Here is a 56,302-nt window from a genome sequence, read left to right as displayed (position 1 = left end):
CACCGCGGGCTCGGTGCCGACGGTCGGCAGCGGCGCCAGCTTCCACTTGAGGTCCGGCGCGGTGCTCTCGAGGTCGTTGATCTGCCAGATGCCGTCCCAGGTGAACGCGCCGTCGCCGTTCTTGAACGCGGTGTACTGCGAGTCCGGCGCCACGTTGGGCGGGCTGAAGCCCTGCTGGATCTGGCTGGTCATCCAGCTCAGCGCCTGCACGCCGGCGTCGCTGTCGAAGGTCGCGGCCGAGCCGTCCTCCGCGTAGGGCTCGCCGCCGAACTGCCAGAGCAGGGAGAGGAAGATCAGGTGCGCCGGCCACCGGTTCGGCACCCAGAACGGGGTGGACACCCCGGCGGCCATCAGCGCGGCGAGGTTGGCCTGCAGCTCCTCGCCCGAGGCGGGCTGGGCGGAGAGCCCGGCCTTCTGCAGCAGCGCGGTGTTCGCGTAGGAGCCCAGGGAGTGCACGTCCAGCGGGATGCCGTACCGCTTGCCCTCGTAGATCCCGGCCTGCCACACCTCGGCGGGGTACTCCTGCTCCGAGATGCCGAGCTCGCCCACGACGTCGTCGAGCGGGCTGATGCTCCGCCGCACCGCCTGGGTCGCGAGCTGCTCCACGTGCATCGCGCCGATGTCGGGGCCCTGGCCCGCGTGCACCGCGGCGACGACGCGCTGGTAGTACTGCGCCCACTGCACCACGTTCATCCGCACCGTGATGAGGTCCTGGCTGTTGTTGAAGTCGGCGACGAGCTGGCGCATGGCCGGCCCGTCACCGCCCGTGAAGCCGTTCCAGTACTGGAGCGTGACCGGGGGGCCGTCGTAACCACCGCCCGTCAGCGCCGGCCCGGTGGCCGCCAGAGGCGTCGGGTTCGCGCAGGCGGCCAGCGCCGCCCCGGCACCCGCCGCCAGTGTCAGTGCCAAGAAGTCACGACGCGACACTCCTCCGTGCGCCATGCCCCACCCCCTCACCGTCGCCGTTAACGTGTGGTGGCCGTCACGTTAGCGCCGCCGGGTCGGCGGCACGACTGGGGTGGGGAGGGGCGCCCCCGGCGTCGGGCCGGTGCGTGTGGGTGGGACCAGGCACGATGGGATGGTGAGCACCCCTTCCGCCCCGCGCCTCGGCGCGCCGGCGTCCGTCGTGGCGGCGCCCGCGGCCGCCGCCGACTTCGCCGACGTGGTCGTGGGCGCCGTGGACGCCGCCGCCGACGCCGACGCCGCCGCTGACGCCGTCGTCGCCGCCGCCCGCGCCGACGCCGCCGCCGCCCGCGCCGACGTCGCCGCCGCCGTGGTGGGCGTGACGGGCCGGCCGCGCGCGGGAACGACGGCGGGCGGGGCGTCCGTCCGCACCCTCACGCTCGGCCAGGCCCGGCGCATCGCCGTCGCCGCCCAGGGCCTCGACCGGCCGCGGCCCGCACCAGGGACGGCGACGATGGCGCACCTGGGCCGCGTCATCGACCGCATCGGGCTGCTGCAGATCGACTCGGTCAACGTGCTCGCCCGCGCGCACCTCCTGGCGCTCTACTCCCGGCTGGGCGCCTACGACGTCGCCCTGCCGGAGCGCGCCGGCGGCCGCGCGCCGCGGCGCCTCGTAGAGTTCTGGGCCCACGAGGCCTCCTTCGTGCCGCCCCGGACGTACCAGCTGCTGCGCTGGCGCATGGAGCGCTACCGCGAGCGGAACCACTGGGGCCGCGAGCTCGACCACAACCCTGGCCTGCTCGCGGCGGTGCGCGCCCTCGTGGCGGAGGAGGGACCGGTCACCGCGACCCAGGTCCACGCCGCCCTCGGCGCCCGGCGCGGCGCCAAGGAGGGCTGGGGCTGGAACTGGACCCCCGCCAAGCACGCCCTCGAGCACCTCTTCGACGTCGGCGAGATCGCCGTCGCCCACCGCACGGCCCAGTTCGAGCGGGCCTACGACCTCACCGAGCGTGTCCTGCCCCCGGCGGTCCTCGCCGCCCCGGTCCCGGCGGAGGCCGACGCCGTGCGGGAGCTCGTCGCCATCGGCGCCCGCGCCCACGGCATCGGCACGCAGCGGTGCCTCGCCGACTACTTCCGCCTGCCGGCGGCCGCCACCGGCAGGGCCATCGCCGAGCTGGTGGCGGAGGGCACCCTCGAGCCCGTCCACGTGCGCGGGTGGGGCCGGCCCGCGTACCTCCACGCGGCCGCCCGGGTGCCCCGGCGCACCCACGCGCGCACCCTGCTCGCCCCCTTCGACCCGCTCGTCTTCGAGCGTCGCCGACTGGCGGAACTGTGGGGCATGCACTACCGCATCGGCATCTACACCCCCCGCGGCCAGCGCACCCACGGCTACTACGTCCTGCCCTTCCTGCTGGGCGAGCACCTGGTGGCGCGGGTCGACCTCAAGGCGGACCGCCAGTCGGGGCTGCTCCGTGTGCGCGCCGCCCACGCCGAGGAACGCGCGGGCGTCCCGGGACTCCCGCGGGGCGACGGCGCCTGGCCGCGGCGCGGCGCCGTCGCCGAGGCGCTCGTGGCCGAGCTCGCCGAGATGGCCGGGTGGCTCGGCCTCGGGGCCGTCGTCGTCGATCCCGACGCCGGGGGAGACCTCGCGGCCGACCTGCGCGCCGCCCGGCCGTGAGCGGGCCCGCGCCCACCATGTGAGGAAGGCGGCAACCGCCAGGGCGGTGCTGCGCCTACCATGGAGTCGGGTGTGCCCGGCCGGGCGCCCGCACCGTGCCTCCCGGGCCGGTGGAGACTGACACGATCAGGAGTTCTGCGTGCCTGCGATCCTCGACAAGATCCTGCGGATGGGCGAGGGGCGCGTCCTCAAGAAGCTCACCGCGATGGCGGACCAGGTGGACGCCCTGGAGGACTCGTTCTCCTCCCTGAGCGATGCCGAGCTGCGCGAGGAGACGGACCGCTTCAAGGCCCGTCACGCCGACGGCGAGAGCCTGGACGACCTGCTCCCCGAGGCCTTCGCCACGGTGCGCGAGGCCTCCTCCCGCACGCTCGGCCAGCGCCACTACAAGGTCCAGGTCATGGGCGGCGCCGCCCTGCACCTGGGCAACATCGCCGAGATGAAGACCGGTGAGGGCAAGACCCTCGTGGCGACCCTGCCGAGCTACCTCAACGCCCTGACCGGCAAGGGGGTGCACGTCGTCACCGTCAACGACTACCTCGCCAGCTACCAGAGCGAGCTCATGGGACGCGTGTACCGCTTCCTCGGGCTGACCACCGGCACCGTCGTCTCCGGCCAGCGCCCGGACGAGCGGCGCGAGCAGTACGCCGCCGACATCACCTACGGCACGAACAACGAGTTCGGCTTCGACTACCTGCGCGACAACATGGCGTGGTCGACCGCCGAGCTGGTCCAGCGCGGCCACCACTTCGCCATCGTCGACGAGGTCGACTCGATCCTCATCGACGAGGCCCGCACCCCGCTGATCATCTCCGGCCCGGCCTCCGGCGACGTCAACAAGTGGTACGCCGAGTTCGCGCGCATCGCCAAGCGGCTCGAGGTCGAGAAGGACTACGAGGTCGACGAGAAGAAGCGCACCGTCGGCGTCCTGGAGCCCGGCATCGAGAAGGTCGAGGACTACCTCGGCATCGAGAACCTCTACGAGTCCCTGAACACGCCCCTGATCGGCTTCCTCAACAACGCCATCAAGGCCAAGGAGCTGTTCAAGAAGGACAAGGACTACATCGTCGACCGCGGCGAGGTCCTCATCGTCGACGAGCACACGGGCCGCGTGCTCGCCGGGCGCCGCTACAACGAGGGCATGCACCAGGCGATCGAGGCCAAGGAGGGCGTGGTCATCAAGGCCGAGAACCAGACGCTCGCGACGATCACCCTGCAGAACTACTTCCGGCTCTACGACAAGCTCTCCGGCATGACCGGCACCGCCGAGACGGAGGCCGCGGAGTTCTCCGGCACCTACAAGATCGGCGTGGTGCCCATCCCCACGAACCGCCCCATGCAGCGCGCCGACAAGGCCGACCTCATCTACAAGGGCGCGAAGCAGAAGTACGACGCCATCGTCAAGGACATCGGCGAGCGCCACGAGGAGGGGCAGCCGGTCCTGGTCGGCACCACGAGCGTGGAGAAGTCCGAGCTGCTCTCCGCGCTGCTGAAGAAGGAGGGCATCCCGCACCAGGTCCTCAACGCCAAGCAGCACGAGCGGGAGGCCGCCGTCGTCGCCATGGCCGGGCGCAAGGGCGCCGTCACGGTCGCCACGAACATGGCCGGCCGCGGCACGGACATCATGCTCGGCGGGAACGCCGAGTTCATCGCCATCGCGGCGCTGAAGGAGAAGGGCCTCGACCCGACGGAGACGCCGGAGGAGTACGAGGCGGCCTGGCCCGACGCGCTCGCGGCGGCGAGGAAGGCGGTGTTGGCCGAGCACGACGAGGTCACCGAGCTCGGCGGCCTCTACGTGCTCGGCACCGAGCGCCACGAGTCCCGCCGCATCGACAACCAGCTGCGCGGCCGGTCGGGGCGCCAGGGCGACCCGGGCGAGTCCCGGTTCTACCTCTCGCTCGAGGACGACCTCATGCGGCTGTTCAACTCCGGCCTCGCCATGCGGGTCATGGACGGCGCCTCGTACCCCGACGACATGCCCCTGGAGCACAAGTTCGTCTCCCGCGGCATCGCCAGCGCGCAGGGGCAGATCGAGGCCCGCAACTTCGAGATCCGCAAGAACGTCCTCAAGTACGACGACGTCCTCTCCCGCCAGCGTTCCGTCGTGTACGAGGAGCGCCGCAGGGTGCTCGAGGGCGAGGACCTCCAGGACCAGATCCAGGCCTTCCTCGACGACGTCGTCGCCGGGGTCGTGTCCGAGTTCACCGCCCAGGGCACCCCGGAGACCTGGGACCTCGCGGCGCTGTGGAACGACCTCAAGACGACCTACCCGGTCTCCATCACCCCGGAGGACGTCATCGAGGAGGCAGGCAACGCGACCCGCGTGAGCGCGGAGATGCTCGTCGAGGAGCTGCAGTCCGACATCCACCTCGCCTACCAGGCCCGCGAGGAGTCGCTGGGCGAGGAGGTCATGCGCCAGCTCGAGCGGCGCGTCGTGCTCTCCGTGCTCGACCGCAAGTGGCGCGAGCACCTCTACGAGATGGACTACCTCAAGGAGGGCATCGGGCTGCGGGCGATGGCCCAGCGCGACCCGCTCGTGGAGTACCAGCGCGAGGGCTACCAGCTCTTCCAGGCCATGAACGAGGCCATCAAGGAGGAGTCGGTCCAGTACCTCTTCAACATCGAGGTCAAGCGGCAGGAGCCCGCCGAGGGCATCACCGCCCCCGGCCCGCTCATCAACGCGGCGTCGGCGGCCGCCGCGGCCACCGCGGCCGCGCCGAACCTGGCCGCCGCACGCCGGCCCGCGCAGGACGGCGCCCCCACGGCCGCCGCACCCGCCCAGGCCGCCCCGGAGCCGGACCTCCTCGGCCTCGAGGAGCCGGCGCGACCCAGCAAGCTGACGTACACGGCCTCCGCCCTGGACGGCACCGTCCCGACCGGCGTCACGACCGACGACGGCCAGCCGGCCGACGTCGGCGGCGGCGACGGAAACCGGGAGGCCCGGCGGGCGGCGGCGAGGTCGGCCAAGAAGCGCGGCTGACCCACCCACACCCGCTGACCGGTCAAGTCCTCGCACCGGATCGCGGGGCGCGGCGCCGGACCACGGGGTCCCACACCTGACACGGGTGGGGGCCCCGTCGTCGTTCCCGGAGCGGACCGGCGGAAGGAGGACGGCGTGGCGGCCGGTGAGTGCGGCCGCCGGCCCCGTGGCGGCGGGTGGGTACCGCCGTCGGCCCGGCAGCGTGCCGTCCGGTGGTGCCGCCGTCGGCCCGGTGGGTTTGGGCTCCCCGCGCGGCAGTCATGTGCGCAGGCTCACGACCCGGCGTCGCAACGGCGGAATACAGACCTAGGTCCCATGGTTAGGATCGATGTACATGCAAATGCATCGATCTTGCGAGGGGCATCATGGAGTTCGGAATCTTCACGGTCAGCGACCAGACGACCGACCCGACGACGGGTGACACGCCGACCGACGCCCAGCGCGTCAAGGACATCCTGGCGATCGCCCAGCACGCCGACCAGGCCGGGCTGGACGTCTTCGCGACCGGTGAGCACCACAACCCGCCGTTCGTGGCGTCGTCGCCGACCACGATGCTGGGCTACCTGGTGGGCACGACGAAGAACATCACGCTCTCGACGTCAACGACGCTGATCACCACGAACGACCCGGTGAAGATCGCCGAGGACTACGCGATGCTCCAGGTGATCTCGGACGGGCGCATGGACCTGATGATGGGCCGCGGCAACACCGGCCCGGTCTACCCCTGGTTCGGCAAGGACATCCGCCAGGGCATCAACCTCGCCATCGAGAACTACGCGCTGCTGCGCCGCCTGTGGGACGAGGAGGTCGTGGACTGGCAGGGCAAGTTCCGCACCCCGCTCCAGGGCTTCACCTCGACCCCGCGCCCGCTCGACGGCGTCGCGCCGTTCGTGTGGCACGGCTCGATCCGGTCCCCCGAGATTGCCGAGCAGGCCGCGTACTACGGTGACGGCTTCTTCCACAACAACATCTTCTGGCCGATGAGCCACACCAAGCGGATGGTGGCGTACTACCGCCAGCGCTTCGAGCACTACGGCCACGGCGCCGCGAACCAGGCGATCGTCGGCCTCGGCGGCCAGTTCTTCGCACGGAAGAACTCCCAGGACGCCAAGCGCGAGTTCCGCCCGTACTTCGACAACGCCCCCGTGTACGGGCACGGCCCGACCATGGAGGAGTTCACCGAGCAGACGCCGCTGACCGTCGGGTCCCCGCAGGAGATCATCGACCGCTACGCCGCCATGCGCGAGGACGTCGGGGACTACCAGCGCCAGCTGTTCCTCATCGACCACGCGGGCCTGCCGCTCAAGACGGTGCTCGAGCAGATCGACATCCTCGCCGAGGAGATCGTGCCCGCGCTCCGCGCGGAGTTCGAGTCCAAGCGCCCCGCCGGGGTCCCGTCCAACCCGCCCAACCACGCCGACCTGGTCGCCAAGGCCCGCGCCGCGGGCAAGGTCCAGGGCGAGGCCGTCGCCGCCGCCGACCACTGGACCGGCAAGACGGCCGAGGACGACACCGAGGCCGCCGACGCGGTCACCCAGAAGGGCGCAGCCTTCGGGCTGTGAACGAATCGACCAAGGAAGCAGGACAACGCATGAGCGAGCGCACCATCGTCGTGATCTCGGCCGGCCTGGGCCAGCCCTCCTCGACCCGTCTGCTCGGTGAGCGCCTGGCCGAGGCCACCGTCGCCGAGCTCCAGGCCCGCGCCGTGGGCGCGACCGTCGAGCACGTCGAGCTCCGCGACGTCGCCCACGAGATCATCAACGCGATGCTCACGGGCTTCGCCACCGGCGAGCTGAAGACCGTGATCGAGAAGGTGACCAGCGCCGACGGCGTCATCGCCGTGACCCCGCTGTTCACCACCACGTACTCGGGGCTGTTCAAGTCCTTCATCGACATCCTCGACAAGGACTCCCTCGTCGACATGCCCGTCCTCCTCGGCGCCACCGGGGGGACCCCGCGCCACTCGCTGGCGCTGGAGTACTCCATGCGCCCGCTGATGACGTACCTGCGCGCCGACGTCGCGACGACCACGGTCTTCGCGGCCACCGACGACTGGGCCGGAGAGGCCGACACGGTCAACCCGCTGCCCCGCCGCATCCGCCGGGCCGGCCGCGAGCTCGCGGAGATGGTCGCCGACCGGGAGAACGGCGGGCCGGCGGACCTCTACGCCGACGTCCCCTCCTTCGACCAGATGCTCGGCGGCATGTAGCCCGAGCCCCAGACCGGCCGGCGCAGGCAGCCCCGCCCGCGCCGGCCGAGCACGATGGCCGCGTCCCACAGGGACGCGGCCATCGTCGTCCCCGGCCGGGACCCGGTCCGCCGGCCGCGGTCGCCGCTGCGGCCCTATCCGATCTCCAGCGCCGTGGCCTGCCAGCGCCCCCGGCGCACCTCCAGCCGCACCGCCGCGGCGCGCACCCGCGTGCCGTCGTGGACGACGACCGCGGCCTCGACCGCTCGCGGCCCGACCTCGCAGACGTGCACGCGCCGGACCAGCGCCCGGCGCGCGACGGCGGGGCGGCCGAGGACCCGCACGGCGAGGTTGGCCCGCCGGTTCAGCGAGTCGTACAGCTCGGCGGACAGCCACCTCGCCAGCTGGGCCGGCGGCCGGAGCCCCAGCAGGGCCTCGACGGCGGAGCGCACGAGCGCACCGGCCCACTGCGCCGGGTCCGGCAGGGGCTCGGCACCGAGAACGGTGGCATCCGGCCCCGCCGGGGCTGCGGGCGGCGTGGGGGGACCGGCGAACCGGACGCGGTCCCAGGGATGGGCGGCGGAGGTCCGTGGCACGTCCGTCGCGCCGAGCCCGTGTGCCGGGCTGAGGGTTCCAGTGCGTGGGCGGCCGGCGACGGCCGGGCGGGTGAGCGTGGTCGTGGTCATGGCGCCTTCTCGGTCGGGGCCCGCAGCAGCTGGCCCGGGTGGATGAGGTCGGGGTCCGGGCCCACGAGGGCACGGTTGGTCTCGTACCAGAGCGGCCACGCCGCGACGATGTCGGCCTCGGCCGCGCCCGGACCGAGCGCGGAGGCCGCGATGGACCACAGGGACTCGCCCGCCGTGACGACGTGCGTCCCCGCGGCCGCCGCGCGCGGGGCGCTGGCCGGCCCGTCCGCCGTCGGGACGGCCGGTGGCGGCGCGACCGTCGGGACGGCCGGCGACGGCGTCGCAGTCGGGACGGCCGGCGACGGCGCGACCGTCGGCTTCGGGACGTCCGTACCGGTCCCGCTCCGCGTGCCGGAGCCGAGGGCCGGCACGGCCGGCGGCCCCCAGCCGAGGTCGACGGGAATCGGCGTCGGCTGCGGGTCGGGGACCACGGTCGCTGCGACGGCACCGGTGAGGGTGAGGGAGACCCCCATGCCGGCGGCGGCGGTGGAGAGCACGACCCGGCGCAGGACCGGTGCGCCCCACCGGCGCACGGCCCCCTCCAGCGCGGTGCGCCACCGGCCCCCGCCGCACAACGGCACGGCCAGCGCGAGCCCCGCGGTCAGGGCGTACCAGGTGCCTACCGTGGCGCCGGTGGCCAGGAGGACGAGCGCGACGACGTCGGCGAGGTCGGCGGCGTCCATGACGCCCGAGCGGTGTGCGACGAGCAGCGAGGCGGCCGTCTCCAGGGCGCGCCGGCCGAACGCGACGGCGAGTACGCCGGCCACGCCCGCCAAGAAGGCGAGGCCGACGACGTCCCGCGCGTCCCGTGGCTTCATGTCGCCCCCTTCTCACCTTTATTGCTCAGTTGGTGTCGAACCATGTCGTTTGATACTCGATGATGAGGTCTGGTCTACGGCAAGCCAGGTGGCCTGTAAACCGGTACCGGCGAAGCGGTGGACAACCGGTACCGGCGAAGCGGTGGACAACCGGGACGGTGGAGTGACGCGTCGATTCGGGGCAATTCCGTCCGCGTGGGGCGGTCAGTGCCCTAGCGTGCGTCCATGCGCTGGGAAGCCCTGTTCGGGGACCTGCAGAGTCAGTACGAGGCTGCGGCGCGCGTGGAGGACGACGGCCTGGTCGTCGAGCTGGCGGAGGCGGAGATCGGCGGCGTGCGCCTCTGCGACCGGCTTCGCGCCCGGCTGGGCGCGGCCGTCACCCTCCGGCTGCGCGGCGGAACCGACGTGCGCGGCCAGGTGCTCGACGTCGCCCCGCAGTGGGTGCTCCTGGGAGCGGGGGAGGGACGCACGCTCGTGCCGCTGACGGCGGTGGCGCTCGCCTGGCCGCTGGGCGCCGCGGCGCCGCAGGCCGGGGTGGTCGAGCAGCGCCTGCGCGTCACCCACGTGCTCCGCGCGCTGGCCCGGGAGGGCGCGCGCGTGCGGGTGGCGTGCGACGCCGGGGGCTACGCGGGGTGGCTGATCCGGGTCGGGGCCGACCACTTGGACCTGCGGACGGACCCGGACGCCGGCAGGGTCGCGGAGGAGGTCGTCAGTCTCGCACTGGCGTCGGTGCTGACGGTGAGCGCTCCGTGACCGGCTGCTCGGCCTCGATGCGTGCCCGCGTGCGGGCGTACTGGCGCTGGATGTACTCCTCCAGGGCCGCCGCCTCGACGCGCCACTGGTTGCGTCCGCCCACCTGGATCGCCGCGAGCTCCCCCGAGCGCACGAGCACCCGCACCTGGGCGACGGAGACCGCCAGCTCCTCGGCGACGTCCGCAAGAGTGAGAAAGCGCTGCGACATGGGGCCATTCTCCCACCATTACGGGCACGGGACGGGAGACCCGCGCACCTGTGGACGGCCAACGGCACGAACACCGCACGAACGGCACCATAGGCCACCCATGAGGACGGTGACGCGATGACCTCCCCGGATCTCCCCCTGGCAAGGCGCCTGCGCCGGCCCACCTGGCGCGACCCCCGGCTCGGGATCGGTCTGCTCCTGGTGGCCGGGTCCGTCGCGGTGGGCACCTGGGCGGTGCGCGACGCGGCCGCCACGACGGACGTGTACGCGGCGCGGCAGGCCCTGGTCCCCGGCGACGTCCTCGACGCCGAGGCCCTCGTGGTCGAGCAGGTCCGGCTCCGTGCGCCGGAGGGGCGCTACCTCCTCGCCGCCGACGGCCCGCCGGAGTCGAGCGTGGTCATCCGCACGGTGGGCGCGGGCGAGCTCGTGCCGCGCACGGCGGTGGGCCGGTCGGACGCGGTGGACCTGCGCCCCGTGGTCGTCCCGCTCGGCCTCTCCGTGCCCGCGGACCTCGGCCCGGGCACGGTGGTGGACCTGTGGCTGACGCTGCCGCCGGTCGCCCGCACCGCGTCTGGCGAGCCGGCCCAGGCCGCGGACCCCGCCCTCCTCGCCGCGGACCTGGTGGTCGCCGAGGTCCTCGAGGACAGCTCGATGTTCGTCGGCGGCACCGGCGTCTCGGTCGAGCTCCTCGTGCCCCGCCTCAGCCTGCCCGACGTGCTGGGCGCGCTCGCCAGCGACGGCCAGCTCGTGGCGGTGCCGACCTTCGGGGACCCCCCGGTGGGGAGCGTGCCCGGGGCTGAGGGCGCCTCTCCCGCTGACGGGCAGGACGGCGGAGCGTGAGCGTCGGTGCGCTCCTCGCGCTGACCGGGCCGGTCGAGGTGGAGCTGGTGCAGGCGCTCGACGCGCCGGGTACGGGCGTGCGGGTGGTTCGTCGGTGCGCCGACGTGCCCGAGGTCCTCGCCGCCGCGGCCGCGGGCCTGGGGGCGGTCGTCGTGCTCTCCGCCGACCTGCCCGGCGTGGACCGCACCGTGGTCGCGCGCCTGCATGCGGCCGGGGTCGCCGCCGTGCTCGTCGCGCAGGAGCGTGACCGGAAGCGGTGCGCGGCGCTGGGGGCCGACCGCGTGGAGCCCGCCGAGACGCCCGTGGTGGCGCTCGCCGACGTCGTCGTCGCGCTCGCCCGCGCCGCCGGGAGGCAGGGGCCGGCGGGGCCGACGCCGCCCGACGGGCCGGGCGCGCGTCACGCGACGGCGGACGGCGGGCCCGCTCGTAGGACCGCGGCGGGGATCCGCGGGGGCCGGCCGACGGGCAGGGACGAAAGCAATGATGGGCGGGTCGGCGGCGCGCCGGGCGACCGCGTGCCGCCCACCGATGACGGCCGCGCCGACGACACCGGTGACGGCGATGCCCACACCGAGACGCCGGACGCCGGGGCGGACTACGATCCGACCGCGGGCGCCTGGGCGGACTACGATCCGGCAGCGGGCGCCGGGGCCGACGGCCACGGTCCGGCCGCGGGCGCCGGGGCCGATGACCACGGTCCGGCCGCCGGCGCCGGGCGGCTCGTGGCGGTGTGGGGCCCGCCCGGGGCGCCGGGGCGCACGACCGTCGCCGTGACGCTGGCCGCGGAGCTGGCGGCGCTCGCGGGCACGGCCCTGCTGGTCGACGCCGACACCGAGGCGCCGTCCGTCACCCAGGTCCTGGGCCTGCTCGACGACTCCTCCGCGATCGCCGTCGTAGCGCGGCAGGCCACCCACGGCCGCCTCGATGCCACGACACTGGAGCGCGTGTGTCCCGTCATCGACGGTGGCCTGCGCGTCCTCACGGGCCTGACCCGGGCCGACCGCTGGCGCGAGCTGCCCCCGGCGGCCCTGGAGGTCGTCTGGGAGGTCGCCCGCCGGACGAGCCCGTGGACCGTCGTCGACACCGGCTCCGGCTTCGAGGTGGACGGCGGTTTCGACCAGGCCTTCGGTCCGCAGCGCCACCAGGCCACCGTCTCGGCACTGGCCGCGGCGGACGTCGTGGTCGTCGTCGGGGCGGGGGAGCCGGTCGGGATCCGGCGCCTGGTCATGGCGCTGGGGGAGCTGGGCGACCGGCGGGTGATGCGCGAGGACGCCGAACGCGTCGTGGTGGTCAACCGCGTGCGCGCCTCCGCCGCCGGCCCGCGTGCCGCCCAGTCCATCCATGAGGCCCTGGCCAGGTTCGCCGGTGTCGGTGACGCGGTTCTCGTGCCCGACGACCGGCCCGCGCTGGACAAGGCTGTGTTGCACGGGCGCACCCTGACGCAGGCGGCGCCCTCCTCCGCGGCGCGTGCGGCGCTGCACGAGCTGGCCCGGCGCCTGGTCGGCGACCGGCCCGCCGGGCCGGTGCGGCGCCGACGCCGACGCGCGCTCCTGGGCGCGCGGGCCGGCTGAGGGCGGGACGGTGGAGACTTAGGGGCATGCGCCTTTACCTGCCTGCCACCGCTGCCGACCTGGACAACACCGCGGGGATCACCCCGCGATGGGCGCACGCCGTCACCGCGGCCCTGCGCGCGGAGATGCCCGAGGAGGACGACGAGGGACTCGAGCTCGTGGCGATGCTGGCGGCCGCCGACGCGTCGGTCGAGCTCATCGCCGCGGACGGCTCGGTCGCCCGGCGCATCGTCGTCGCCGCGGACGTGCCCGACACGTCGGTGCTCCCCCCGGAGGTCCTGGGGGAGGAGCAGCTGCCCACCGCAGTCGAGCTCGTCGCGCCCGTGGCCTGGTCACGCGTCGTCGCCCTGCACGTGGACGAGACCGAGGCGGTGGAGGACGTCGCGGCCGCCGCCGCGGGGGACGACCACGCGCTGGAGCGGGCCGCGGACCGCGACCTGCTCTGGTTCGACATCCTCGAGCTCGACGACCTGCGCCGCGAGCTCGCCGCGGGCTGAGCCGGGGGCCGCGGAACTGTCGCGGTCTGAGCCGGGGGCCGCGGAACGGTCGCGGTCCGGCGGCCCGGCGGGTGCCCCTACGACCGCACGGTCAGGGTCGAGGCGCCCGAGGGGAGCCGGCGCACCTCGATCCGCTCCGCGATGCGCGCCTTCAGCTCCGTCACGTGCGAGACGATCCCGACGGCCCGGCCGCCCTCACGGAGCTTGCCCAGCTCGCCCATGACCGCGTCGAGCGTGGCCGGGTCCAGGGATCCGAACCCCTCGTCGACGAAGAGCGTGCCGAGCTCGATGCCGCCCGCCTCGGAGCGCACGACGTCCGCGAGGCCCAGCGCCAGGCACAGCGAGACGTAGAACGTCTCCCCGCCGGACAGGGTGTGCGGGTCCCTCGGCGACTCCGTGAGGTGGTCACGCACCTGCAGGCCCAGACCGGCCTTCCGGGAGCGCTGACCGCCCTCGCGCTCGTCGATCCGTTCAAGCGCGTAGCGCCCGTCGGACATCGTGGCCAGGCGCTCGTTGGCCGCGGCCACCACGTCCTCGAAGCGGCGCAGCAGCACATAGGTCGCCAGCGTCGTCGAGGTCTCGTTGCCGTCCCCGGCGTTGGCGAGGTTGGCCGTCCGCAGCAGCGGCGCGGCCTCCCGGGACCGCTCCGCGTGCCCCGCGAGGGCGGCGAGGAGGTCCTCCCGCGCGGACGTCGCCTGGTCGGCCCGCCCGCGCGCCACGCTGGCCGCGCGGGTGGCCTCGGTGAGGGCGGTCAGCGCGAGCCGGTGCGCGTCCTGTGCGGCGCCGACGTCGGCCGTCTCGGTGCCCGAGAGGGCGGCGATCTCCGGCTCGGCGAGCCCGGCGGCGACCCGGTCGAGGGCCGCGCGGTGGTCGAAGACCTGCCGCTCGAGCGCGCCGATCTCTGCGGCGGGCAGGGTGGCGGCGCGCGCGGCGGCCGCATCGGGCAGGCTCGCGTCGGCCAGCCCCTGCCGCAGGCGTGCCGCCGCCTGGGCGGCGGCCTCCTCGGCGGTGAGCAGCTCCCGCCGGGCGTCGAGCAGCGCCCGCGCGCAGCGGGACCGTGCCGTGAGGGACCGGGCGCGTGCCGTCACGGAGTCGGCGCCCCCGCGGGCCCTGACGCACCGGTCACGGTCGGCGGCGAGCTGCCTGCGCATCCCGGCCAGGCCCTCGCGGCGCACCGCGAGGCTGGAGCGGTCCCCGGTGACCGAGGCCGACAGGGCGGCGGTCTCGGCGTCGAAGGCCTCGAGCCGGGGCTCGAGGTCGGCCGCGAGGGCCGCCGCGGCGGCGGCCGTCGTGACGCGTGCCTCCGCGTCCGCCAGCTCCGCGCCGGCCTGGTCCACGCTCCGGTCCTCCGCGGCGCGGCGTGCGGCAGCGAGCTGCTCGGAGAAGCGGGTGAGCGCGGTCCGGGCGGCGCCGAGGTCCCGGTCGGCGCTCTCCCGGGCGGCGGTTGCGGCCTCGACTTGCTCGGTGCTGGCGTGCTGGGGGGAGGGGGTGGCGGGCCGCGGGTGCTCCGGCGACCCGCACACGGCGCACGGCCGTCCCGTCTCCAGCCCGGCGGCGAGGGCACCGGCCATCCCGTCGACCCAGCGTGTGCGCACCGCGTGCTCGACGTCGAGGGCCTCACGGGCGCGGACCGCGGCGGCGGCCACGTCTGTCTCGGCCGCCACGACCTGCGCCGACAGGGTCTGGGCGGCGGCGGCCGCCTCCAGGACCCCGCGGGCGGCCTGCGCGGCGGCGCGCGCCGCGGGCTCCTCCGCGGCGGCGCGTCGCGCCTGCTCGAGGCTGCCCGCGAGCTCGAGCCGGAGCGCCGGCCGGTCGGCGAGCATCTGCTCCGCCTCCGCCAGGGCCTCGGCGCTCGCCTCGATGCTGCGCAGCGTGGCGGCCGCCGCCTCCTCGGCCCGGGGCAGCTGCGCCTCGAGCTCGACGAGCTCGAGGAGCGCGCCCTGCTCGGCCGTTGCCGCGTCGTGGACCGCGAGGAGTGCCGGGACGTCGGTGCCGCCGTCCGTGCGGTCGAGAAGGTCGGCGTGCGGGCCGCGCCGCGCCTCGTCGACGGCCAGGTCCCATGCCGCGCGCGTGCGCTCGGTCAGCAGGGCCGTGTCGGCGTGGGCGCGCAGCGCCGCGGTGACCGTCCCGGCGCGGCGGCCGAGGTCCAGCCGGGCCGCCGCGGCACCCACCTCCGGGGCGCGGCCGAGGAGGGCCTCGTGCTCCTTGAGCAGCGAGGTGCGGCGTTCGATCCTGGCCGCGAGGCCTCGCTCGGCGTCGAGGCGCCCGCGGGCCGCGAGCTCGGCGGCCGCCGAAAGGTGCTCGGCCTCCCGGGCCCGGTCGGCGGCCGCGGCGGCGGCGGAGCAGACCTGCGCCGTGCGTTCGGTCAGGACGTCACCGTCGAGGGTCTCCGCGGCGGCGAGGAGCACCGTCACGTCGTCCTCCGCGTCGGCTTCCGGCTGGTCCGCCCGGGCCCGCGCCGGCCCGGTCAGCGACCCCTCGTCGTCGGCGGCGCGCCCCACGGTGCTCACGAAGGCGGCCGTCGCCGCGCCGATCTGGACGCTCGCCCGCTCGACGGCGGCGCGGGCGGAGCGGGCCATCTCGGCGAGCTGCTTCTGCAGCTGTTCGTAGACCTCCGTGCCGAAGACGTCCTGGAGCACCGCGCGGCGGTCCTCGGGCTTCGCCCGGAGGAAGGAGGCGAACTGGCCCTGCGGCAGCACGACCGTCTGGGTGAACTGGGCGCGGTCGAGGACTACGATCCGGCCCAGCTCGCCCCCGACCTCCTGGACGTGGGCGGAGATCGGCTCGCCGCCGCCCTCCCCGCCGTCGGCGGTGTCCACCTCGGCCAGCCGCCACAGCTTGGCGCGGGCGTTCTGGGCGGTGAAGCCCCCACCGCGCTTCTTGGGGCGCTGGAACGCGGGGGAGCGCCAGACCCGGTAGATGCCCGCCGCGGTAGAGAAGGTGAGCTCGACGAACGGCTCGACGTCCGGTGCGGCGTGGTCGGAGTGCAGGCGGTCGTCCGAGGCCTCGGCGCCGGCGACCTTCCCGTACAGGGCGAAGACCACGGCGTCGATGAGCGTGGACTTGCCCGAGCCGGTCGGGCCCTCGAGGAGGAAGAGGCCCCCCGCGGAGAGGGCGTCGAAGTCGATGGTGTGCCGGCCGGGGAAGGGGCCGATGGCCTCGAGGGTGAGGCGGTGGATGCGCATCAGGCGCTCCTCTGGTTCGCGAGGACGGACTCGTAGGCGCCGCGGAGCACCGCCAGCTCGGCGTCGTCCGGGGCGCGGCCGCCGGCGGCGTGGAGGAACTGGGCCGCGACCTCCAGCGGGTCCTGGGTGGCCGTGACTGCCGCGGCCTGGGCGCGCTCACGCGCCCGGGCGGGCTGGTGCTGGACCACGAGGGCGTGGGGGAAGCGGCGGGTGACCCGCGCCCACAGCTGCTCGGGGCGGACGTCGTCGGTGACCGTGACGCGCAGCCAGCTCCCGGCCCGGTCCTCGAACGCGGGGCCGAGGAGCTGCTCGAGGGTGCCGCTGACGTCGGCGAGCGGTCGCGGGACGGGCGCGAGGATGAGCTGGGTGGTGCGCACGCCGTCGGCCCCGAGGTCGATCAGGGCGGTGGACTTGTGGTGGTGCTGCTCGGAGAAGGAGAACGCGATCGGGGACCCGGCGTAGCGCATCACGGGGTCGGTCCCCTCGCGCCCGACCCGCTGGGGGCCGTGCAGGTGGCCGAGGGCGACGTAGTCGAGGCCGTCGGCGGGGCCGAACACCCCGGAGGGGACGGAGTCCACGCCGCCGACGCGGATGTCCCGCTCGGACTCGCTCGCCGCGCCGCCGGTGACGAAGGCGTGCGCGACGAGCACGGCGGGCACGCGCGCGGCGGCGCCGGCGCGGCGGACGCCCAGGTCGGCGCGGACCCGGCGCAGCGCGGCGGCAGTGACGGCCTCGTGGGAGCGGGCCGGGCGCACCGGCGTCCCGTCCTCGTCCACCTCCGGGCCGGCCAGGGCGTCGCGACTCATGTCGGGGTCCAGGTAGGGCAGGGCATAGACCAGCGCGCCGGTGCCGCCGTCGGCTCCCGGGATCTCGACCGGCTCGCCGATGCCCGAGATCAGGGAGCGCACGGAGAGGCGGTCGCGGTACAGGGCGGAGCCGAAGCCCAGCCGGGCGGCGGAGTCGTGGTTGCCGGGGGTGAGGACCACACGGGTGAGTGCGCTCAGTCGCGCGAGGGCGTCGGAGAGCAGCTCGACCGAGGGCACCGGGGGAACCGCGCGGTCGTAGACGTCGCCGGCCACCACCACGGCCTCCACCCGCTCCGCGCGGACCAGCTCGACCAGGTGGTCGAGGAAGGCCTCGTGGGCGCCGTGCAGGTCCACGCCATGGAGGGTGCGGCCCAGGTGCCAGTCGGAGGTGTGGAGGATCCTCATGGCTGCGACCGTAACCCCGGCCACCGACATCCCCCGCCAGGCCTGTGGGTGCGTCCCCGGATCCGTGGCGTGTCTCGCGGACCCGTCCGGGCGCCGACCGGTCCGACCCGCGGGCCGGCCGGGGCCTCAGCCCCGTGTCAGGTGAGCGCCCGCGCCGTCGCGCACGGCACGGGCGCCGCGCACGTCGGGCAGGTGTCCTCCGGGTCGCCCCCCGGAGGGTGCAGCGCCAGCGCCCGCGAGATGCGGCTGAGCAGGGGGGCGCGCAGGAACGGCGTCGCGGAGGACACGGCGGCGTCGGCGAGCAGGGGCACGCCGTCGCCGGTGAGCCGGGCGGCCCCGAGCGCCGCGTCCTGCAGGCCCGCGGAGGCGGCGCCGACGCCGAGGCGGTGCGCCGCGTCCATGTCCTCCGCCAGCCGGGTGGGCCGTGCCTGCGCCCGCCAGGTGCTCATGCGGTGGCCTCCCCGCCGGCCACCGCGTCGCGCACCGTGGTCGCCTCGAGCAACCGGGCCATGCCCGCGGCGATGGTGTCCCACTGCTGTCGCGCGAGGATCGGGCGGAGCCGACGGTCCCGGTCGCCGCGGTCGTGCTCGACCACCCGCCGGCAGGCGGCCGCGAACCCGACCCCGTCGTCGGCCAGGTGGACCACCGAGGAGTAGTCCGCCACCACGTCCGCCACCCGCGTCGACACCACGGGGAGCCCGGCCGCGAGGTACTCCAGCGTCTTCGTGGGGCTGATGGACCGGGTCGCCTCGTTGAGCGCGAACGGCATGAGCGCGACGTCGAAGCCGGCCATCACCTCCGGCAGCCGCTCGTAGGGCGTCATCCCGACGTAGTCGATGTTGGCCGCCCTCGGGACCGCGGACTCCTCGATCTTGAAGATCGGCCCGACGATCTGGATGGTCCAGTCGGGCAGGTGAGCGGCGAGCGTGGCGAGGAGGTCCAGGTCGATGCGCTCGTCGAAGACCCCGACGTAGCCCGCGACCCGCCCGGGCCGCGCCCGGCGCAGCGCACGAGCGGCCTCGAAGTGGCTGGACTCCACCCCGCTGGGGAAGAGGTGCACGTCGTGCTGGCGGCGCGCCCTCACGGACCGGTGCAGCGAGCGGCCACCGGTGAAGACGACGTCCGCCGTGGCCAGCAGCCGCTGCTGGCGCAGGGTGAGGCCCTTCGGGGCGTTGAGGAACGACGACAGGTCGTCCATGACGTCGTAGACGACCCGGCCGGGCTCGAGGTGCCGCGCGAGGTCCAGGGCCATGGGGGTGTAGAGCCACGCGTCGGGGGAGGCGGGCCGGCCCCGGCGCGCGACCATGCCCGCGAGGAGGTCGCCGTAGCCGGTGGCGCGGGGGTCGTCGAAGTTGGGCGACGGCATCTCCTCCTCCGAGCCGGGGACCTCCAGCCAGACGCGCGTGACGTCGCCGAGCTCCTCGCTGCGCAGGACGGCGTGTGCGACGTCGGTGGGCAGGGGCTCCTCGACGAAGTAGGTGCGGGCGCCGCCCGCGGTGCGCAGCCGCGCCAGCCGGGAGATGAGGTGCTGCGGCCGCTGCCACACCCAGGGCCATCGCAGGTGCGAGATGACGACAAGGTCGGGGGGAAGGTCAGACTCCACCGCATTCACCTCCTGCACGCTCGGCGCGCCGGCCGGCGGCGCGTCCGTTTCGGTTTCTCGGGTGCTCACGCGCAGCGGCGGCACTCGTTCCGGCCACGGCGGCTCCCGCCACGGCCAGTGGGACATGAGGGGCGTGAGCCCGGCCAGCTGCGCGTCGCACGGCGGCTGGAACCGGTAGGCGGGCAGGTCCTCGTGCCGGGCGCCGGCGACGACGGCCTCCCACGCCTCGGTGAGGACCGACCGCCTCCTGGACCCGTCCGCGCCGAGGCTGAGGACCCCCACCGGGTCGGCCCGCCCGCGGCACAGGGCCAGGAGCGTGTCCCAGTCGCAGGAGTCGACCTGCGGGAACCAGCAGAACCCGCGCAGGTCCACCCCGCGGGAGAGTGCGACCTCGTACTGCTCGAGCATGTGCCGCAGCCACGAGACGCGGTCCGACGGCAGGCCGCGCAGGTTCGTCTCGCTCAGCATCATCGGCAGCCCGTAGCGGCGGCCGTACAGCTCCGCGACCCGGGCGAACCCGACGGGCCGGGGAGAGGGGGCGTGGCCGCCTGCGTCGTCGTAGAACCACTCGGAGTGCGAGTAGTAGTCCAGGCCGAGCAGGTGGACCCGCAGCGGCGTCAGGTCCAGCAGGGACTCGCCGCCGGCCTCGACGAGGCGCCGCAGGTAGGGCCGTGCGGGGTCGAGGTCGTGGCCCAGCGCGAGGTCGAGGACCACGTGGCGGCGGTCGTTGGACAGGAGCGCGTGCTCGTGGCCCGGCCCGGTCCCGGTGTGGTGCTCGGCGGTGTCCACCCAGACGTGGTGGGCGCGGTGGAGGAGGTCCTCGAAGGCGCGGGCCGCCTGCACGACGGCCGGCAGGACGGAGCGCAGCAGCCTCGCGAACCCGGCGTCGCCCGTGTCGTAGGGCGGCCACAGGCCCTGGTGGCCGGCGAGGAACAGCGTCGCGAACGGCTCGTTGAAGACCGTGTAGGCGGGCAGCCACGGGTACCGCGTGGCGACCGCCTCGGCGTAGCGAAGGAACGCCGGGCCGAACCGGGGGCTGCGGAAGCCGTCGACCAGCCAGTCCGGGTAGCTCGTGTGGTGCACCAGGTCGACGATCACCGTGGCGCCGCGGTCGCGCAGGTGGCCGAGGACGGCGTCGGTCTCGCGCCAGTCGAACTGGCCGGGCCCCGGCTCGATGCGGTGCCACCGAAGCGGGTAGCGCAGGTGGCGGACGCCCGCGTCGAGCAGGGCGTCCAGGTCGCCGCGCCAGTTCTGCGCGTGATGCGTCAGGTCGAGCGCGTCGACGCCGAAGGCGGGCAGGTACGTGCTCTCGAAACCGCCGACGACGGTCCGTCCCCGGGGCAGCAAGGGGTCAAGAGCGCTCACTTCCCCCATGGCGGTCCTTCCGATAGGCCCGCGGCCGTGACGGACCCCCGGGACACTGCTGGAGGACGACCGTCGCACGCGGGCCAGCCGTCGGCCACCGGAACGGGGACACGTGTCGAATGGTGGGCGCGCGCGCGTCTGCGGCAGCGCCCCGGGCTAGTCGTCCTGCGACGCGAGCTGGGCCAGGACCGCGTCGTGCAGCAGGCCGTTGGTGACGACGGCGCTGCCGCCCCACGGCCCGTCCCGGCCGTCGAGGCTGGTGAAGCGCCCGCCGGCCTCGGTGACGATCGGCACCAGGGCCGCCATGTCGTAGAGCTCGAGGTCGGGCTCGCACGCGATGTCGACGGCGCCCTCGGCCGCCAGCATGTAGGACCAGAAGTCGCCGTAGGCGCGGGTGCGCCACACCTGCTGCGCCAGGCCGAGGAAGGAGCGCAGGCTGCCGCGCTCGGCCCATCCGTCCAGGCTCGAGTAGCTCAGGGACGCGTCGGCGAGCTCGGGGACCCTCGAGACGTGGATCTGCCGGGCGGCGGAGAGGGCGCGTCCCGTCCACGCGCCCGCGCCCTGGGCGGCCCACCAGCGCCGGTTCAGCGCGGGCGCGGAGACCACGCCGACGACGACCTCGCCGTCCTCCACAAGCCCGATGAGCGTGGCCCACACGGGCACGCCGCGCACGAAGTTCTTCGTCCCGTCGATCGGGTCGATGATCCACTGGCGCTGGGAGTGCCCGGACACGCCGAACTCCTCGCCGAGCACGGAGTCGCGCGGGCGGGTGCGCGCCAGCTGCGCGCGGACGATCTCCTCGGCGCTGCGGTCGGCGTCCGAGACGGGTGTGAGGTCGGGCTTGGTCTCGACCACGAGGTCGAGGGCGCCGAAGCGGGCCATCGTCTGGCCGTCGACCTGGTCGGCGATGACGTGCGCGAGGCGCAGGTCGTCGGTGAAACGGCTGGCGCCGAGCGTGCTCATGCGTGGCACCGTATCGCGGCGGCCCGGCCCGCCCGGCGCGGCGCTCCGGTCAGGGCGGCGGGCGTTCCGGTCCGACCCTGAGCTGTTCCGGCCGGCACCGGAAGGTGTAGTGGGAGCGGCGGCGGCGCTCAGGCCTCGGCGGTGCCGTTCTTCGCGGCCAGGAGCCGGCGGAAGGAGACCAGGCGCGCCTCACCGGCGGGCCCGGCCGTCCCCGAGGCGACCCACTCGTCCAGCGCGCAGTCCGGCGCGTCGGCGGCGTGCGTGCACCCGCGGGGGCACTCGGCCGCGACCGCGCTCAGGTCGGCGAAGGCACGCAGGAGGCTCTCGGCGTCGACGTGCGAGAGCCCGAAGGAGCGCACCCCGGGGGTGTCGATGGCCCACCCGCCGCCGGGCAGCGCGAGCGCGACGGCGGAGGAGGAGGTGTGCCGCCCGCGACCGGTGACGAGGTTGACGCCGCCGGTGGCCCGGTAGGCGTCCGGCACCAGGGCGTTGACGAGGGTGGACTTGCCGACGCCCGAGTGGCCGATGAGCACGGAGACGCGGCCCGCCAGCTTCTCCTGCACCGCCTCGAGCCCGACGATCGTGTCACCCACGATCGACGTCACGAGCGCCGGCACCTCCAGCGCCGCGTACTGGGCGAGGAACGGCGCCGGGTCGGCGAGGTCCGACTTGGTCAGGCACAGCACGGGCTCCATGCCCGCGTCGTAGGCCGCGACCAGGCACCGGTCCACCATGCGGGGACGGGGCTCCGGGTCCGCCAGCGCGGTGACGATGAGGAGCTGGTCCGCGTTGGCGACGACGACCCGCTCGACCCCAGGGGCGTCGCCGTCCTCGGCGGAGCGGCGCAGCACGGAGCTGCGCGCCTCGACCCGCACGATCCGCGCGAGGGAGTCCTTGCGGCCCGAGACGTCCCCGACCACGCCCACCCGGTCCCCGACGACGACGGCGGTCCGCGCCCCACGGCCGAGCTCGCGGGCCTTCATGCCGACCACGCGGGTGCCGTCGTCGAGCAGCAGGTGGTAGCGGCCCCGGTCGACGCCGAGCACCAGGGCACCGGTGGCGTTGGCGTGCTCGGGACGGTTCTTCGTCCGGGGACGGGTGCCGCGCGGGTTGGGACGCACCCGCACCCGGTCGTCGTCCGTCCCGGTGTCCCGGCCCATCAGCGTGCCCCCTTGCTCAGCACTCGCCCCGCCTCATCGCCCAGCCCCGGCGGGCTGCGGCACCAGCATGGCGTGCCACATGGCGGGGAAGTCGGGCAGCGTCTTGGCGGTCGTCTCCACGTCGACGATTTCCACGCCCGGTACCCGCAGGCCGATGATGGCCGCGAACGTGGCCATGCGGTGGTCGTGGTAGGTCTCGACGGTGGCACCGTGCAGGGGCGCCGGGTCGATCTCGACGCCGTCCTCGGTCTCCCGCGCCCGCCCGCCCAAGCGGTTGATCTCCGTGACGATCGCGGCGAGCCGGTCGGTCTCGTGCCCGCGCAGGTGCGCGATGCCGCGCAGCCGTGAGGACGTCTCGGCCAGGGCGCACAGCGCGGCGATCGTCGGGGCGAGCTCGCCGACGTCGTGCAGGTCCGCGTCCAGGCCCTGGATGCGCCCGTCCGCCGGCCCGGTGACCGAGAGGGTGCCGCCGTCCAGGGCGACGTCGGCGCCCATGCGGGTCAGCAGGTCACGGAGCCCGTCCCCGGCCTGCGTGGTGCGCGACGGCCACCGCGGCACGCGGACGGTGCCGCCGGCGGCGAGGGCCGCAGCCAGGAAGGGACCGGCGTTGGACAGGTCCGGCTCGACGACGATCCGCCCGCCGGCGACTGGGCCGGGGTGCACCCGCCAGCGGGTGGGCGCCCGGCCGGTGCTGCCACCGGCCTCGGCGCCGTCGGCGTCCAGCTCGTCCACCGTGACGCCTCGCTCGCGCAGGACGGCGACGGTCATGGCGATGTGCGGCACGGAGGGCAGCGTGGCGCCGGTGTGGCGGAGGTCGACGCCGGCGTCGAAGGCCGGCGCGGCCAGCAGGAGCGCGGAGACGAACTGGCTCGAGGAGGAGGCGTCGACGTCCACCGCCCCGCCGGGCAGGGATCCGGTCCCGTGCACCGTGAGGGGCAGCACGGCTTCGCCGGCGGCGTTCGTGGCCGCGTCGATCTGCGCGCCGAGATCCCGCAGGCCCTCGACCACCGGGGCCATCGGGCGCTCGCGGGCGCGGGTGTCGCCGTCGAGGCGGACCTCGCCGTCGGCCAGCGCGGCGAGGGCCGGGATGAACCGCATGACCGTCCCGGCGAGGCCGCAGTCGATCATGGCGGGGCCGTGCAGCGGGCCTGGCGTCAGGAGGAGGCCGTCGTCACCGCTGGGCTCGGCCGTGGTGCCCAGCGCGCGCAGGGCGCCGACCATCAGCGCGGAGTCGCGCGAGTGCAGGGGGCGGACCAGCTCGGTCGGCTCCGACGCGAGGGCCGCGAGGAGCAGGTAGCGGTTGGTCAGGGACTTCGACCCGGGCACGTCCACCTGCGTCGCCAGCGGTGCGGTGGCGAGCGGCGCGGGCCAGGGAGTCTCGGGCAGCGTCATGGTGCGAGGGTAGTAGGTGCCGCCCACACGGGGCCCGGGTCGTCCCGGCCGCCGGCGCCACCGTGGGGCCCGCCGCGGGCCGTCACCAACCGGCCGGGCTCAGTCTGCGTACTGCTCCCGCACCGCCGCCTTCACCTGGCGCAGCTCGGTGCGGTGCTCGCGCGCCTGCCCGAGGCGCCAGCCCAGCGAGGGCTTCCCGCCGCGGTCCGCGGCGGCGTAGAGCAGGCCGCCCGCCACGCTCAGGCCGCGGAGCAGGCCCGAGAGGTACTCCTGGCGCTGCTGGCCCGAAGCGTCCCAGACAGGGTTGTTCACCAGCGTGAGGGGGATGTTCATCACGGCGAGCGTGAGGGCGGACGTGCGCGGCCTGCGGCCGGTGGCCAGCATGAGCGCCGAGAGCGTCGTGACGACGCCGGAGACCCGGGCGAGCGTCCGGGCGTCGGACGTCAGTGCCGCCGGGACCCCGAACTTCGTCAGGACGGGCTCGACCCGCCGGAACTTCGCCGCGTGCTTGTCCGGGCGAAGGATCGAGTCGAGGCCGTCGGCGACGAAGGCGGAGGCGAGCAGGGGGCGGGCGAGGGGGCTGACGAGGCTCATGTCACATGACTACCGCACCGGACGGCCGATGGCGACCTGATGGGCGCCTCCGGGCCGGGTGAAAACGCCCGTCCGGGCGGTCGGCCGGGTGCGGACCCGGCCCTGCCCCCGTGCGTCCTTCGCCCTCGGCGGAATGAACATCGCCCGGGCGCAGTTACACCCCACATGACCAGTCTGCTCCTTACCGCGCCGCGGCCGGACGCCGCCCCGGCGACGCCATTGGGGAGCTGGCCAGGAGTCGTTTCCCGGTCCGCCGGGCTACCCTCGATGCTGATGAGCCAGAGCCACGAGGGCGACCTCGACCGAGCACCCGACGGTGAGTCAGACGCCGAGCGGTCGGCCCGCTTCGAGCGCGACGCACTGCCCTTCCTGGACCAGCTTTACGGCGCTGCGATGCGGATGACCCGCAACCCCGCCGACGCCGAGGACCTTGTGCAAGAGACCTTCGCCAAGGCCTACGCGGCGTTCCACCAGTACCGCCCCGGCACCAACCTCAAGGCCTGGCTCTACCGGATCCTGACCAACACCTTCATCAACACCTACCGCAAGAAGCAGCGCGAGCCGCTGCAGTCGGACGCGGAGCAGGTGGAGGACTGGCAGATCCACCGAGCCGCCTCGCACACCTCGACCGGGCTGCGCTCGGCCGAGACGGAAGCGATGGACAAGCTTCCCGACAACGAGATCAAGGACGCCCTCAACCAGCTGCCGGAAGACTTCCGCATCGCGGTGTATCTGGCCGACGTCGAGGGGTTCGCCTACAAGGAGATCGCCGAGATCATGGGCACGCCGATCGGGACCGTGATGTCCCGGCTGCACCGTGGGCGGCGCCAGCTGCGTGAGCTGCTCATCGACCACGCGCACGAGCTGGGCATGCGGACGGAGGCGAAGGCATGACGGACGAGCAACGCGACCTCGTCGACCGGGCGGAGCAGGCACTGCTCGCACAGGCCGGCGGCAAGGAGCGGCAGTGCACCTGTGAGGAGCTCCTCGACAACCTCATGGAGTTCCTCGACTCCGAGCTCGACGAGGACCAGGAGGCCCGGTTCCGCGCGCACGCCGAGGACTGCCCCACGTGCCACGAGGCCGCCGACGCCGAGCAGCACATCCGCTCGATCGTGCGGCGCTCCTGCGCCGAGGTCGCACCTTCCTCGCTGCGCCTGCGCGTCGAGTCCCAGCTGAGCGTGCTGCGGGTCACAGGGATCCGGGCCGCCGACTAAGCGTCCGAGGACGGACCCGCACCCGAAGTGTGGGACCATGGGCGGCGAGATTTCGCCCGTCGGTCGGCGGACGACCACGAGTAACAGGAGATAGCCATGAGCAAGCGCGGTCGTAAGCGCCGTTCCCGCAAGACCAGTGGCGCGAACCACGGCAAGCGTCCCAACGCTTGAGCACCGCGCGGACCCGGTCCGCGCGCGCCTGAGGGCCGGTCACCGACGGTGACCGGCCCTTCGTCGTCCCGGGCCGCCTCGCCCGTCGTCCCCGGGCGACCTGGACCTTCATCCCCGGGGCCGCGCGCCCGCCGTCCCCGGGGCCGCCTCCCTGGGGGCGGGCACGGCCCTAGGGTGAGCCCCGTGCGCTGCGCCTACGCCCTGACCCAGGACCCCGAGAACCCGCTCGCCGGGCTGCGCGTGGGCGAGCTGCCCGACCCGGGTGCGCCCGCGCCCGGCTGGGTGCCCGTGACGGTCCGGACGGCGTCGCTGAACCATCACGACCTCTTCTCGCTGCGCGGCGTGGGCCTGCCCGCCGAGCGCCTGCCGATGGTGCTGGGCACCGACGCGGCCGGCGTGCTCGAGGACGGCACCGAGGTGATCGTCCACGCCGTCATCACCAGCCCCGCCTGGGCCGGGGACGAGACCCTCGACCCCAGGCGCACCCTGCTCTCCGACCTACACCCGGGCACGCTGGCCGAGCGCGTGTGGGTGCCCGCCGGCAACATCGTCCCCAAGGACCCCGACCTGTCCTGGGAGGAGGCCGCCTGCCTGCCCACCGCGTACATGACCGCCTACCGCATGCTCTTCGACGCCGCCGCCCTCCGGCCGGGCAGCACCGTGCTGATCCAGGGCGCCGGCGGCGGGGTCGCCACCGCCGCGACCGTCCTGGGCCGAGCGGCGGGCCTGCGGGTGTGGGTGACGTCCCGCACGGAGGCCAAGCGTGCGCGTGCCCTCCAGCTGGGCGCCCACGCCGCCTTCGAGACGGGGGCGCGCCTGCCGGAGCAGGTCGACGCCGTCGTCGAGACCGTGGGGGAGGCCACCTGGTCGCACTCCCTCATGGCGCTGCGCCCCGGGGGGACCGTCGCCCTCGCCGGCGCCACCTCCGGGGCCATGCCCCCGGCCGAGCTCAGCCGGATCTTCTTCCGGTCCCTGCGGGTCGCCGGGACGACGATGGGCACCCTGGCGCAGCTCGCCGCCCTGCAGCGGATGCTCGTCGCCACCGGCGCGCGGCCGGTGGTGGACAGCGTGGTGCCGCTCGACCGGGTCGGCGACGCCCTGGGCCGCATGGACGCCGGCGACGTCGCCGGCAAGATCGCCGTCCGGCTCGACGGGTAGGGCCGGGGCGGTCGGCCAGTAGGGTCGGGGGCATGGCAACACGCTCCTGGATCGTTCCCGGCCCGTCGACGCACGACGTCGAGGACGTCGCCGCCCTGCGGGTGCAGCTGGTGGCCGGTGAGGTCACGGTCGAGGGCCACGACGCCGGACACGTCCAGGTCGCCGTCGAGGAGGTCAGCGGCAACCCCCTCGAGCTGACCGTCGAGGACGGCCGGCTCACCATCGGCTACCCGTTCCTCGGCTGGGACGGCTGGGTCAAGCGGCTGCGCTCCTTCCGTTCCACGGACACCGCCCGGCTGCGGGTCCTCGTCCCCCGGGGCACGGCCGTCACGGTCGCCACCGCGGTCGCGGACGCGCACGTCTCCGGGGTGGGTGAGGACGTCTCCCTCTCCACGGCCAGCGGGCACCTCGCCGTCAGCGCCAGCCGCGGGGCGGCGGCGCTGCGCTCCGCGTCGGGCGCCATCTCGGTGCAGGGCCACGACGGCCCCGTCCGGGTGAGCACCGCGGCCGGGCGCACCACCGTCGCGGGCCAGCTGCCGCGGGTGGAGGTCACCAGCGTCGCGGGCGCCGTGGACGTCGCCACCACCTCGTCCGCGTCCATGGTCGACCTGGCGACGGTCTCCGGGGCGATGCACGTGACCCTGCCCGCCGGGACGGGGCTCTCCCTGACGGCGCGGAGCCTCTCCGGCGCGGTGCGCGTGGACGGCGCCGACCGGCGCTCTGCGGGCCTGGGCGCCACCACCGTGGACGACCGTTCCGGTGCGGACGTGTGCTTCCTCACCACCCGCTCCGTCTCGGGTGCCCTCGCCGTCGAGCGGCGCCCGGCGTCCCCCTCGACGCCGGGCACGATCACGCCGGAGGCCCGGCCGTGAGCGCCGGACCGGGTGCGCAGCCCGCCGGCGCGTGGGAGCCCGCTCCCGGCCCGGTGGACGACTCCGTGAGCGCGTTCACCGCCCAGGTCGCGCAGGCGTCCCGGGACCGCGCGGGCAGCTGGGACGCCGTGGCCGAGGTGCTGACCATGGACGAGGAGGCCGTGGCGCGGCTGCGCGCCGGCGACCAGGCGGCGCTGTGGCGCGCCGGCGCCCGCTGGCTCGGGGACGACGCCCAGATCTTCGTCGGGGACCTGCTGAACCTGGACGTGTACGCCCGCGGAGCCGAGCGCCGCGGGCTCGACGCCGACGTCGCCGCCCTGGCCCGGGACCACGCCACGCTCGTCGCCCCCGACGCCGCCGTGGTGGAGCACGTGCGCCGCGTGGCGGACCTGTGCCGCGAGGAGGCCGACGCCTGGGCACGCGGGGACCTCGCCGGCGGCAAGGCCCTGCGCGCGCGGGAGCGGGAGGTCATCGACGCGCACCTCGTCCCCGTGCTCCCCGCGCTGGGCGGGCGCCTGGCCCAGGGCGCCGAGGCGAAGATCTCGCGCACCCTGGGCCGCCTGGTGCTGGCCGTGCTCTCCGTGGAGAGCGGCAAGGACTACCAGCGCGCGGTGCTCGGGGAGTAGGCGCTGGGTGCGCGCGGCCCCAGGGCCGGGCGCAGCTACCGCGCGAGCACGCGCTGCCCCGCCCCGAGGCGCACCCCCGGCGCGGGAGTCGGCAACCCGGGCGCGGGCGCCTGCATCCCGGGCGCCGTCGTGGAGCCGAACGGGTTGCGCCGGCGGTAGTCGCACACGGCGCACAGCGGCGCGCCGGTCGTGCTCGGGAAGCGGGTCCGGCACCGCTCGCACCGCGCCGTCGTCAGCGTGGCCACCGGCGCCTCGGTGTCGAGGAGCGTCTGGGACCACGGCCACGCACCCGTCGACGCGAGGGCGTCCGAGGGGCACAGGTCGAGGCAGCGCCGGCAGCCGTCGCAGGCGGCCGGGGCTTGCAGCAGCGTGGTGATGGCCAGGCCGCCGTCCCCGCCGTGGCGCAGCCGCAGGGCATCGGCGGGGCACGCCTGCACGCACACGCCGCAGCCCGCGCAGCCGTGCGCCGTCAGACGCGCCGCCGGACCGTCCAGCTGTGCCAGTCCCGGCGCGCCGGCCGGGACGAGCGCCCGGACCGCGGCGACGAGGCGCTCGTGCGGGTCCAGGTACTGCGCGGGCAGGTCGCTGGGCGCGCGGCCACCCAGCCCCAGCAGCTGGCGGCGCGCCACGGGCATGTGCGCGGCCTCGAGGACGGGACGACGGCGGGCGCGGGGCTGGCGCGTCGGACCCCGGCGGCCGGCCGCTCGGTCGCCCACGGCGTGTGGCCCGGCGTCCAGGCCGGTCCCCTCGCCGCCGGTCCCCTCGCCGCCGGACCCGTCGACGCAGGAAGCCGCGCCGCCGGACCCGTCCCACCCGTCCACGTCGAGGCTGTCGGTGCCCGCCGCGCGCAGCACCGCGGCCACGGGGGCGAGGTGGTCCCGGGCGGCGTCCGCGCGGGCGCACCCGTCCAGGCGCACCCGCACCCGGGCCGCGCCGAGCGTGAACAGCTCGGCGAGCTCGTGCAGCGGCAGCTCGTCCGCGCACGTCGCGAGCCGGATCACGGTGGTCGCCGCCGCGCCCCGGCTCGGGGAGGGGTGCTCGGCGCACACGAGCTCGAGGTCGAGGGCCGCGGGCTGGTGCCGCAGCCAGCCCTGCACGCCGCGCAGGCCGGGCCCGGCGCTCATCGGAAGGCGGCGCGGGCGCAGGCGAGCGTGCCCAGCCCCAGCGCCGCGACCCCCTGGTAGAAGAAGGTGGTGGACGCGCCCGCGGCCTGGGTCAGGCACGCGGGGGCCCAGGCGAGCAGGTGCTCGCGCAGGAACGTCATGATGCCGTCGAGCAGGCGGTCCAGCTCGCCGTCGTCGCCGGCGTCGAGGGCGTCCAGCGCCCGCACGCACAGGGCCGCGACGAAGCCCAGCTCGAGGCCGATGTGGTCGTCGGGCTCCCGGTGCAGCCGCGGCGCCACGAGGCCGAACGCCGCGTAGGACGCGCGCACCTCCATCGTCACCGCCTCGAACAGGAGGTGCTCCTCCGAGCGGTGCACGGACTCGTACGGCGGCGCCTTCATCCGCTCCGGCCCGAAGAACAACCGGTTGTAGTCCCGCCGGACGAGCGCCGTATCCTCCCCGGCGGTCGCGGACTCTGCCAGGAGCGCGAGGCCTCGGCGGCAGTCCGGGTCCTGCGGCAGCGGCCACTGCGCGAGCAGCTCCGGGTCGCGCACGCGGTCGAGGACCTCGCCGTCCGGCGCGGCCAGGAGCAGCTGCGAGAGGGTCGTGAAGGCGGCGGCGAACTCGTCCAGGCGCGCGGCGAGCGTGCCGCGGTCGGCCAGTAACGCCGGCGGCGCGGGCAGGCGCACCTGAACGTCGGCGCGACGGTCCGGCTCGATGGTCATGGTCATGACGGTCCCCTCCTCGGCGGTCGATGTGGCCGCGATCCATGGTCGCTCGGGGACGTGCGCGTGCCCTGGGCCCTTGGCCCCACACCGGCCGGGCGGGGTGGAAGCCGGCGCGGAGCGGACGGCGGCGCTGTGCCACGATGGTCGGGTCCGGGCCGCACCAGGGTCCGGCGTCGTCCGTGAAGGAGCCCCCGTGTCCGAACACCTCCCCGATGTCTATGTCAGCTTCCGTGAGCGCTTCGCCGAGGTCGTCCAGCGCCACGACGCCGTCGCGGCCGCGGTCGACGCCGCAGGCCCGCTCGACGAGAGGACCATCCGGCTGGTCAAGCTCGGCATCGCCGTCGGCGCGCAGTCGGACGGGGCGGTGCGCTCCAACGTGCGCAAGGCGCTGTCCGCGGGGGCGAGCCGGGCCGAGGTGGAGCAGGTCGTGCTGCTCGGCCTGACCACGCGGGGCTTCCCGGCGACGGTCGCCGCATGGCAGTGGCTGACCGAGGTCGTGGGGGAGGAGGCGTGAGGGGCGACGAGACCGCGAAGATGGCCGCCATGAACCGCTGGCTCGACGCCGTGTGCGCCGAGCTCGGCGTCGACCGCGCCGTCATGGACGTCAACGCCACGGCGCTGCTCGCGCTCATCAGCGACGTCGCCCACGGACCCACCCGCCCCGGCGCGCCGCTGACCGCATTCCTGGTCGGACTGGCCGGCGCGACGGCGGCCGACGGCCCGGCGCAGGCCCGGGCGGTGGCGGAGAAGGTCGCCGCCGTCCACCGCCTGGTCCAGGCGTGGGAGCCGGGCGAGGAAGGCCCGGCGGCGTGAGCGCGAACGAGGGGGCCCCGGCCCGCCTGACCCCGCCCGCGCGTCGCGTGGCGCTGGCGGAGGTGCGGGCCGCCGCCGTCGAGGTCGCCGAGTGCGCCAGGGCCGTCGAGGACGACGCGGCGGGTGCGGTGGTCACGTTCGGCGGGGTCGTGCGCAACCACGACGGCGGACGCAGCGTCACCGAGATCGAGTACGTCGGCCACCCGAGCGCGGACGCGCTGGTCGCCGAGGTGGCCGCCGACGTCGCCGCACGCTTCCCGATCGACGCGCTCGCCGTCGTCCACCGCGTCGGCGTGCTCGCGGTCGGCGACGTCGCCCTGGCCGCCGCCGTCTCCGCGGCGCACCGCGCCGAGGCGTTCGCCGCCACCGCCGAGCTGGTGGAGGAGATCAAGCGCCGCCTGCCGGTGTGGAAGCGGCAGGTCTTCGAAGGCGGCACCCACGAGTGGACGGGCAGCGCCTGAGCGTCGCCTCCCGCCGCACGGGCCCGCACCGGCTACCGATGCGGGCCCGTGGCGTCCGAGCGGCTACATGCCGATGCGGATCATCGAGTCGTAGAACTGCGACCGGCCGATGAACTCGCCGACGAGGACGAGCGCGAAGGCCGTGGTGGCCAGCACGGCGAGCGTGCGGGGGCTGGACTTCGTCGAGGCGTGGCGGAACAGGAACACCGCGAGCAGGCCCGCGCCGAGGAAGACCAGGACGAGCCGCGCGACGAACCACGCGCCGGAGAACACTGCGGCGGACTCGGCGGCCGCGCCGCCGGCGGCCGAGAGCGCGGACACGTGCAGCGGGATGATGAGGAACTCCACGCCCAGGAGGGCCACGGCGGCGACGCCGATGCCCTTGAGCGACGAGGTGAGCAGCCCCACAGCGCGCGGGTCCGTGGTGACCTGCGTGCCGGCCTGTTCGGCCGCCCGGCGGCGCCACATCACCGTGCCGGTCAGCGCCGCGCCGACGGCCAGGGCGCCGAGGAGGAACGCGGTGGTGAAGAACTGGGCGGGCGTGGCCCAGGTGTGCCACGCCGGGACCGTGACGAGGGAGTAGTAGATCATCGACATCGAGAACACCAGGCCGAGGCCGACGGCGGCCGTGGCCAGGGCGAGGGCCTGCCGCAGCCGGGTGGTGCCCCACTTGAACCACTGGGCCGCCGCGAAGAGGAAGCCCAGGCCGGCGAAGCCGCTGCCGAAGAGGATCTCCCGGCTCAGCCAGGAGGAGTCGACGTGGCGGATGACGTTGAGGGTGTTGGTCACGTCGTTCATGTGGAACATCGAGGCGACCAGCCCGAAGACCATGACGGGGCCGATCGCGTAGAGCGCGGGGTCGGTGACCTTGTCGATGGCGTCCTTGCCGTAGCGGCGTGCGGCGACGACCTGGATGACGCCGAGGACGACGAACGCCCCGACGCACATCTGGGCGGCGATCGTGAAGATCATCATCGGCAGCTCGTGGATGTTCATGCTCAGAGCTCCTCGGGGTTGGCCAGGGCGCCGGTGCCGGTGCCGGAGGGCTGGGCGTCACGGTGGGGCGTGATGACCAGGCGGGGACGGGTGATCGAGGGGTCCGGCAGCGGCTCGACGCCGGCGAGGGTGCCGCGCTCGGCGCGCAGCTCGTCGATGGGCCCCCAGCCCAGGGCGCGGGACGGGCAGGCCGCCACGCACGCGGGGTCCTCGCCCTCGGCGCGGTAGTCGGCGCACATGTCGCACTTGGTCATGTGCCCGGTCGCCGGGTTGAACTGCGGCGCGGAGTACGGGCAGGCCCACTCGCAGTAGCGGCAGCCGACGCACTTGTCGTCGTCGACGGTCACGATGCCGTCCTCGCCGACGGTCATCGCGGTGGTGGGGCACACCTGCACGCAGACCGGGTTCTCGCAGTGGTTGCAGGAGATGGAGGTGTAGTAGGCGAAGACGTTGGGCACGAACGTGTCGCCGTCCTGCTGCCACGTGCCGCCGGAGTACTCCGCGACGCGGCGCCACGTCACCCCGACGGGCAGGTCGTTCTTGTCCTTGCAGGCCACCGAGCAGGCCTTGCAGCCGTTGCACAGGGTCTGGTCGAAGGAGAAACCGAGTTGCTGGACCATGATCGTTCCTACCTTCAGGCCTTCTCGATGTTCACGAGGGTGGTGTGCTGGGCGTTGCCCTTGGCGATCGCCGTCGGGTGCCAGCTGGTGAGCGTGTTGACGGACCCGCCGCGGTCCACGCCGTCCGCGCCGGGGGTGAACCAGGCGCCCTGCGGGACGGAGACCACCCCGGGCGCGATGCGCGGGGTAACCCGGGCGGGCAGCTCGATGCGGCCGCGGTCGTTGAAGACCTGCACGGTGTCGCCGTTGGCGATGCCCCGCGCCTGGGCGTCGAGCGTGTTGACCCACACCATCTGGGGGTGGGCCTCCTTCATCCAGTCGACGTTGCCGTACGTGGAGTGGGTGCGCTGCTTGTAGTGGTGCCCGATGCACTGCAGCGGGTACCGCGCGCTGGCCCGCGCCTCCTCGGCGCCCTCCCACGTCGCGATGTGCTCGGGGACCGCGGTGATCTTGTCGCCCTCGGGCAGCTCCCAGGTCTGGGACATCTCCCACAGCGGCTGGGAGAAGATCTCGATCTTCCCCGACGGGGTGGTGAGCGGGTTCGCGACCGGGTCCGCGCGGAAGTCCTGGAGGCCGATGTAGCTCTCGCCCTTGACCTTCCACACGCCCATCTCGCGCAGGTCCTCGAAGGAGGGCAGCTCGGGGATGGCCTCGCGGCTCTCGTCGACCACCTGGCGCACCCAGTCCTCCTGGGTCTTGCCCTCGGTGAACTGCTGCTCGACGCCCAGGCGCCGGGCGATCTCGGTGCACATCTCGTAGGTGGTGCGGCAGTCGTAGAGGGGCTCGATGACCTGGTCGGCGATGATGGTGTAGCCCATGCTGCCGGCGCTGCCCTGCTGGACGACGTCGAGCTGCTCGGCGTTGGACACGTCCGGCAGCAGGATGTCGGCGTACCGGGCGGAGACGGTCATCTGGTTGTCGATGACGACGATGAACTCGCACTTGGTGTCGTCCTCCAGGAGCGCGACGGTGCGGTTGATGTCGGCGTGCTGGTTGACCAGGGCGTTCCCGGCGTACTGCCAGATCATCTTGATCGGCACGTCGAGCTTGTCCTTGCCGACGACGCCGTCCGCCAACGCCGTCATCTCCGGGCCGCGCTCGACGGCGTCGGTCCAGCCGAAGACGGAGATCGACGTCTCCACGGGGTTGGTGGTGACCCACGGGTTGGCCATGGGCAGGGAGTAGGAGCCCTCGCGCTCGCCGGTGCCGCCGCCGGGGATACCGATGTTCCCCGTCATGGCCGCCAGGGTGAAGATCGCCCGGGCCTGGTTCTCGCCGTTGGCGCTGCGCTGCGGGCCCCAGCCCTGGGTGATCGCGCACGGCTTCGCGCCGGCGATCTCGCGCGCCAGCCGGGTGATCGTCGCGGCCGGGACGCCGGTGATCGAGGCGGCCCACTGGGGCGTCTTGGCGGTCTTGTCCGGGCCCTCGCCGAGGATGTAGGCCCGGTAGGAGCTCCCGGCCGGGACGCCCGCCGGCATGTGGTCCTCGTCGAAGCCCTGGCAGTAGGTGTCGAGGAAGGCCTGGTCGTGGAGGTTCTCGGTGATCATCACGTGCGCCATGCCGGCGACCAGCGCGGCATCGGTGCCGGGACGCACCGGGACCCACTCGTCGGCGACGCCGATCGCGGTCTCGGAGTAGCGGGGGTCGATGACGATGGTCCGCACGTCGCTGAGCTTCTTCGTCTGCTGGGTGACGAACGTCTCCCCGCCGCCGCTCATCCGCGTCTCGTGAGGGTTGTTGCCGAACATGACCTGCAGCTGCGAGTTCTTCGCGTCGTCGAAGGAGTTGGACCCGATCCACGAGCCGAACGTGAACGGCGCGGCCTGCTCGATGTTCGCCGCGCTGTAGTCGCCGTAGTGGTTCAGGTAGCCGCCCACACAGTTCATCAGCCGCGCGAAGGGCGTGGCGATCGGCGGCCAGCTGCAGGCGATGGTGCCGCCGATGGTGCCGGTGCCGTAGTTGAGGTAGATCGACTCGTTGCCGTAGTCCTTGACGAGCCGCTGGATGGTGCCGGCGATCTCGTCGAAGGCCTCCTCCCAGCTGATCTCCTCCCACTCGCCGGCGCCGCGCCTGGTGCCGGCCTTGCGCCGCATCGGGGTCTTGAGCCGGTCGGGGTTGTAGATCCGGTGGCGGATGGACCGGCCGCGCACGCAGGCGCGGATCTGCTGGGTGCCGATCTCGTCGTCGCCGGTGTCGTCGGGCAGCACCCGGACGATCTGCCCGTCCTTGACCTGCATGCGCAGGGGGCAGCGGGAGCCGCAGTTGACGTTGCAGGAGGACCAGACCGTCTTGTCGACGCCGGACGTCGCGGTCGCCGCGCCCGCCGGGCCCACCCCGGGGATGACGCCGAAGTAGGCGCCGGCGCCCGCGACGGCGGCGCCGCCGCCGGCCGCCGCCGACCACTTCAGGAACGATCGGCGCGGGACCTGGCCGGTCGGCGTGTGGGTGGTCTGGGACATGGTGCGGTCCTCTCGGCGGGAGGGTGCCCGCGGGAAGCGGGGGGGACCTGTTCATCGTGCGGGGCCCGCGGCGCCGATCCGTAGGGCCATGGTCCTGACACGCGGCGCCGGACGGCGACACCCCCGCCGTCGGCCGGACGTCGAAGGCCCCGCCGTCCTGGCGGACGGCGGGGCCTTCGTGGTCGCTCGGCGCGGCTCAGCCGCCCGCGAAGGGCGGGAGGACGTCGACGCCCACGACCGTCGTCGCCGCGGCGCCCAGCGGGGCGGCGTGGTCCTCGCGGACGGTGCCGTCGACGAGCAGGCTGGAGATCTCCAGCACCCGCCCGACGGCGGGCCCGTGGGCGGCGCGGATCGCGGCGAGGAGGTCGGCCGCCGTGGCGCCGGCGGGGAGCGCGAGCGTCTCCGCGGCGGCGCCGGCCGCCTCGGCCGCGCCGGCGAAGTAGCGCACGTGGACGGTCAGGGCGGGGGCGTCGGCGTGCGTGCCGACGCCGCCCGGGTGGCCGGCGGGGCGGTGGGTGGTGGTGCTCATGTCATCCTCCGATTGCGCTCATGGGGCGCTGGGGCTGCAGGAAGCCGGGGTCGTCGATGCCGTGGCCGGGAAGCTTGCCCCACATGGCCCCGCGCCAGAGGTCCGCCAGCGCGGCGTCGTCGGCGCCGGCGCGCAGCAGGGCACGCAGGTCCGTCTCGGTGCGGGCGAACAGGCACGTGCGCACCTGTCCGTCCGCGGTCAGCCGGGTGCGGTCGCAGGCGGCGCAGAACGGCTCGGTGACGGACGCGATGATCCCGACGGTGCCGCCGGGCAGCCCGTCGGCCGGGGCGACGGTCCAGCGCTCGGCCGGGGCGGCGCCGCGCTCGGTGGGGTCGGGGGCGGTGAGCTCGAACCGGGTGCGCAGCCGGGCCAGGATCTCCTCGGCCGTGACCATGTCCCCGCGGTGCCACGCCTCCGGCGGCCCGAGGGGCATCTGCTCGATGAACCGCAGCTCGTAGCCGCGCTCGAGGGCGAAGGCGAGCAGGTCGGGGGCCTCGGCGTCGTTGAGGCCGCGCATGAGCACGGCGTTGATCTTGATGGGCGCAAGGCCGGCGGCGGCCGCGGCCGCGACGCCGGCGAGGACGTCGGGCAGGCGGTCGCGGCGCGTCAGGGTCGCGAAGGTCTGCCGGTCCACGGAGTCCAGCGAGACGTTGACCCGGGTCAGGCCCGCGGCGGCCAGGGCCTCGGCACGGCGGGCGAGGCCCAGGGCGTTGGTGGTCAGCGACACGTCGGGGACGAGTCCTTGGTCCGTGCGCAGCGCGGTGGTGGCGGCGATGATGCGCTCGAGGCCCTTGCGCAGCAGCGGCTCCCCGCCGGTGAAGCGCACCTCCCGGATGCCCAGGTGCTCGACGGCGACCGTGATGAGGCGCACGACCTCGTCGTCGGAGAGGACCTGCGGGGTGGGCAGCCAGTCGAAGCCCTCGGCCGGCATGCAGTACTCGCAGCGCAGGTTGCACCGGTCCGTCAGCGAGACGCGCAGGTCGTGCGCGACGCGACCGAACCGGTCGACCAGGTTGGGCGTGGCGGGCCGGCCGGCGACGTCCGGTGACGCGGCCGCGCCGGCGGCCCCGGGCGTCGCGCCGCGGGAGGCCGGGGGTGCGGGGGCCCGTGGCGCCGCGGTGCGCGGGCGGGGGAGGCCGAGCTCGACTGGCATTGCCCCACTGTAGCCAGCCTCGCCTGGGACCTCACGGCCGGGGACCGGGACCGGCGTGTGTCAGCCGGCGTCGGGCAGCCCGAGCCAGGCGTGCCAGCCGTTGTGCAGCACCAGCCAGGCCAGCAGGCCGTAGCCGGCCTGGCCCGGGTGCAGGCCGTCCCCGGCGGCGACGTCCGAGTGCCACTGCTCGTGCGTGCGCAGCGGCTGGAAGGTCTCCACGTAGGGCACGTGGCGGCGCTGGCACACGTCGGCGAACGCCTGCGAGAGGGCCGCCTGGGCCTCGACGTCCGTGTCGGTGCGCGGCGGCGGGCCCACCACGAAGCACCCGATGCGCGACGCGGCGGCGCCGTCGAGGATGTTGGCGAGGTTCAGGCGCGAGCGGGCGAGGGACAGGCCCTCGTCGAGGTCGGCGGACCCCAGGCCGAGGACCAGGCGGTTGTCGGCCATGGGCGTGAAGCGGCGCTGGCACTCCGCCTCCCACCGGGCCGAGAGGTCCGTCGTGTTCTCGTGCGGCACGGCGAGCTGGGCGACGAAGGCCGGATCCTCCGTCTGGGTGCGGGCCATGACCCGGCCCACCCAGCCGAGGCCACGGGCGTCGCCCATCCCGGCCGTGAGCTCGTCACCGATCACGCAGATGCGCAGCTGGGCGTCGCCCACCATCGTTCCTCTCGTCGTCTTCTCACCCATCTTGCCTGGTCCGGGCGGGATGGACCCGTTGCCCGCGCCGCCCGCCACACCCGCCGCGCCCCGCAGGTCCCAGCGGTGGGACGGGCGCCCGGCGTCGGCGGTGCGAGGCGGGATCCTTGAATCATGAGGCAGGGAAGGCGGTCCGCGCGGCGGTTCGCACCCGCGGGCCGTCGCGGGCGGGGGCTGTCGCGGGGCCGCCGCCGACCGGTAGCACTGCGCCGGGGCACGCCTGCGCCGACGCCGGAGCGGCCGCCGCCGACCGGTAGTGCGCCGCCGGACGAGGTCGTAGATCGCCGAGCATGACCTCGTCCCGCCGAGCGCGACCGGTGCGCGGAGGCGCGAGTACTTGATGCTCGCCGGTGACGAGGCTGCTCCTCGCAGGCCGCTCGCCGCGGCACGCCTGCGAGTACTTGACCGCTCGCCGGCGGTGGGTGGGGTGAGGGGCCAGGACTGGACGCGATGTCCTGTCCTGGCCCCTCACGCTCGGCCGCGGGGCGGCCGCCTGCTCAGCGGGCGAACGCGCGCGCCGTCAGGTCGGCCCCCTCCTGGCCGTGGCGCTTGTGCGAGCCGGTCGACGGCGAGGCCGCCGCCGGGCGGGAGACCACGCGCAGCTCGCGGCCGACCAGCTCGGGCAGGTGGTCGCTGACGAACGTCCACGGCCCCTGGTTCTCCGGCTCGTCCTGCACCCACACCAGCTCGGCGCCCGGGAACGTGTCGAGCTCGGCGCGGATCGCGTCGCCGTCGAGCGGGTAGAGCTGCTCGAGGCGCACGATCGCGGTGCGCGGGTCCTCGTCCTTGATCCGCTTCGCGGCCAGGTCGTAGTACACGCGCCCCGAGCACAGCAGCACCCGGTCCACCTGGTCCGCGCCGTCCAGCACGCGGGGCTCGACCTCGCCGATCACCGGGCGGAACGTGCCGTTCGTGAACTCCTCCACCGGCGACGCGGCGGCCTTGAGGCGCAGCAGCTGCTTCGGGGTGAAGGCGATGAGGGGCTTGCGGGGGCGGGCGTAGGCCTGCCGGCGCAGCATGTGGAAGTGGTTCGCCGGGGTGGACGGCTGGGCCACCACCATGTTCTCCTCCGCGCACATCTGCAGGTAGCGCTCGATGCGGGCGGAGGAGTGGTCCGGCCCCTGGCCCTCGTAGCCGTGCGGCAGCAGCAGCACGAGCGAGGACCGCTGGCCCCACTTCTGCTCCGAGGAGGAGATGAACTCGTCGATGACGGTCTGGGCGCCGTTGGCGAAGTCACCGAACTGGGCCTCCCACAGCACGAGGGCGTCCGGCCGCTCTACCGAGTACCCGTACTCGAACGCCATGGCCGCGTACTCGCTCAGCGAGGAGTCGTAGATCCAGAACTTGGCCTGGTCGGGCGTGAGGTACATCAGCGGCGTCCACTCCGCACCCGAGGTGTGGTCGTGGAGCACCGCGTGGCGCTGGACGAACGTGCCGCGGCGGCTGTCCTGGCCGGCCAGGCGCACGGGCGTGCCCTCCATGAGCAGCGAGCCGAACGCGAGGATCTCGCCGTAGCCCCAGTCGATGCCGCCGTCCCGCGACATCTTGTCGCGACGCTCGAGGAGCTGGGCCAGCTTGGGGTGCACGGCGAAGCCCTCGGGCGGGCGCACGTGCGCCTGCCCGATGCGCTCGAGGACCTGCGGGGTCACCGCGGTCTGCCAGCCCACCATGACGCCGGCGTCCTCGTGCTGGGACTCCGGCCGCTCCAGGCCCTTGACCTGGTCGGAGGAGCCCTCCGCGGTCCACCCGCCCTCGCGGGTCTCCGTGAAGGCCCGCTCGAGCTCGCGCTTGTAGTCCTTCAGCGCCTCCTCGGCCTGCTCGGCGGTCAGGTCGCCGCGCCCGATGAGGGACTCGGTGTAGAGCTTGCGCACCGAGCGCTTGTTCTCGATGAGGGAGTACATCACCGGCTGCGTCATCGAGGGGTCGTCGCCCTCGTTGTGGCCGCGACGGCGGTAGCACACGAGGTCCACGATGACGTCCTTGTGGAACGTCTGGCGGTACTCGAACGCCAGCTCCGCCACGCGGGCCACGGCCTCCGGGTCGTCGCCGTTGACGTGGAAGATCGGGACGCCCAGGCCCTTGGCGATGTCGGTCGTGTAGTACGACGAGCGCGAGCTCGACGGCGCCGTGGTGAAGCCGATCTGGTTGTTCACGACGATGTGCACCGTGCCGCCGGTGCGGTAGCCGCGCAGCTGGGAGAGCTGCAGCGTCTCCGTCACCACGCCCTGGCCCGCGAAGGCGGCGTCGCCGTGGATGATCACGGGCAGCACGGAGAAGCCCTGCTCGCCGAGGTCGATGCGGTCCTGCTTGGCGCGGACCACGCCCTCGATGACGCCGTCGGCGGCCTCGAGGTGGGAGGGGTTCGCGGCGAGGTAGACCCGGGTCTGCTCGCCCTGCGGCGCGGTGAACATGCCCACCGTGCCCAGGTGGTACTTCACGTCCCCGGAGCCCTGCACGGTGCGGGGGTCCTGGTTGCCCTCGAACTCGGAGAAGATCTGCCCGTAGGACTTCCCGGCGATGTTCGCCAGGACGTTGAGGCGGCCGCGGTGGGCCATGGCGATGCCCACCTCGTCCAGGCCCTCCTCCGCCGCGCCGGTCAGCACGGTGGCCAGCAGCGGGATCAGGGACTCCCCGCCCTCGAGGGAGAAGCGCTTCTGCCCGACGTACTTGGTCTGCAGGAACGTCTCGAAGGCCTCGGCGGCGTTGAGCCGGCTCAGGATCTGCAGCTGCTGCTCGCTCGTCGGCTTGGCGTACGGGGCCTCGAGCTTCTCCTGGAACCAGCGGCGCTGCGCGCCGTCGGCGATGTGCATGTACTCGATGCCGGTGGTGCGGCAGTACGCGTCGCGCAGCTGGCTGAGGATCTCGCGCAGCGTGAGCCGCGCCGCCCCGCCGAAGCCGCCCGTGGGGAACTTCCGGTCCAGGTCCCACAGCGTGAGGCCGTAGCTCGCGACGTCGAGGTCGGGGTGGCGGCGCTGGCGGTAGGCCAGCGGGTCCGTGTCCGCGATGAGGTGCCCGCGGGAGCGGTAGGCGTGGATGAGCTCCGCGATGCGCGCGGGCTTGCCCAGCTCCGTGTCGGGGTCGTACTCGATGTCCCGGAGCCAGCGCACCGGCTCGTAGGGGACGCGCAGCGCGGTGAAGACGCGGTCGTAGAACCCGTCCGTGCCCAGGAGCTTGGCCTCGATGATCTTGAGGAACTCGCCCGACGCCGCGCCCTGGATGATCCGGTGGTCGTACGTCGAGGTCAGGGTCAGGACCTTGGAGACGCCGAGGCGCGCGAGGGCCGTGGGGGAGGTGCCGGCGTACTCGGCGGGGTAGTCCATGGCCCCGACGCCGATGATCGTGCCCTGGCCCTTCATCAGGCGGGGGATCGAGTGCACGGTGCCGATGCCGCCGGGGTTGGTCAGCGAGATCGTGGTCCCGGCGTAGTCCTCGACGGTGAGCTTGTTGTTGCGCGCCTTGCGCACCAGCTCCTCGTACGCCGCCCAGAACTGGGCGAAGTCCATCTCGTCGGCTCTCTTGACGGAGGGCACCACGAGGGAGCGCGTGCCGTCCGGCTTGGGCAGGTCGATGGCCAGGCCGAAGCCCACGTGCGCGGGCTGGAAGACGGCCGGCTTGCCGTCCTCGGTCTGGGTGTACGAGTAGTTCATGTCGGGCATCTGGCCGAGCGCCTCGACCATGGCGAAGCCGATGAGGTGCGTGAAGGAGATCTTCCCGCCGCGCGAGCGCTTCAGATGGTTGTTGATGACGATCCGGTTGTCGACCATCACCTTCGCGGCCACGGCCCGGACGCTCGTGGCGACCGGCACCTCGATGCTGGCCTCCATGTTCGTCACGGTCCGGGCGGCGACGCCGCGCAGCCTGACCGTCTCGTCGTCCCCGTGCGCCTGCGCCGCGGTGGCCCGCTGGGCGGGACGCTCCGCGTAGGGCGCGGTGGCGGGCTGGGCCGCGACGGGCGGGGCGGGCGGCAGGTCGGCCCGCACGTGCTCCGTCGCCGGCTGCTCCGTCCGCGCGTCGACGCGGGACAGGGGCGTCGTGGCGCGCTCGCGGGTGACCGCAGCGTCGGCGGGGGCCGTGGGCGCCGGCGCGCCGTCGGGACGGGGCTCCGTCGTCGCCGGGGCCGTGGTGGTGCCCGAGTGCTTCGCCGGGGCCGGCCTGGCGGCGCCGTTGTCGCCGCCGTTGGCACCCCCCTCGTAGTCCGCGAAGAAGTCCCACCACGCAGGGTCGACCGACCCCTTGTCCTTGCGGTACTTCTCGTAGAGCTCCTCGATGAGCCATTCGTTGGCGCCGAAGGCAGCCATCTGGTCGTGGTGTTCCTGGGTGGACACTCGGAAATCGCCCTCTTTCAGGGGGGGTGTGACGAAGATCCCTTCAAGATTATGCGATGGACGGCGCGAACCGGACCTCTGCGGGGGCCATCAGGCCGAATATCTCGTTCTGCGAAGTCCGCGCGGCCGGGCCCGCCAAGCCCGGGTCAAGGTGACGTCACGCGGACATCGGGACCAAGGGCCCTTCACGCGCGTCGGAGCGGTCCGGACGGCGGCCGCCATGAATAACGATCGGGCCCCGGCGGCCGGCGGGCCCGCCGGGCGCGCGCCGCGGGCCGCCTCGTACACTCGACCTACCATGCGACGCCCCCGCCGCGGCCGACATCGCGCCGACCCTCCTGAACCAGTCCTGCCCCGGCCATCCCGGCCCGCCCCCGGCTCGCGGGGCCAGCGGCCCCCACGGGGGGCGGCATGCTGACGGAGTGGCTCCTCGTCGCCCTGGGAGTCGTCCTCACGGCCGGCACGGCGGTGTTCGTCGCGGCGGAGTTCTCGCTCGTCGCCCTGGACCCCTCCACCGTCGAGCGGCGCATCGCGGCGGGGGACCGGCGGGCCGTGGGCGTCGGCCGGGCGCTCAAGCACCTCTCGCTCGAGCTGTCCAGCGCCCAGGTGGGCATCACGCTGACCACCATCCTGCTGGGCTACACCACCCAGTCCGCGCTCGTGACCCTGCTGACGGGGCCGCTGGGCAGCGCCGGCCTCGCCACCACGGCGGCCTCGGCCACCGCCGTCGTCCTCTCGCTCGTGGCGGTGAACGCCTTCTCCATGGTCTTCGGCGAGCTCGTCCCGAAGAACCTCGCCCTGGCGGACCCGCTGGCCGCCGCCGGGTACGCCGCACCGGTGCAGCGGGTGTTCACCCGCGCGCTCCGGCCGGTCATCACCGGCCTGAACGGCTCCGCGAACGCGATCCTGCACCGCTTCGGCGTGGAGGCCGCGGAGGAGCTCTCCGGCGGCCGCTCCGCCTCCGAGCTGGCGGCGCTCGTGCGCCGCTCGGCCGAGCAGGGCACCCTCGACGTCTCCACCGCGACACTGCTGACCAGGTCGATCGGCCTGGGCGCGCTCACCGCCGTGGACGTCATGACGGATCGGGGCCGCATGCGCACGCTCGCCCGGGACGAGACCGCCGCGGACGTGGTGCGCCTCGCGCGGGACACGGGCCACTCGCGCTTCCCCGTGATCGGTGAGGACAACGACGACGTCCTCGGCCTGGTCCACCTGCGCCGGGCCATCGCGGTGCCCCACGAGCGCCGCGGCGATGTGCCCGTCGCGTCCTCCTCCCTCATGGTCGACGCGCCCCGCGTCCCCGAGACCCTCCCGCTGGCCCCGTTGCTCGTGCAGCTGCGGGACGAGGGCCTCCAGATGGCCCTGGTCGTCGACGAGTACGGCGGCACCTCGGGCCTCGTCACCCTCGAGGACGTCGTCGAGGAGCTCGTGGGCGACGTCGCCGACGAGCACGACCGGCGCCGCTCCGGCGCCCACGCCGGGCCCGGCGGCACCTGGGTGGTCCCCGGCGGGTTCCGCCCCGACGAGCTGGCCCGCAAGGCCGGCCTGCGGGTGCCCGACGACGGGCCCTACGAGACCCTCGGCGGCCTCGTCATGGACCGCCTGGGCCGGATCCCGCGCGCGGGCGACGAGGTCGAGGTGAGCGGCGTCGTCCTCCACGTCCAGCAGATGGACGACCGGCGGGTGGAGGTCCTGCGGGTGTGGGCCGCCAAGGAGGCGGCGCAGTGAGCGTCGGGACCGCCCTGCTGATCGGCCTGTTCCTGCTCGCCGGCAACGCCTTCTTCGTCGGCGCCGAGTTCGCGATCATGTCGGCCCGGCGCAGCCGCATCGAGCCGCTGGTCGAGGCGGGCTCCCGGCCGGCGAAGACCGTGCTCTGGGCCATGGAGAACGTCACACTCATGCTCGCGACGGCGCAGCTCGGTGTGACCGTGTGCTCGACCAGCCTCGGTGCCGTCGCGGAGCCCGCCATCGCGGGGCTCGTCGAGGCCCCGCTGATGGCCATGGGGCTGCCGGCGGAGGCCGGCCACGTCGTGGGGTTCACCCTGGCGCTGGCGCTGGTCGTCTACCTCCACGTCGTGGTGGGCGAGATGGTGCCGAAGAACCTCGCGGTGACCTCCCCCGAGCGGGCCGCCCTGATCTTCGCGCCGCCGCTGGTGTGGGTCTCCAAGGTCTTCCACCCGATCATCGCGGGCCTGAACGCGCTGGCGAACCTCATGCTGCGCCTCGTGGGCGTCGAGCCCAAGGACGAGGTCGCGTCGGCGTTCACGGCCGAGGAGGTCGCCTCCATCGTCGCGCGCTCGCAGGCCGAGGGGATGCTCCAGGACGACCTGGGCCTCCTCGCCGGCGCCATCGAGTTCTCCGAGGAGACGGCCGAGCAGGTGATGGTGCCCGTCTCCGAACTCGTCGCGCTCCCGCTGGGCTGCACGCCGGAGGAGGTCGAGAAGGAGGTCGGGCGCACCGGGTACTCGCGCTTCCCCCTGGTCGAGGACGGCGAGCTCGCCGGGTACCTGCACGTCAAGGACGTCCTCTACGCCGAGGGCGAGGCCCGCCGCCGCCCGGTCCCGACGTGGCGGGTCCGCGCGCTGGCCTCCGTCGGGCCGGGGGCCGAGGTGGAGGACGCGCTGACCGCGATGCAGAGATCCGGTGCGCACCTGGCCCGGGTGGTCCGCACGGGCCCCGACGGGACGGCCGGCGAGGTGGTGGGCGTGGTGTTTCTGGAGGACATCCTCGAGGAGCTCGTGGGGGAGGTCCGCGACTCGATGCAGCGCGCGGAACGGCGGGGCTGAGGCGGCCGGCTCGCCGTCCCCAGGGCGGTCGGCGCCCCTTCGTCCACAGGGCGCCGCCCCTGGGGCACCGCGCCGAGGAGGGTGGCTATCACGGCCGGCGGCTGACCGCATCTGGAACGGTTTTGGACGGAGGAGCTCCGTCCGTTACTGTTCCGTGACAAGCCATTAGGGCCGGGGGCGCAGCCCCCGTCCCTGGATCCGTTCGGCCAGATCACGGCCGTACCCCCTCCCGGAGGTTGATCGATGTCAGGTAGCGCTGTGCCCGAACCCTCGGCGCCATCGCTGACCCGACGTCAGATCCGTGAGGCAGAGCGCGCCCGTGAGGCCGCGAAAGAGGCCGCCGCCGCAGCCGGGCAGGCCGCGAAAGAGGCCGCCGCCGCGACTGAGCAGGCCGTGCCCAAGCAGTCCGTAACCCGGCAGGCCATGGCGGAGCAGGCCGTGGCCGAGGAGGCCGTGGCGCCGGACGCTGCGGCGCAGCGGGCCGCCGCGCCGGAGCAGACGCGCCGGGCGGCCACCCGGCGCGCCATCCGCGACGCCCAGGCCGTCCGCGATGCCGAGGCCGTCCGCGATCCCGAGCCTCCCCGGCGCGGGGCCGAGCCGGCCGTCCCGGCGCCGCCGTCCGGCGAGCCCGCAACCCACCCCCGGAGGGTGCGCGCGGACGCCACCCCCACCCAGGTCCTCACCCGGCACCCTGCGCCCGGGCGCCGCGAGATGCGCGCCCAGCTGCCCCAGCACTCGTCGCGGCGCTCCCGGGGCTGGGCGCCCCGGGCCGGTGTGCTCGGCGCCCTCGGCGTCCTGACCATCGCCGCCCCGCTGACCGGGCTCGCCAGCCCCCAGGACAGCTCCGCCTTCGCCTCCGGTGTGACGGTGACGGCCCAGACGAGCGTGCTCGACGTCCTCGACTCCCAGGCGGCCACCATGGCCCTCGCCGCGGTGCCCACGAGCCTGCTCGCGGAGCCCGGCGCGGCCAGCCGCGCGGCGGTCCTGGCAACGTCGCGGGCCAGCGAGCGCGACGCCCTGCAGTGCGCGCCGGTCGACGGTGCCAACGGCGCCCGGGCCGCGGTGGCCACCGAGGAGGAGTCGCGCGTCGTCATGCCGATCGCCGCCGGCGCCTACCGCAACACCTCGCCCTACGGGTACCGCATGAGCCCCTTCACCGGCTACAGCATGCACCTGGGCACCGACTTCGCCGCGCCGCGCGGCACGCCCATCCACGCGGTGGCGGACGGCACGGTCGAGTACGTCGGCGTCGGCAAGGACGGCCGCTCCAGCATGCTCGTCATCATCAAGCACGAGCTCGACGGCGAGACCTTCTGGAGCTGGCACGTGCACATGTATCCCGACGGCCTCCACGTCAAGCAGGGGCAGCAGGTCAAGGCGGGCGACGTCATCGCCGAGGTCGGCAACAACGGGAACTCGACCGGCCCGCACCTGCACTTCGAGATCCACACCGACGACGAGGGCACCACCACCGAGCCGCTGGCGTGGCTCAAGGAGCACGGCGCCGTCGACGTCGACGCCGTCTGCTGACCGCCTGACGCGCGAGGCGTCCTGCACGCGCGAAAGTCCTTGACGGGCCGGCGGCCGCCCAGCCCAGTGCGTGCGCGCACCTCCCGCGCGCACCTCCGCCGTCGTGCGTGACCCGCCGACCGGCCGCACCTCCGCCGTCGTGCGTGACCCGCCCACCGTCGTCGCAGACGGACCGCCCCCTCCGGGGCCGCCGGCCCACCCGTCCTCGCCGCGACATGGCCGTGCGCGACACTGCACGAGCCGGCTTTGTAGCCGCGGTCGACATGGCCCGTACCGGCGGTCATTCCTAGCGTTCAGCCCATGCCCCACGCGTTCCGACCAGGAGCGGGCAGCGAAGCCAGGGAGGAACGCCGGTGACGTCGACCACGAAGGTCCCCGCCCTGCGCACGCGGGGGCTGACCAAGAGCTTCCGCGGCTTCCAGGCCGTCACCGAGGTCGACCTCGAGGTCGCCGAGGGGGGCGTCCACGCGCTGGTGGGACCGAACGGCGCGGGGAAGACGACCCTGTTCAACCTGCTGACGGGGTTCCTCACGCCGACCGCGGGAGCGATCGAGGTCTTCGGCGAGGACGTCACCGGGCTCCAGCCCGAGCAGATCACGCACAAGGGCGTGGCCCGCTCGTTCCAGATCACCAGCCTCTTCGAGAACCTCAACCCGCGCGAGCACGTCGAGCTGGCCCTGCAGAGCCGGACCACGCAGGGGCGCACCTTCTGGCGCTCGGACCGCCTGATGCGCCGCTTCGCGGACCGCTCGGCCGAGCTGCTCGCGGAGGTGGGGCTCTCGGAGCTCGCGGAGAAGCCCTCCGGGTTGCTGGCCTACGGGCAGAAGCGGGCGCTGGAGATGGCGCTCGTCCTGGCGCTGGACCCCCGGGTGATGCTGCTCGACGAGCCCACCGCCGGCATGGGCATCGAGGACGTGCACCGCACGATCGAGCTGGTGAAGAAGATCTCCGCCGGCCGCACGGTCGTCTTCGTCGACCACAACATGCACGTCGTCGGCTCCCTGGCCGACCGGGTCACCGTCTTGCAGCAGGGCAAGGTCCTCGCCGAGGGCACCTACGACGAGGTCCGCGCCGACGAGCGCGTGATCACCGCGTACCTCGGGGAGGCCAGCAATGCTTGAGGTCCGGCAGCTCAAGGCCTGGTACGGGGAGGCGCAGGCCCTCGACGACGTCAGCCTCGAGGTCCGCGAGGGCGAGGTCGTCACGCTCGTCGGCCGCAACGGCGCCGGGAAGACGACCCTGCTGCGCTCCCTCATCGGGCTGCACCGCCAGGTGGAGGGCGCGGTCACGTTCGCCGGCGCCGACGTCCTGCGCACCCCGGCGCACCGCCGGGCGCGGCTGGGCATGGGCTGGGTCCAGGACGACCGGGGCATCTACGCCAGCCTCAGCGTCGAGGAGAACCTGCTCCTGCCCCCGGTGGTCTCGGACCGGGCCTGGTCGCTGGCGCGCGTGTACGAGACCTTCCCCATCCTCGCGGACCGCCGCCGCGCCGCCGGCACCACCCTCTCGGGCGGCGAGCAGCAGATGCTCGCCATCGCGCGGGTGCTGCGCACCGGCGCCAGGCTCCTGCTCCTCGACGAGCCCACCGAGGGCCTCGCCCCGGTGATCGTCGCCCGCATCGGAGAGATCATCCGCGAGGTCAAGGCCACCGGCGTGACCGTGCTCCTCATCGAGCAGAACGTGAAGTTCGCCGCGACGGTCGCCGACCGCCACTACCTGCTGTCCCAGGGGCGGGTGGTCGAGCACCTCGACAACGACGAGTTCATCCGCCGCGAGCACGAGCTGCTCGAGCACCTCGGCGTCTGAGCCACCCGTCCACCCGGACCGACACAGAGAGAAGGAACCGATGAGCAGGAAGATGGCAGGTGGCGCCGCCGCCCTGATGTCCGGCGCGCTGGTCCTGGGCGCCTGCGCCCAGGGCGGCCCGGCAGGCGCCGAGGGCGCGTTCACCGACGACAAGGTGGTCATCGGCGTCCTCAACGACCAGTCCGGCGTCTACAAGGACCTCTCCGGGCCCAACAGCGTCACGGCCGTGGAGATGGCGGTGGCCGACTACAAGGAGAAGTACGGCGACGACGCCGCCGTCGACGAGATCGAGGTCATCACCGCCGACCACCAGAACGAGCCCGACGTCGCGAACACCAAGGCGCAGGAGATGTACGACCGCTTGGGCGCGGACATCATCCTCGACGTGCCGGCCTCCTCGGCCGCGCTCGCGGTCGCGAGCCAGGCCGACGCCAAGAAGAAGCTCCACTTCAACATCGGCGCGGCGACCACCGAGCTCACCGGCGCGCAGTGCAGCCCCTACGTCTTCCACTGGGCCTACGACACGTACATGCTCGCCAACGGCACGGGCACCACCGTGACCGAGAACGGCGGCAAGAACTGGCAGATCATCTACCCCGACTACGCGTTCGGGCAGGACATGGAGAAGTCCTTCTCCGCCGCGATCGAGGCGGCGGGCGGGTCGGTCGGCGGCAAGATCGCCACGCCGTTCCCCAACGACAACTTCTCCACGTTCCTGACCCGCGCCGCCGCGGACGGCCCGGACGTCATCGGCACCATGCAGGCCGGCGGGGACCTCATCAACCTCGTCAAGCAGTACAACGAGGCGGGGCTGCGCGAGCAGGGCATCAGCCTGGCCGTGGGCCTGATGTTCATCACCGACATCCACTCCCTGGGCGTCGACCAGTTCGCGGGCACCACGTTCACCGACGCCTGGTACTGGAACATGGACGAGGAGTCCCGCGCCTGGGCCGACCGCTTCGCCGAGGAGACGGGCGGCCAGCGCCCCTCCTTCGCCCACGCCGGCAACTACTCGGCCGCGTGGCAGTACCTCGAGGCCGTCCAGGCCGCCGGCACCGACGACGCCGACGCCGTGGTCGAGGACCTGAGCGGCAAGGAGGTCGAGGACGTCTTCCTGCGCAACGGCACCATCCGGGCCGAGGACCACCGCGTCGTCCACGACGTCTACCTCGCCGAGGTCAAGGCCCCCGAGGAGGTCACCGAGGACTGGGACTACGAGACCATCCTCAACACCATCCCCGCGGAGCAGGCGTTCCGGCCGGTCGCCGACTCCGGCTGCGAGATGGGCTGAGCGCCCTGGCACCGGTGCGCCGCGCAGGCACGCACCACCGGGACGCGGAAGGCGGACCATGAACGAACTGCTGCAGTACATCATCCAGGGGCTGGCGGCCGGGAGCTTCTACGCCCTGGCCGCCCTGGGCCTGGCCGTCATCTTCGGCGTGCTCGGCGTGGTGAACTTCGCGCACGGCGCCTGCTACATGCTCGGCGCGGTCGCCTCCGCCGTCCTGCTCGACCTCGTCGGGCTGAGCTTCTGGTGGGCCCTGCTCGTGGTGCCCGCCCTGCTGTTCCTGTTCGGGGTGGCGATGGAGCGGCTGCTGGTGCGGTGGCTGCTCAGGCTGGAGCCGCTCTACAACTTCCTCCTCACCTTCGGCCTGTCCCTCGTGCTCGTGGACCTGGTCAAGCGCCGCTACGGCGTCTCCGGCCTGCCCTACGAGCGCCCCGCCGTGCTCGAGGGGCAGCTGGTCGTCGGCGACCTGCGCCTGCCCGCCTACCAGCTCTTCGTGTTCCTGTTCTCGGTGCTCGTGTGCGTGCTGGTGTGGCTGGTGATGACCCGCACGCGCACCGGGATGATCGTGCGGGCCGCCACGGAGCGCTCCGACCTGGCCCGCGCCCTGGGCATCAACGTGGGCAGGTGGGTCACGCCGGTGTTCGGCTTCGGGATCGCGCTCGCCGGCCTGGCCGGGGTGCTGGCCGCCCCGTTCCGGGCGATCACGGCGGACATGGGCTCGAACTTCATCATCATCCTGTTCGCGGTGGTCGTCATCGGCGGCCTGGGCTCGATCGTCGGCGCCGTCGCCGCCGGCTTCCTCGTCGGGCTGGTGGAGGCCTTCGGCCAGGCGTACGCGCCCGCGTTCGCCCAGATCGCGATCTTCGTGCTCATGGCCGTCGTGGTGCTGCTGCGCCCGGCGGGCCTGTTCGGACGGGAGGAGGCAGCATGACCACCACCCCACGCACCCTGCTCGAGGAGCGTGCGTCCACCTCGGCGGCGCCCGCGCGCGGCCGGAGCCGGTCCTGGCGGCGGTGGGCGCTCCTCGCCGTCGGCCTGGTCGCCGCCCTGACCCTGCCGTGGTTCATCTACCCCCCGGTGGCGATGGACATCGCCTGCTGGGCCCTGTTCGCCGTCGCCCTGGACCTCCTGCTCGGCTACGGCGGGCTCCTCTCCTTCGGGCACGCCGCATACTGGGGCGGGTCCGCGTACGTCACCGGCCTCGTGGCCGTGCACCTCGGCGTGCCGTTCCCGCTCGCCGTGCTCGCCGGGGCGCTCGCGGCGATGCTCATCGCGCTGCCGGTGGGGTTCCTCTCGGTGCGCCGCTCGGGCATCTACTTCGCGATGGTCACGCTCGCGTTCGCCCAGATGCTGTTCTTCGTCGCCAACCAGTGGCGGGACGTCACCGGCGGGGAGAACGGCCTGCAGTCGGTGCCCAAGACGTTCTTCGGCATCGAGGCGGTGGAGACGGACTCCTTCTACTTCTACTACGCCGCCCTGCCGATCATCGTCGCCGGGCTGTGGTGCGCCTGGCGGATCGTGCACTCGCCGTTCGGGCGGGTCCTCGTCTCCATCCGCGACAACCCGCCGCGGGCGCGGGCGCTCGGCTACGACGTCGAGCGGTACAAGGTCGTGGCCTTCGTGCTCTCCGCGGGGCTGGCCGGGCTGGCGGGCGGGCTCTACGCCGTCAGCCACGGGTTCGTCTCCCTCGGCGAGGTCAACTGGACGACGTCGGGGAAGGTCGTGCTCATCGCCGTCCTCGGCGGCATCGGCACCCTCTGGGGCGGGATCGTGGGCGCGGGGATCATCATCGTGCTCGAGGACCAGCTCGCCTCCTCCGGCTTCGAGGGCATCGGCATCATCACGGGCTCGGTGTTCGTGGTGGTCGTGCTGCTCTTCCGCCGGGGCGTGTGGGGGAGCCTGCGGCACCTCGCGACGACGCGGCGCAGGCGGTAGCCGGCGCGGCGCCCGTCCCCGGGGCAGGGCCGCGGGCCTTCGCGCGGCGCCCTCAGCGCAGCAGGGCCGCGAGCCGGAGCGCCAGCTGGACCTCCAGCTGGCGCTCCGGCGTGGTCCAGCCCTCGCCCAGCAGGCGGGTGACCCGCTCCAGGCGCTGGGTGACCGTGTTGGCGTGCACGTGCAGGGCCCCGCCGGTCCGGCCGAGGTTGCCGCCGTGGGCGAAGTAGGTCCGCAGGGTCTCGGCCAGGGCGGTGCCGCGCCGGGTGTCGTAGTCCAGCACCGGGCCGACGACGGAGCGCACGTACGCGCCGACGTCGCGCCGCTCGCCGAGCATCAGGCCCACGAACCCCAGGTCCTCGGCGCGGGCCACCTCGCCCGTGCGGCCCAGCGCCAGGAGCGTGTCCAGGCACCGGCCCGCCTCGGCGTGCGCGACGGCGATCGCCGCGGTCCCGCTCGCCGGGCCCGCCACGCCCGCGGTCAGGGGCCGGCCCGCGGCGTACCCCACCTCCTCGCTCACGGCGCGGGCGGCGGCCCGCGGCGCCAGGCCGGGCAGGACGAGCACGAGCCGGCCGCCCAGGACGGTCGAGAGCCCGTGGTGCCGCGAGGCGAGGAAGGCCGCCGCCTCGGCGGTGCGCGTCCGGTCGCCCGCGATCTCGGCGACGACGACCGCGTGCGCGGCGTCCAGGTCCGCGCCGACCAGCCGGGCCCGCTCGTGCAGCCCGCGGGCGTCGCGGCCCGCGTCGGCGAGCACGTCCTGCAGCAGCTCCCCGCGCAGGCGCCCCTCCGCCTCGGCGACGCCCCGCCGGAACAGCAGGAGCAGCGCGGTGACCACGGCGGCGCGCTCGAGGATCCGGCGGTCGGCCTCGTCGAGGGGGTCCTCGCGCCGCAGCACGAGCGCGCCGAGGAGGTCGGCGCCGGCCACGACCGGGGCCGCGCAGCGCCCGTCCACGGCCAGCGTGCGCGCGGCGTCGCCGACGCGGCGCAGCAGCTGCTCCTCGGCCGCGGGGGCGGGACCCGGGGGGCAGGTCGAGGCGAGGACGGCGCCGGCGGGGTCGACCATGACCACCTCGCCGCCGAGCACCTCGCGCAGCTCCCGGGCGACGTCGTCCACGTCGCCGCCCCGCAGCACCAGCGCCGCCAGGCGGTCGTGGGCGTCCGCGGCCCGCTCGACGCTCGTCGTGCGTGCCCGCAGCTCTTCGCCGGCGACCCGCAGGTCGTCCAGCGCCACCTGCGTCTCGCTGAGCAGGCGCGCGTTGTCCAGGGCGATCGCCGCGTGGGCGGCGAAGGAGACGAGCAGGGCGATGTCGTCCTTGGCGAAGGGGCGGACCGTGCGGTTGGCGGCGTACAGCACGCCGATGACGCGCCGACCCAGCAGCAGCGGCACGCCGAGGATCGAGGTCAGGCCCTCGTCGGCCACGGCGCTGTCGATGCCCTTCGTGTGGTCGAAGCGCGCGTCCGCGAAGTACTCGGCGGTGGCGTAGGGCATGGCCGTCTGCGCCACCAGGCCGCCCAGGCCGGCGCCGAGGGGCAGGCGCACGGCGCGGAACAGCGCCGAGGTGGTCCCGTCCGTGACGCGCATGTAGGTGTCGCCGGCGTCGTCGTCGTTGAGGCTGAGGTAGGCCACGTCGCTGTGCAGCAGCTGCCGGGAGCGGTGGACGATGGCCGCGAGCACGGAGTCCACGTCCGTGAGGGAGGCGAGGTCGCCGGCCGTCTCGAACAGGGCCCGCAGCTCCGTCTCCCGGCGCCGCCGGTTCTCGAGCACCCCGCGGACCTGGAGCGCCAGGCCCTTGGCCCGCTCGAGCTCGGCGAGGGTGTCGGCGTCGGCGCCCGCGGCGCGGGCGGCGAGCAGCGGGCCCTCGAACTCGACGGGGGCGGCGTCGCGCGCCAACAGCTCCAGGTACTCCACTCCAGCCACGCGCGCCATTGTGGTCGACGCACGCACGATTCGTGGGTGTTCGCGCGGCCGCGTGCCGGGACCGGGCGGCGCGGCGTGGTCGGCCATCGCGTCAGTGGGCGGACCAGCCGCCGTCGAGCACGATGTTCGTCCCGGTGACGAAGCCGGCCGCGTCCGAGCAGAGGTAGGCGACGGCCTCGGCGACCTCCGGCGGCTCGAGCAGCCGCTTGATCGCCGAGCTGTGCAGCATGATCTCGCTGAGGACCTCGTCCTCGGACAGCCCGTGCACCCGGGCCTGGTCGGCGACCTGCAGCTCCACGAGCGGGGTCCGGACGTAGCCGGGGTTGACGCAGTTGCTGGTGACGCCGCGGGTCGCGCCCTCGAGCGCGAGCACCTTCGACAGGCCCTCGAGCCCGTGCTTGGCCGAGACATAGGCCGACTTGTAGGCGCTCGCCCGCAACCCGTGGGCGCTGGAGATGTGGACGACCCGGCCCCAGCCCCGCGCGTACATGTGCGGCAGCGCGGCCCGGGCGAGGAGGAACGGCGCCTCCAGCATGATCCGCAGGATCAGCGCGAACGTCTCCGGCGGGAAGTCCTCGACGGGGGCGACGTGCTGGATGCCCGCGTTGTTGACCAGGATGTCCGCCTCGAGCGTGAGATCGGCGAGCGCACCGGTGTCCGCGAGGTCGGCGACCCACGCCTCGCCGCCCACCTCCTCGGCGACCCGGCGTGCGCCGTCGGCGTCGCGGTCGCACACCACCACGTGTGCCCCGGCCGCGCCCAGGCGCCTGGCCACCGCCGCGCCGATGCCGCTGGCGGCGCCGGTGACCACGGCGCGCCTGCCCTCCAGCCCCATTCCTGTGCTCACGGAAGAACCGTACGGAGCGCGCCGTGCGCGCCCGATAGCCGCGCCGCACATACTTCCCGTCCCAGGGGTGTGGGCCAGCGACGTGCTCGCGGGAGGGGCGGGCGCCCCGGGCGCGCCCCCGGCGCGCCCCCGCCGACCGCCCCGGCGCGGCAGGATGGGCGGCATGAGCAGCCCCTACCTCGCCGGCCCCGGCCCCATCGCCCTCGCCCACCGCGGTGGCGGCGCCGAGGCCCCGGAGAACTCCCGGGCCGCCGTCGAGCACACGATCGGGCTGGGACTGGGGTACCTCGAGACGGACGTGCGGGCCACCTCCGACGGCGTGGTCGTCCTCTCGCACGACGCCACCGTCGACCGCGTGACCGACGGGACCGGTCCCGTGGCCGGGATGACGTGGGACCGGCTCTCGCGCCTGCGCGACCGCGGGGGCCAGCCGCTCCTGCGGCTCGACGAGCTCCTCGCGGACTATCCGGGCCTGCGGGTGAACATCGACGCGAAGGAGGACGCCGTCGCCCTGCCGCTGGTGCGCACCCTGCGCCGGGTCGGCGCCGCCGAGCGGGTCGCCCTGGCCTCGTTCTCCGACGCGCGGCTGGAGCGGCTCCGCGCGCTGGCGCCGGGGACCGCCACCAGCCTCGGCCGGCGCGCCGTCGCCCGGCTGCTCGGGGCGTCGCGGGCGCCGGGCCCCCCGGCGGCGCTGGCCCTGCGCCGCGTCCCCGGGCCGGACGAGGGCGCGGTCTGCGTGCAGGTGCCCGTGCGCTTCCGCGGCGTCCCGGTCGTCACGGCGCGGTTCGTGGCCGCCGCGCACCGGCACGGCCTGGCGGTGCACGTGTGGACGGTGGACGAGCCCGCGGAGATGACCCGGCTCCTGGACCTCGGCGTCGACGGCCTCGTCTCGGACCGCCCGCGGGTGCTCCGCGACGTGCTCGCCACGCGGGGGCCGTGGCACTAGCAGGGCGCCGACCTCGGCATTTACCGCATAGGCCAACCGGGATGGCGGCATGATGACCGCCATGACCTCTCCTGGGCGACGGGTGGACCCGCGCACGCGTCGCACCCTCGCGGCACTGCGCCGGGCGCTGACCGAGCTGGTCAGCCACACCCCGCTCAGCCAGATCACCGTGGCCGAGCTGTGCCGGACCGCGGGCGTCCACCGCACCACCTTCTACCAGCACTTCGACACCGTCGCCGAGGTCGCGGGGACCGTCGTCGGGCAGGTCCTCCGCGGCATCACCGCGCAGCGCCCGGCGGGGGAGGCCGACGGCCTCGTCGCCTACCGGCTGTGGCTCACGGCGCTCCTCGAGCACATGCAGGACAACCGGCAGATCTACGCCGGCCTGCTGGGCCCCGAGGGGGACCCGGGGCTGGTCCGCGCGGTGTGCGACGCGTTCGTGGCGCGCGCCGAGCATCACCTGAGGGCCGACGTCGAGCACGGGGCGGAGCTGGGCACGGACGCGGGGGTCGCCGCGCGGGTGCTCGGGTTCGCCTCCTGGGGCGCGGTCGAGGCCGTGCTCCTGCGCGGCGAGGACGCGGCGAGGATCGGCGTCGACGAGGTCGCGGCGGTGGCCGACGCGCTGCTCGGGGCGCTGCGGGAGCTGATCGCCGAGCCTGCCGCGGCGTGACGGGGCGCGCGGCCGCGGCATGACGCACGGCCCGGCCGCGCGCGGCGGCCCCGACAG

General features: G+C 74.5%; 50 protein-coding genes (1 of these 50 running past the window's edge). 27 read left to right on the top strand and 23 right to left on the bottom strand.

All coding sequences use genetic code 11. From position 1 onward, the window contains the following. A protein-coding gene (locus EJK16_RS17935; protein WP_164737406.1) for an ABC transporter substrate-binding protein crosses the window boundary here: on the bottom strand, positions 1-909 show its 5' portion. 387 nt of this gene lie to the left of the window's left edge; only the first 909 of its 1,296 coding nucleotides appear in the window; it begins with the start codon at positions 907-909; its stop codon lies beyond the left edge, outside the window. A 172-nt stretch (positions 910-1,081) separates the two neighbouring features. Between EJK16_RS17935 and EJK16_RS17930 the strand changes: the two genes are divergently transcribed. The 4 genes from EJK16_RS17930 (at position 1,082) to EJK16_RS17915 (ending at position 7,770) form a co-directional block, all read left to right on the top strand. Further along, on the top strand, positions 1,082-2,581 hold the full coding sequence (locus tag EJK16_RS17930) for a winged helix-turn-helix domain-containing protein (RefSeq protein WP_370276088.1): 1,500 nt from the start codon (positions 1,082-1,084) through the stop codon (positions 2,579-2,581). 139 nt (positions 2,582-2,720) lie between these two features. Then, positions 2,721-5,561 carry a preprotein translocase subunit SecA gene (secA, locus tag EJK16_RS17925; protein WP_127131823.1) on the top strand — a complete coding sequence of 947 codons (2,841 nt, stop codon included), beginning with the start codon at positions 2,721-2,723 and terminating at the stop codon, positions 5,559-5,561. Positions 5,562-5,926: 365 nt separating this feature from the next. Continuing rightward, the gene (locus tag EJK16_RS17920; protein WP_127131821.1) at positions 5,927-7,123 is read left to right on the top strand and encodes a CE1758 family FMN-dependent luciferase-like monooxygenase; all 1,197 of its coding nucleotides are present in this window, start codon (positions 5,927-5,929) and stop codon (positions 7,121-7,123) included. Positions 7,124-7,152: 29 nt separating this feature from the next. Further along, positions 7,153-7,770 carry an FMN reductase gene (locus EJK16_RS17915; protein WP_127131819.1) on the top strand — a complete coding sequence of 206 codons (618 nt, stop codon included), beginning with the start codon at positions 7,153-7,155 and terminating at the stop codon, positions 7,768-7,770. 134 nt (positions 7,771-7,904) lie between these two features. On the opposite strand, the gene EJK16_RS17910 is transcribed toward EJK16_RS17915, so the two are convergent. Beyond that, positions 7,905-8,435, bottom strand: coding sequence for an Rv3235 family protein (locus EJK16_RS17910; RefSeq protein ID WP_127131817.1), 531 nt, complete (start codon positions 8,433-8,435; stop codon positions 7,905-7,907). After that, a complete protein-coding gene (locus EJK16_RS17905; protein WP_127131815.1) occupies positions 8,432-9,253 on the bottom strand; it encodes a LysM peptidoglycan-binding domain-containing protein in 822 nt (273 codons plus the stop codon). Before EJK16_RS17905 ends, EJK16_RS17910 begins: the two co-directional genes overlap by 4 nt. Positions 9,254-9,478: 225 nt before the next feature. On the opposite strand from EJK16_RS17905, the gene EJK16_RS17900 reads away from it, so the two are divergent. Beyond that, on the top strand, positions 9,479-10,006 hold the full coding sequence (locus EJK16_RS17900; protein WP_127131813.1) for a hypothetical protein: 528 nt from the start codon (positions 9,479-9,481) through the stop codon (positions 10,004-10,006). On the opposite strand, the gene EJK16_RS17895 is transcribed toward EJK16_RS17900, so the two are convergent. Next, on the bottom strand, positions 9,963-10,214 hold the full coding sequence (locus EJK16_RS17895; protein WP_127131811.1) for a helix-turn-helix domain-containing protein: 252 nt from the start codon (positions 10,212-10,214) through the stop codon (positions 9,963-9,965). The genes EJK16_RS17900 and EJK16_RS17895 overlap by 44 nt on opposite strands. A gap of 117 nt (positions 10,215-10,331) precedes the next feature. Between EJK16_RS17895 and EJK16_RS17890 the strand changes: the two genes are divergently transcribed. From EJK16_RS17890 to EJK16_RS17880, 3 genes are read left to right on the top strand one after another with little or no spacing between them, the layout of a single operon-like run. After that, positions 10,332-11,054 (top strand): hypothetical protein, encoded by a 723-nt coding sequence (locus EJK16_RS17890; protein WP_205739833.1) that lies wholly within the window; start codon positions 10,332-10,334, stop codon positions 11,052-11,054. Then, complete coding sequence (locus EJK16_RS17885; protein WP_127131809.1) at positions 11,051-12,625, top strand: hypothetical protein; 1,575 nt, start codon at positions 11,051-11,053, stop codon at positions 12,623-12,625. Before EJK16_RS17890 ends, EJK16_RS17885 begins: the two co-directional genes overlap by 4 nt. Positions 12,626-12,651: 26 nt before the next feature. Next, positions 12,652-13,122, top strand: a complete 471-nt coding sequence (locus tag EJK16_RS17880; protein WP_127131807.1) for a hypothetical protein — start codon at positions 12,652-12,654, stop codon at positions 13,120-13,122. A 77-nt stretch (positions 13,123-13,199) separates the two neighbouring features. Here the strand turns inward: EJK16_RS17880 and EJK16_RS17875 are convergent, their stop codons facing one another. From EJK16_RS17875 to EJK16_RS17840, 8 genes are all read right to left on the bottom strand, one after another. Beyond that, entirely contained in the window at positions 13,200-16,307 is a 3,108-nt protein-coding gene (locus tag EJK16_RS17875) for an AAA family ATPase (protein ID WP_127131805.1), read from the bottom strand. Beyond that, positions 16,307-17,518 (bottom strand): exonuclease SbcCD subunit D, encoded by a 1,212-nt coding sequence (locus EJK16_RS17870; RefSeq protein WP_127131803.1) that lies wholly within the window; start codon positions 17,516-17,518, stop codon positions 16,307-16,309. The genes EJK16_RS17875 and EJK16_RS17870 overlap by 1 nt, the downstream gene beginning before the upstream one ends. A gap of 137 nt (positions 17,519-17,655) precedes the next feature. Then, a complete protein-coding gene (locus EJK16_RS17865) occupies positions 17,656-17,967 on the bottom strand; it encodes a hypothetical protein (protein WP_127131801.1) in 312 nt (103 codons plus the stop codon). Beyond that, positions 17,964-20,486 carry a family 1 glycosylhydrolase gene (locus EJK16_RS17860; protein WP_164737405.1) on the bottom strand — a complete coding sequence of 841 codons (2,523 nt, stop codon included), beginning with the start codon at positions 20,484-20,486 and terminating at the stop codon, positions 17,964-17,966. Before EJK16_RS17860 ends, EJK16_RS17865 begins: the two co-directional genes overlap by 4 nt. Before the next feature lie 156 nt (positions 20,487-20,642). Continuing rightward, positions 20,643-21,449 (bottom strand): histidinol-phosphatase, encoded by an 807-nt coding sequence (gene hisN, locus EJK16_RS17855; RefSeq protein ID WP_127131797.1) that lies wholly within the window; start codon positions 21,447-21,449, stop codon positions 20,643-20,645. Between the two features lie 128 nt (positions 21,450-21,577). After that, the gene (gene rsgA / locus EJK16_RS17850) at positions 21,578-22,609 is read right to left on the bottom strand and encodes a ribosome small subunit-dependent GTPase A (protein ID WP_127131795.1); all 1,032 of its coding nucleotides are present in this window, start codon (positions 22,607-22,609) and stop codon (positions 21,578-21,580) included. A 33-nt stretch (positions 22,610-22,642) separates the two neighbouring features. Continuing rightward, the gene (gene aroA, locus EJK16_RS17845; RefSeq protein ID WP_127131793.1) at positions 22,643-24,001 is read right to left on the bottom strand and encodes a 3-phosphoshikimate 1-carboxyvinyltransferase; all 1,359 of its coding nucleotides are present in this window, start codon (positions 23,999-24,001) and stop codon (positions 22,643-22,645) included. 99 nt (positions 24,002-24,100) lie between these two features. Next, the gene (locus EJK16_RS17840; protein WP_127131791.1) at positions 24,101-24,595 is read right to left on the bottom strand and encodes a DoxX family protein; all 495 of its coding nucleotides are present in this window, start codon (positions 24,593-24,595) and stop codon (positions 24,101-24,103) included. A gap of 165 nt (positions 24,596-24,760) precedes the next feature. Here EJK16_RS17840 and EJK16_RS17835 point away from each other — a divergent pair, with 165 nt between their 5' ends. The 6 genes from EJK16_RS17835 (at position 24,761) to EJK16_RS17815 (ending at position 28,639) form a co-directional block, all read left to right on the top strand. Beyond that, positions 24,761-25,489 (top strand): sigma-70 family RNA polymerase sigma factor, encoded by a 729-nt coding sequence (locus tag EJK16_RS17835; RefSeq protein ID WP_127131789.1) that lies wholly within the window; start codon positions 24,761-24,763, stop codon positions 25,487-25,489. Next, a complete protein-coding gene (rsrA, locus tag EJK16_RS17830; protein ID WP_127131787.1) occupies positions 25,486-25,812 on the top strand; it encodes a mycothiol system anti-sigma-R factor in 327 nt (108 codons plus the stop codon). Before EJK16_RS17835 ends, rsrA begins: the two co-directional genes overlap by 4 nt. Positions 25,813-25,908: 96 nt before the next feature. Further along, on the top strand, positions 25,909-25,983 hold the full coding sequence (locus EJK16_RS20675; RefSeq protein ID WP_370276103.1) for a 50S ribosomal protein bL37: 75 nt from the start codon (positions 25,909-25,911) through the stop codon (positions 25,981-25,983). 183 nt (positions 25,984-26,166) lie between these two features. After that, positions 26,167-27,141, top strand: coding sequence for a zinc-binding dehydrogenase (locus EJK16_RS17825; protein ID WP_127131786.1), 975 nt, complete (start codon positions 26,167-26,169; stop codon positions 27,139-27,141). A gap of 32 nt (positions 27,142-27,173) precedes the next feature. Continuing rightward, the gene (locus EJK16_RS17820; RefSeq protein WP_127131784.1) at positions 27,174-28,013 is read left to right on the top strand and encodes a DUF4097 family beta strand repeat-containing protein; all 840 of its coding nucleotides are present in this window, start codon (positions 27,174-27,176) and stop codon (positions 28,011-28,013) included. After that, entirely contained in the window at positions 28,010-28,639 is a 630-nt protein-coding gene (locus tag EJK16_RS17815; RefSeq protein WP_127131782.1) for a hypothetical protein, read from the top strand. Before EJK16_RS17820 ends, EJK16_RS17815 begins: the two co-directional genes overlap by 4 nt. A gap of 35 nt (positions 28,640-28,674) precedes the next feature. On the opposite strand, the gene EJK16_RS17810 is transcribed toward EJK16_RS17815, so the two are convergent. Continuing rightward, positions 28,675-29,763 carry a 4Fe-4S dicluster domain-containing protein gene (locus tag EJK16_RS17810; RefSeq protein ID WP_127131780.1) on the bottom strand — a complete coding sequence of 363 codons (1,089 nt, stop codon included), beginning with the start codon at positions 29,761-29,763 and terminating at the stop codon, positions 28,675-28,677. Next, positions 29,760-30,473, bottom strand: coding sequence for a molecular chaperone (locus EJK16_RS17805; protein WP_127131778.1), 714 nt, complete (start codon positions 30,471-30,473; stop codon positions 29,760-29,762). Before EJK16_RS17805 ends, EJK16_RS17810 begins: the two co-directional genes overlap by 4 nt. A 190-nt stretch (positions 30,474-30,663) precedes the next feature. On the opposite strand from EJK16_RS17805, the gene EJK16_RS19940 reads away from it, so the two are divergent. Genes EJK16_RS19940 through EJK16_RS17790 form a run of 3 tightly spaced genes read left to right on the top strand, consistent with a single transcriptional unit; the run spans position 30,664 to position 31,744 of the window. After that, positions 30,664-30,984 (top strand): carboxymuconolactone decarboxylase family protein, encoded by a 321-nt coding sequence (locus EJK16_RS19940; protein WP_205739831.1) that lies wholly within the window; start codon positions 30,664-30,666, stop codon positions 30,982-30,984. Beyond that, entirely contained in the window at positions 30,981-31,283 is a 303-nt protein-coding gene (locus EJK16_RS17795) for a DUF6457 domain-containing protein (RefSeq protein ID WP_205739830.1), read from the top strand. The genes EJK16_RS19940 and EJK16_RS17795 overlap by 4 nt, the downstream gene beginning before the upstream one ends. Further along, complete coding sequence (locus EJK16_RS17790) at positions 31,280-31,744, top strand: molybdenum cofactor biosynthesis protein MoaE (protein WP_127131773.1); 465 nt, start codon at positions 31,280-31,282, stop codon at positions 31,742-31,744. The genes EJK16_RS17795 and EJK16_RS17790 overlap by 4 nt, the downstream gene beginning before the upstream one ends. Positions 31,745-31,807: 63 nt before the next feature. Here the strand turns inward: EJK16_RS17790 and EJK16_RS17785 are convergent, their stop codons facing one another. The 7 genes from EJK16_RS17785 to EJK16_RS17755 all read right to left on the bottom strand — a co-directional run bounded on the left by EJK16_RS17785 (position 31,808) and on the right by EJK16_RS17755 (position 42,495). After that, on the bottom strand, positions 31,808-32,740 hold the full coding sequence (locus tag EJK16_RS17785; protein WP_127131771.1) for a DmsC/YnfH family molybdoenzyme membrane anchor subunit: 933 nt from the start codon (positions 32,738-32,740) through the stop codon (positions 31,808-31,810). Positions 32,741-32,742: 2 nt separating this feature from the next. After that, on the bottom strand, positions 32,743-33,360 hold the full coding sequence (locus tag EJK16_RS17780; protein WP_127131769.1) for a DMSO/selenate family reductase complex B subunit: 618 nt from the start codon (positions 33,358-33,360) through the stop codon (positions 32,743-32,745). A gap of 14 nt (positions 33,361-33,374) precedes the next feature. Further along, a complete protein-coding gene (locus EJK16_RS17775) occupies positions 33,375-35,819 on the bottom strand; it encodes a DMSO/selenate family reductase complex A subunit (protein WP_127131767.1) in 2,445 nt (814 codons plus the stop codon). Positions 35,820-36,015: 196 nt separating this feature from the next. After that, entirely contained in the window at positions 36,016-36,348 is a 333-nt protein-coding gene (locus EJK16_RS17770; protein ID WP_240646147.1) for a MoaD/ThiS family protein, read from the bottom strand. 1 nt (position 36,349) lies between these two features. Continuing rightward, positions 36,350-37,501: a GTP 3',8-cyclase MoaA gene (gene moaA / locus EJK16_RS17765; RefSeq protein ID WP_127131765.1), complete on the bottom strand. Its 1,152-nt coding sequence runs from the start codon at positions 37,499-37,501 to the stop codon at positions 36,350-36,352. 60 nt (positions 37,502-37,561) lie between these two features. Then, on the bottom strand, positions 37,562-38,188 hold the full coding sequence (locus EJK16_RS17760; RefSeq protein WP_240646146.1) for a GDSL-type esterase/lipase family protein: 627 nt from the start codon (positions 38,186-38,188) through the stop codon (positions 37,562-37,564). Between the two features lie 506 nt (positions 38,189-38,694). Further along, positions 38,695-42,495 carry a multifunctional oxoglutarate decarboxylase/oxoglutarate dehydrogenase thiamine pyrophosphate-binding subunit/dihydrolipoyllysine-residue succinyltransferase subunit gene (locus EJK16_RS17755; protein ID WP_127131985.1) on the bottom strand — a complete coding sequence of 1,267 codons (3,801 nt, stop codon included), beginning with the start codon at positions 42,493-42,495 and terminating at the stop codon, positions 38,695-38,697. Positions 42,496-42,933: 438 nt separating this feature from the next. On the opposite strand from EJK16_RS17755, the gene EJK16_RS17750 reads away from it, so the two are divergent. The 8 genes from EJK16_RS17750 to EJK16_RS17715 all read left to right on the top strand — a co-directional run bounded on the left by EJK16_RS17750 (position 42,934) and on the right by EJK16_RS17715 (position 51,867). Next, entirely contained in the window at positions 42,934-44,250 is a 1,317-nt protein-coding gene (locus EJK16_RS17750) for a hemolysin family protein (RefSeq protein WP_127131763.1), read from the top strand. After that, on the top strand, positions 44,247-45,308 hold the full coding sequence (locus EJK16_RS17745) for a hemolysin family protein (RefSeq protein WP_127131761.1): 1,062 nt from the start codon (positions 44,247-44,249) through the stop codon (positions 45,306-45,308). Before EJK16_RS17750 ends, EJK16_RS17745 begins: the two co-directional genes overlap by 4 nt. Positions 45,309-45,551: 243 nt before the next feature. Then, positions 45,552-46,838 (top strand): M23 family metallopeptidase, encoded by a 1,287-nt coding sequence (locus EJK16_RS17740; RefSeq protein ID WP_127131759.1) that lies wholly within the window; start codon positions 45,552-45,554, stop codon positions 46,836-46,838. A gap of 353 nt (positions 46,839-47,191) precedes the next feature. Beyond that, complete coding sequence (locus EJK16_RS17735; RefSeq protein WP_205739829.1) at positions 47,192-47,959, top strand: ABC transporter ATP-binding protein; 768 nt, start codon at positions 47,192-47,194, stop codon at positions 47,957-47,959. Continuing rightward, positions 47,952-48,644: an ABC transporter ATP-binding protein gene (locus EJK16_RS17730; protein WP_127131757.1), complete on the top strand. Its 693-nt coding sequence runs from the start codon at positions 47,952-47,954 to the stop codon at positions 48,642-48,644. Before EJK16_RS17735 ends, EJK16_RS17730 begins: the two co-directional genes overlap by 8 nt. A 40-nt stretch (positions 48,645-48,684) precedes the next feature. Next, positions 48,685-49,935 (top strand): ABC transporter substrate-binding protein, encoded by a 1,251-nt coding sequence (locus EJK16_RS17725; RefSeq protein WP_127131755.1) that lies wholly within the window; start codon positions 48,685-48,687, stop codon positions 49,933-49,935. Positions 49,936-49,993: 58 nt separating this feature from the next. After that, positions 49,994-50,863, top strand: coding sequence for a branched-chain amino acid ABC transporter permease (locus EJK16_RS17720; RefSeq protein ID WP_127131753.1), 870 nt, complete (start codon positions 49,994-49,996; stop codon positions 50,861-50,863). Beyond that, on the top strand, positions 50,860-51,867 hold the full coding sequence (locus EJK16_RS17715) for a branched-chain amino acid ABC transporter permease (protein WP_127131751.1): 1,008 nt from the start codon (positions 50,860-50,862) through the stop codon (positions 51,865-51,867). The genes EJK16_RS17720 and EJK16_RS17715 overlap by 4 nt, the downstream gene beginning before the upstream one ends. Positions 51,868-51,919: 52 nt before the next feature. On the opposite strand, the gene EJK16_RS17710 is transcribed toward EJK16_RS17715, so the two are convergent. Continuing rightward, on the bottom strand, positions 51,920-53,782 hold the full coding sequence (locus EJK16_RS17710; RefSeq protein ID WP_205739828.1) for a GAF domain-containing protein: 1,863 nt from the start codon (positions 53,780-53,782) through the stop codon (positions 51,920-51,922). Between the two features lie 91 nt (positions 53,783-53,873). Continuing rightward, positions 53,874-54,617, bottom strand: coding sequence for a 3-hydroxybutyrate dehydrogenase (locus tag EJK16_RS17705; RefSeq protein ID WP_127131979.1), 744 nt, complete (start codon positions 54,615-54,617; stop codon positions 53,874-53,876). A gap of 175 nt (positions 54,618-54,792) precedes the next feature. On the opposite strand from EJK16_RS17705, the gene EJK16_RS17700 reads away from it, so the two are divergent. Both EJK16_RS17700 and EJK16_RS17695 read left to right on the top strand, forming a co-directional pair. Next, the gene (locus EJK16_RS17700) at positions 54,793-55,575 is read left to right on the top strand and encodes a glycerophosphodiester phosphodiesterase (protein WP_205739827.1); all 783 of its coding nucleotides are present in this window, start codon (positions 54,793-54,795) and stop codon (positions 55,573-55,575) included. A 61-nt stretch (positions 55,576-55,636) separates the two neighbouring features. Next, positions 55,637-56,245 (top strand): TetR/AcrR family transcriptional regulator, encoded by a 609-nt coding sequence (locus EJK16_RS17695; protein WP_127131749.1) that lies wholly within the window; start codon positions 55,637-55,639, stop codon positions 56,243-56,245. Positions 56,246-56,302 lie beyond the last annotated feature (57 nt).

It is taken from the genome of Georgenia sp. SYP-B2076, assembly GCF_003991205.1.
In the GTDB taxonomy this organism is placed as follows: domain Bacteria; phylum Actinomycetota; class Actinomycetes; order Actinomycetales; family Actinomycetaceae; genus Georgenia.
Note: the sequence above shows the minus strand (reverse complement) of the source record. Positions and strands in the feature narration are given on the sequence as shown.

Coding starts and splice junctions, on each gene's coding strand:
- EJK16_RS17840 (WP_127131791.1), bottom strand. CDS start 24,595: ATGAGCCTCGTCAGCCCCCTCGCCCGCCCCCTGCTCGCCTCCGCCTTC.
- EJK16_RS17905 (WP_127131815.1), bottom strand. CDS start 9,253: ATGAAGCCACGGGACGCGCGGGACGTCGTCGGCCTCGCCTTCTTGGCG.
- EJK16_RS17785 (WP_127131771.1), bottom strand. CDS start 32,740: ATGAACATCCACGAGCTGCCGATGATGATCTTCACGATCGCCGCCCAG.
- EJK16_RS17770 (WP_240646147.1), bottom strand. CDS start 36,348: ATGAGCACCACCACCCACCGCCCCGCCGGCCACCCGGGCGGCGTCGGC.
- EJK16_RS17810 (WP_127131780.1), bottom strand. CDS start 29,763: ATGAGCGCCGGGCCCGGCCTGCGCGGCGTGCAGGGCTGGCTGCGGCAC.
- EJK16_RS17755 (WP_127131985.1), bottom strand. CDS start 42,495: ATGGCTGCCTTCGGCGCCAACGAATGGCTCATCGAGGAGCTCTACGAG.
- moaA (WP_127131765.1), bottom strand. CDS start 37,501: ATGCCAGTCGAGCTCGGCCTCCCCCGCCCGCGCACCGCGGCGCCACGG.
- EJK16_RS17910 (WP_127131817.1), bottom strand. CDS start 8,435: ATGACCACGACCACGCTCACCCGCCCGGCCGTCGCCGGCCGCCCACGC.
- aroA (WP_127131793.1), bottom strand. CDS start 24,001: ATGACGCTGCCCGAGACTCCCTGGCCCGCGCCGCTCGCCACCGCACCG.
- rsrA (WP_127131787.1), top strand. CDS start 25,486: ATGACGGACGAGCAACGCGACCTCGTCGACCGGGCGGAGCAGGCACTG.
- EJK16_RS17715 (WP_127131751.1), top strand. CDS start 50,860: ATGACCACCACCCCACGCACCCTGCTCGAGGAGCGTGCGTCCACCTCG.
- EJK16_RS17920 (WP_127131821.1), top strand. CDS start 5,927: ATGGAGTTCGGAATCTTCACGGTCAGCGACCAGACGACCGACCCGACG.
- EJK16_RS17775 (WP_127131767.1), bottom strand. CDS start 35,819: ATGTCCCAGACCACCCACACGCCGACCGGCCAGGTCCCGCGCCGATCG.
- EJK16_RS17865 (WP_127131801.1), bottom strand. CDS start 17,967: ATGAGCACCTGGCGGGCGCAGGCACGGCCCACCCGGCTGGCGGAGGAC.
- EJK16_RS17695 (WP_127131749.1), top strand. CDS start 55,637: ATGACCTCTCCTGGGCGACGGGTGGACCCGCGCACGCGTCGCACCCTC.
- EJK16_RS17805 (WP_127131778.1), bottom strand. CDS start 30,473: ATGACCATGACCATCGAGCCGGACCGTCGCGCCGACGTTCAGGTGCGC.
- EJK16_RS17730 (WP_127131757.1), top strand. CDS start 47,952: ATGCTTGAGGTCCGGCAGCTCAAGGCCTGGTACGGGGAGGCGCAGGCC.
- EJK16_RS17895 (WP_127131811.1), bottom strand. CDS start 10,214: ATGTCGCAGCGCTTTCTCACTCTTGCGGACGTCGCCGAGGAGCTGGCG.
- EJK16_RS17725 (WP_127131755.1), top strand. CDS start 48,685: ATGAGCAGGAAGATGGCAGGTGGCGCCGCCGCCCTGATGTCCGGCGCG.
- EJK16_RS17875 (WP_127131805.1), bottom strand. CDS start 16,307: ATGCGCATCCACCGCCTCACCCTCGAGGCCATCGGCCCCTTCCCCGGC.
- EJK16_RS17700 (WP_205739827.1), top strand. CDS start 54,793: ATGAGCAGCCCCTACCTCGCCGGCCCCGGCCCCATCGCCCTCGCCCAC.
- EJK16_RS17720 (WP_127131753.1), top strand. CDS start 49,994: ATGAACGAACTGCTGCAGTACATCATCCAGGGGCTGGCGGCCGGGAGC.
- EJK16_RS17820 (WP_127131784.1), top strand. CDS start 27,174: ATGGCAACACGCTCCTGGATCGTTCCCGGCCCGTCGACGCACGACGTC.
- EJK16_RS17705 (WP_127131979.1), bottom strand. CDS start 54,617: ATGGGGCTGGAGGGCAGGCGCGCCGTGGTCACCGGCGCCGCCAGCGGC.
- rsgA (WP_127131795.1), bottom strand. CDS start 22,609: ATGGGCCGGGACACCGGGACGGACGACGACCGGGTGCGGGTGCGTCCC.
- EJK16_RS17880 (WP_127131807.1), top strand. CDS start 12,652: ATGCGCCTTTACCTGCCTGCCACCGCTGCCGACCTGGACAACACCGCG.
- EJK16_RS17750 (WP_127131763.1), top strand. CDS start 42,934: ATGCTGACGGAGTGGCTCCTCGTCGCCCTGGGAGTCGTCCTCACGGCC.
- EJK16_RS17900 (WP_127131813.1), top strand. CDS start 9,479: ATGCGCTGGGAAGCCCTGTTCGGGGACCTGCAGAGTCAGTACGAGGCT.
- EJK16_RS17890 (WP_205739833.1), top strand. CDS start 10,332: ATGACCTCCCCGGATCTCCCCCTGGCAAGGCGCCTGCGCCGGCCCACC.
- hisN (WP_127131797.1), bottom strand. CDS start 21,449: ATGAGCACGCTCGGCGCCAGCCGTTTCACCGACGACCTGCGCCTCGCG.
- EJK16_RS17760 (WP_240646146.1), bottom strand. CDS start 38,188: ATGGGTGAGAAGACGACGAGAGGAACGATGGTGGGCGACGCCCAGCTG.
- EJK16_RS17780 (WP_127131769.1), bottom strand. CDS start 33,360: ATGGTCCAGCAACTCGGTTTCTCCTTCGACCAGACCCTGTGCAACGGC.
- EJK16_RS17740 (WP_127131759.1), top strand. CDS start 45,552: ATGTCAGGTAGCGCTGTGCCCGAACCCTCGGCGCCATCGCTGACCCGA.
- EJK16_RS17835 (WP_127131789.1), top strand. CDS start 24,761: ATGACCAGTCTGCTCCTTACCGCGCCGCGGCCGGACGCCGCCCCGGCG.
- EJK16_RS17870 (WP_127131803.1), bottom strand. CDS start 17,518: ATGAGGATCCTCCACACCTCCGACTGGCACCTGGGCCGCACCCTCCAT.
- EJK16_RS17915 (WP_127131819.1), top strand. CDS start 7,153: ATGAGCGAGCGCACCATCGTCGTGATCTCGGCCGGCCTGGGCCAGCCC.